This is a genomic window from Caballeronia sp. LZ003 (genome assembly GCF_031451465.1).
Taxonomy (GTDB): Bacteria; Pseudomonadota; Gammaproteobacteria; order Burkholderiales; family Burkholderiaceae; genus Caballeronia.
In genome coordinates this window covers 2,597,330-2,655,000 of the sequence record NZ_JARUXJ010000001.1, presented here as the reverse complement: position 1 = coordinate 2,655,000, position 57,671 = coordinate 2,597,330, and the positions used below count along the sequence as shown (strand labels likewise).

Genomic DNA, 57,671 nt, shown 5'->3' with positions numbered 1-57,671 from the left:
GGTGGTCAGACGCAGTTCTCCATGCCGCAGTAACGCGGCGCCGACGGGAACCGGCGCGCTCCTCGCGCGGTTCCCGTTGCTTCCAATCTGCATCATCCAGCGCGTGACCGTTGCGCGCTTCGACACGAGACAGCCATGAAGATCGCCATCGCCGGGGCATCGGGCCGCATGGGCCGGATGTTGATCGAAACCGTTCTCAACGATCCCGACGCGGAACTCGTCGGCGCCCTCGACCGGCCCGGCGTGCCGCAGCTCGGCCAGGACGCGGGCGCGTTTCTCGGCAAGACCACGGGCGTCCTGCTCACCGACGACATCGAACGCGTGTTCGCCGCCGCCGATTATCTGATCGACTTCACGCGCCCCGAGGGCACGCTCGCGCATCTCGAAGCCGCGCTGCGTCACAACGTGAAGATGGTGATCGGCACGACCGGTTTCTCCGATGAACAGAAGGCGCAATTGCGAGCCGCGGGCGCGAAGATCGGCGTCGTGTTCGCGCCGAACATGAGCGTTGGCGTGAACGTCACGCTCAAGCTGCTCGAATTCGCGGCGAAGCACTTCGCGGAAGGCTACGACATCGAAGTGATCGAGGCGCATCACCGGCACAAGGTGGATGCGCCCTCTGGCACCGCGCTTGCCATGGGCGAGGCAGTGGCCAAGGCGCTCGGCCGCGACCTCAAGGACTGCGCCGTCTACGCGCGCGAAGGCGTGACCGGCGAACGCGACCCATCGACCATCGGTTTCGCGACCATTCGCGGCGGCGATATCGTCGGGGATCACACGGTCATGTTCGCGGGCATCGGCGAGCGCGTCGAGATCACGCATAAATCGGCGAGCCGTCTGTCTTACGCGCAGGGCGCGCTGCGCGCGGTGAGGTTTCTCGCGAGCCACGACAAAGGCTTCTTCGACATGCAGGACGTCCTCGGGCTGCGCTGAGATTCATGGCGGCCACAGGCGTCATTCATTATCTTCAAAGCGGCGATGCGGTCACGCATGCGATTGCGGGCGTGCTCCTCGCCATGTCGTTCGCGAGCTGGTGTTTTCTGCTGGTAAAGGCGTGGGTGCTCACGCGCGCGAAGCGTCAGGGACCGCGCGGGGTGCAGCGGTTCTGGCAGGCGGCGACGCTCAAGGATGGCATCGGCGCCTTGCGTGCAGTCGATCGCGAGCGCGTATATCTGCCGCTCGCCGAGGCTGCGTGGCGTGCGTCGGAAGCCGAGATGCCGGGCGCGTTGCTCGCGCGCGTGGAACGCAGCGAACGCGTGCTGCGCGCGTTGCGGCAAGCGTTGCTGAATTCACAGCGGCGGCTGGAGTTCGGGCAGGTTCTGCTGGCGTCGGTGGGCAGCACGGCGCCGTTCGTCGGGCTGCTCGGGACTGTGTGGGGCATTTATCACGCGCTGACCAGCATTGCGGCGAGCGGACAGGCAATGATCGAAACCGTCGCCGGTCCGGTTGGCGAGGCGCTTATCATGACGGCCTTCGGGCTCGTCGTGGCCATTCCGGCGGTGCTCGCCTACAACGTGCTCGGGCGCTACGTGCGGCAGATTTCCGAGGAACTCGACGGCTTCGCGCACGATCTGCACGCGTTCGTGTGCGGTGAAGGCAAGTAGGGGAGCGCGAGGCGATGGCGTTCGGCGGACTCGACAAAAAGCCCAATAACGCGCCGATGGCGGACATCAACATGACGCCGCTCATCGACGTCATGCTCGTTCTGCTCGTCATCTTTATTATCACCGCGCCACTTTTCACGCATGCGATCCGGCTCGATCTGCCGAAAGTCGCGTCGCAACCGGCGCGCGAGACGCCGCAGACCATCACGCTTTCCATCGACGATGCGGGCAAGCTCTACTGGAACGACGCGCCCATCAGCATGAACGACATGCGCGCGCGTTTCGCGGATGCCGCCAAGGCCGCGCAAAAGCCCGAAGTGCATTTGCGGGCGTCGCGCGCGACGCGCTACGAGGTCATCGCGCAGGTGATGGGCGCGGCGCAGCAGGCGGGGTTGGAGCGGATCGGGTTCGTTACGCAAGCGGTCGGGCAACCGGCGCGGTAGGCGCGTCTTTTAGTTTTGCGGCGGTTGGCGGCGCCGCGCGGGATGCAACTTCAGCGTGCCGGTCAAATGTATTTGCCCGCTTCGTACACTTGAGCCTTGCAGCGACGGGAGACGCGAAGCGCGGCACAATCCCAATGCGCTCCTCGATCAAGCTTGCATTGCGCGAATGTCGCTCGATCGGCTTACTTGGCGGCGTTTGACTTCTCACCGGCGGGCGCTCGAAGCTTTGCATCGGCGCCAAGCACCGCGCCGCCTCCGCCAGAAAGCCCTGTACACGCATCTCGAAGCCTGCCGCCATCGCCTGAGCAAGTTGACACGACGGTATAATCGCCCTTTGCCCGTGCTTTGCGTTGCTCGTCAGCAGCAGGACGAAACACCGGGCGCAGCGCCAATCCAGACCGACACGCCGCAAAGCGCGTCCGAGGTCCGTTCCCAGCATTTGCGTAAAGCCACCACACCATGCACGATAAATACGTACCCGCCGACGTCGAATCCGCCGCGCAGAGCAACTGGCGCGCGAACGACGTCTACCGGACGACCGAGACGTCGGCCAAGCCCAAGTTCTATTGCGTCTCGATGCTGCCGTATCCGTCGGGCAAGCTGCACATGGGGCACGTGCGCAACTACACCATCAACGACGTGATGTACCGTTATCTGCGCATGAACGGTCACAACACGCTCATGCCGATGGGCTGGGACGCGTTCGGCATGCCCGCCGAAAACGCGGCCATGGCGAACAACGTGCCGCCGGCAAAGTGGACCTACGAAAACATCGCGTACATGAAGAAGCAGATGCAGTCGATGGGTCTCGCCATCGACTGGTCGCGCGAAGTCGCCACCTGCTCGCCCGAGTACTACAAGTGGAACCAGTGGCTGTTTCTCAAGATGCTGGAAAAGGGCATCGCGTACAAGAAAACCGGCACGGTGAACTGGGACCCGGTCGATCAAACCGTGCTCGCGAACGAGCAAGTCATCGACGGGCGCGGCTGGCGCTCGGGCGCGCTCGTCGAGAAGCGCGAAATTCCGATGTACTACCTGCGCATCACCGACTATGCGGACCAGTTGCTCGACGATCTCGAAGGCCTCGGCTGGCCCGAGCGCGTCAAGATCATGCAGCAGAACTGGATCGGCAAGAGCTTCGGCGTGAACTTCGGTTTCCCGTATGAGATCGATGGCGAGGCGAAACTGCTGCGCGTGTTCACCACGCGCGCCGACACCATCATGGGCGTCACCTTCGCGGCGACCGCGGCGGAGCATCCGCTCGCCACGCGCCTTGCGCGCGACAACGCGGACCTTCAGGCGTTCATCGAGGAATGCAAGCGCGGCGGCGTGGCGGAAGCCGATGTCGCCACCATGGAAAAGAAGGGCATGCCCACCGGTTTCTTCGTCACGCATCCGCTGACGGGCGAACAGGTCGAAGTGTGGATCGGCAACTACGTGCTGAAGTCCTACGGCGAAGGCGCGGTCATGGGCGTGCCCTCGCACGACGAGCGCGATTTCGCGTTCGCGAAGAAATACGGCTTGCCGATCAAGCAGGTCATCGCCGTCGAAGGCAAGACATATTCGACCGATGCCTGGCAGGAATGGTATGGCGACAAAACCGCCGGGCGTCTCGTCGACAGCGGCAAGTACGACGGCATGACGACCGAGGAAGCCATCAACGCGATCGCCGCCGACTTGAAAGCGAAAGACTTCGGCGACAAGCAGATCACCTGGCGTCTGCGCGACTGGGGCATTTCGCGTCAGCGCTACTGGGGTACGCCGATTCCGATCATCCATTGCCCGAGTTGCGGCGACGTGCCGGTGCCGGAAAAAGACTTGCCGGTCGTGCTGCCGGAAGACCTCGTGCCGGACGGCACGGGCAATCCGCTCGCGAAGTCCGAAGCGTTCCTGAATTGCGCGTGCCCGAAATGCGGCGCGGCGGCGAAGCGCGAAACCGACACGATGGACACCTTCGTCGATTCTTCCTGGTACTTCTCGCGCTACAGCGCGCCGGACGCCAAGACCATGGTCGACGAACGCACCGATTACTGGATGCCGATGGACCAGTACATCGGCGGTATCGAGCACGCCATTCTGCACTTGCTGTACTCGCGCTTCTGGACCAAGGTCATGCGCGACATGGGCCTCGTGAAGTTCGGCGAGCCCGCGAAGAATCTGCTCACGCAGGGCATGGTGCTCAACGAGACGTTCTATCGCGAAGACGCGGCGGGCAAGAAGACCTGGTACAACCCGCTGGATGTCACCGTCACGCACGACGACAAGGGCCGTCCCACGGGCGCGACCTCGAACGCGGACGGTCAGCCGGTCGTGCTCGGCGGCGTCGAGAAGATGTCGAAGTCGAAGAACAACGGCGTGGACCCGCAGACGCTCATCGACCAATACGGTGCGGATACGGCGCGTCTTTTCGTTATGTTCGCCGCGCCGCCGGAGCAATCGCTCGAATGGTCGGGCGCGGGCGTGGAAGGCGCGAGCCGGTTCCTGCGCCGCGTGTGGCATTTCGGACACGACAACGCTGAAGCGCTGCGTCAGCACGCGAAGCTCGATGCATCGAAACTCAACGATGCCGATCGCGCGCTGCGCCGCGAAATCTATACGGTGCTCAAGCAAGCCGACTTCGACTACGGCCGCCTGCAGTACAACACGGTCGTTTCGGCCGCGATGAAGATGCTCAACGCGCTCGAAGGCGCGAAGCAGTCGAGCGAAGGCGTGCTCAACGAAACCTTCAGCGTGCTGTTGCGCGTGCTGTATCCGGTCGTGCCGCACGTCACGTTTCAGTTGTGGTCGGAACTCGGTTACGCCGATAGCTTCGGTCCGCTGCTCGATGCGCCGTGGCCGAAGGTCGACGAAGCCGCGCTCGAACAATCGGAGATCGAACTCGTGTTGCAAGTCAACGGCAAGGTGCGTGGCGCGCTGACGGTCGCGAAGGACGCATCGCGCGAAGACATCGAAAATGCCGCGATCGCGCACGAGATGTTCGAGAAGTTTGCCGAAGGGCGTGCGCCGAAGAAGGTCGTCGTGGTGCCGGGACGCCTCGTCAACGTGGTCGTCTGATGATGAGCGCCAAGGGAGTGAATGTGACCGGAAAACGAGTCGAGGCAACCGGCATGGGCAGGCGTTCGTTTCTGGCGCTGCTTGGCGGCGCGCTCGCCGTATCCGCGTGCGGCTTCCAATTGCGCGGACAGCAGGACTACGCGTTCAAGCGGCTCTCCATTTCGGGCGGCACGCCGCAAATGGTCGCGCGGCTCGAACGCATGGTGCAGGGCGGCAGCGATACGGTCATCGTCAAGGCGGGCGAGAAGCCGGACGCCACTTTGTCGCTGTCCGAGGGCACGGGCATGGGCACGCTGAGTCTGAATTCGCAGGGCGTGGTGCAGGAATACGAGCTCGATTTCCGGCTGACGTATTCGCTGCTCGGCGCCGACGGCACGTTGCTGATTCCGCCTAGCGTCATCGCGCTGAATCGCGCAATGACCTATAGCGACCAGTACACGCTCGCGAAATCGCAGGAAGCGACGCTGCTCTACAACGACATGCGTAACGACGCCGTCGATCAGTTGACGCGCCGGCTTGCCGTCGTGCGTTCGCTGCATCCGGCGCCGAGCGAGCAGACGCCGGGCATCGCGCCACGCGCGCCGTTGCCGACGCCGCCGCTTTGATCGCGCGCGCTCATCGACCATCATGCAGTTGAAGCTCGACGCGCTCGAAGCGCACCTCGCGAAAGGTCCGAAGGGTCTGTACGTCGTTTATGGCGACGAGCACCTGCTCGCGCAGGAAGCGTGCGACCGCATCCGAGCCGCGGCGCGCGCGGCGGGTTTCACGGACCGAACGGTGTTTACCGTCGAGCGCGGTTTCGACTGGAGCGGGTTGATCGGCGCGACGCAGTCGATGTCGCTCTTCGGCGACCGGCAACTGATCGAGTTGCGCATTCCCACGGGCAAGCCGGGCAAGGAAGGCGCGGAAGCGTTGAAGACGCTCGCCGCCGCCAATAACCCCGACATCCTCGCGCTCGTCACCTTGCCGCGTCTCGATGGCGCGACGCAGAAGTCCGCGTGGTTCACGGCGCTGATCGGCGCGGGCGTCGCGCTGAAAATCGATCCAGTGGAACGCGCGCAATTGCCCATGTGGGTCGGTCAGCGGCTTTCGTTGCAAGGCCAGCGTGTGGCGCCAGGCGAAGAAGGGCGGCGAGCGCTTCTGTTCATCGCCGAACGCGTGGAGGGCAATCTGCTCGCGGCGCATCAGGAAATCCAGAAGCTCGGGCTGTTGTATCCGCGAGGCGTATTGAGTTTCGAGCAGATTCACGATGCCGTGCTGAACGTCGCGCGCTACGACGTCTTCAAGCTCAACGAGGCCATGTTGACCGGCGATATCGGCCGGCTCGCGCGCATGCTCGACGGTCTGAAGGGCGAAGGCGAAGCCGCCGTGCTCGTGCTGTGGGCGCTGGTCGAAGAGGTGCGTACGCTGCTGCGTATCAAGCGCGGCGTGGCATCGGGCAAACCGCTCGCCACGCTCATGCGCGAGAACCGCGTCTGGGGTCCGCGCGAACGGTTGATCGGCCCGGCGCTCTCGCGCGTGACCGAGGAAGCGCTGGAGAAGGCGCTTTCGCTGGCGGCGCGGCTGGATCGGCAGGTGAAGGGGCTGTCCGGGAGCACGGGCAAGCGCGGCAGCGAACCGCCGCCCGATCCCTGGGCCGGCATGTTCGAGCTAGCCATGGCTGTCGCGCAGTCCAGCAAGGCCGCGCATGCCGTCGCCGTTGCGCCACCGGCGCGAGTTCGTCGCTAGACGCTTGAGCGGGCGCTGTTGCAATACGCTTAACCGCTTAGAATGATTTTTTCAGCGCTCGCCGTTGTTCGGGCGGAGCGCGATATCCAGACATTGCGGATGCCTGCGGCCCGCAAAGAGACACATGATGAACATCGATCACTACATGGCCGACCTTGGCCGGCGCGCGCGCAAGGCGTCGCGTGTCATGGCGCGGGCATCGACGGCGGCCAGGAACGCGGCGCTGCATGCGGTGGCGCTCGCTATTGCCGAGGAACGCGAAGCACTCAAAGGGGCGAATGCCCGCGATCTCGCCCGCGCGCGCGAGAAGGGTCACGACGCGGCGTTCATCGACCGTCTGACGCTGTCGGACAAGGCGCTCGACACGATGGTCGAGGGCTTGCATCAGGTCGCGGCGCTGGCCGATCCCATCGGTGAAATCAGCGGGCTCAAGTATCGGCCGAGCGGCATTCAGGTCGGGCAGATGCGCGTGCCGCTGGGCGTGATCGGCATCATTTATGAATCGCGGCCGAACGTGACGATCGACGCGGCCGCGCTGTGCCTCAAGTCGGGCAACGCCACCATATTGCGCGGCGGTTCCGAGGCGCTGGAATGCAACACGGCGCTTGCAAGGCTCATCGCCAAGGGCCTCGAAACGGCCGGCTTGCCGCAAGATGCGGTGCAGGTCGTCGAGACGGCGGATCGCGCGGCGGTCGGCAAGCTCATCACCATGACGGAGTTCGTCGACGTGATCGTGCCGCGCGGCGGCAAGAGCCTTATCGCGCGGCTCATGGAAGAAGCGCGCGTGCCCATGATCAAGCATCTCGACGGCATCTGCCACGTTTATGTCGATGACCGCGCGGATCTCGCCAAGGCTGCGGTGATCTGCGACAACGCGAAGACGCATCGCTACGGCACCTGCAACACGATGGAAACGCTGCTCGTTGCGCGGGGCATCGCGCATGAGGCACTGCCGGCGCTCGCGCGCGCGTTTCAGGCAAAGGATGTCGAACTGCGTGTGGACGGACTTGCGCGCGCCGTGCTCGAAGCGGCGAATGTGGGTTCGCTCGTCGATGCCACCGAGGTCGACTGGACCACCGAATACCTCGCGCCGGTTCTGGCGATCAAGGTCGTCGAGGACCTCGATGAAGCGATCGAGCACATCAACATCTACGGCTCGCATCACACGGATGCCATCGTCACCGAAGACCACGACCGCGCCATGCGTTTTTTGCGCGAGGTCGATTCGGCGAGCGTGATGGTCAACGCATCGACCCGTTTCGCCGATGGCTTCGAATTCGGGCTCGGCGCGGAAATCGGCATCTCGAACGACAAGCTGCACGCGCGCGGACCTGTCGGGCTGGAGGGGCTGACGTCACTGAAATACGTCGTGCTCGGGCGCGGCGAAGTGCGTCAGTAAGGTCACGCGATGCTCTGGATCAAATCGCTGCATATCGTGCTGGTCGCGTCGTGGTTCGCGGGGCTTTTCTATCTGCCGCGCATTTTCGTGAATCTCGCGATGGAGAAGGACGCGGCTGCAACCGCTCGCTTGCTGCTCATGGCGCGCAAGCTGTTTCGCTTCATGACGTTCATCGCGGTGCCCGCCCTGGCGTGCGGGCTTTGGTTGTGGCTCGTGGTAGGCATTGGCGCGGGGCAGGGCTGGCTGCATGCGAAGCTCACCGTCGTTGCGCTGATCATCGTTTATCACGCTTATTGCGGGCGCTTGCTGCACACGTTTCAACGTGGCGAGAATAAGCGGTCGGATAAGTGGTATCGGATGTTCAATGAATTGCCGGTGCTGGGTCTTTTAGGCGCGACGTTGCTTGTCGTGGTCAAGCCTTTTTAGCTGCTTGCCATTTTCACGCGTCGCGCTGTTCAAGTAGCGCTAGCGCCATTTCGCCGAATACTTCCGGCCGTCCCTCGAAGAAGCGTTGCACGACTTTCGTTTCAAGCATCCACGCGCGTAGCGCTTCTCTCTCATCCCGGTTATTCGCCAACCGGACAGCAGCCTCAACGTAGTCGTCCACAGTCGTGGCGACCATCCATTCCGGCATCGACGCGCGTGCGAACATCGCGCCGTCGATATGCTCGAACACTTCCGGTCCCGTTTTGCAGATACCGGGCAAGCCGACGGTGAAGGCATCTACGATTCCGTTTGTATTGCCGAAGGGAAAGGGGCTCAGAAACATGTCCATGTTGGCGAGCTGTTCGGCGTATTCCTCGTAGGGCAAGAATCCGTGAATCGTGAATGAGCCGGAAGGAAGATACTCGCTCAGCACGCGATTCAGGTGCATCAAGGTGAACACGTTGCTGCCGCTCGCAATGAAATGCAGATGCACTTGCGGCTCTGCCCGCTGCACGATTGCCCTGCAGGCAGTGAAGAAGGACGGATTGAGCTTCATCGGCGTCGCGGCGATGGCAATGTCAGTGTGGTTCTTGCCAACCGGCGTGCGGGCCGGAACCGCGCTCAATAAACTCGATGCGATATAAGGCTGTCCGTCCTTCGGCAGCCGCATGAGTTTTTCGCTGAAGCAAGCCGGGTCGCCGACATAATCATCTTCGACACTGACGTAGTCGATGCGGTCCGAATGCGTCGTCGCCGGGTGCCCGAGCGCCGCAATTTGCAGCGGCGCGACGCGGATGTTCGACAAGAATATGGTCAGAACCGACATGCCCACGCTCGGCATGTACAGCACGCTTGGGTGCTCCGTTTGCGCGAAGTCGCGAATGAGGCGGACTTGGTCGAGCACGTTGGCGCCTTCCGGGAGATCGATAGTTCGATCGAATACCCGACGACCCGCATCGTCGATAGAGCGAGGTGCGCAGAACGCGACGGTTTCGAAGCAACGTCTTGCCGCAGCGAGCGTTGCGGAATGCGTTCGCACGATCGAATGCCCGCTGTTGAAACTTTCCGCGACGACCAGCATGAGCGGACGTGCGTTCCGTTCGCGCTCGGGTGGTGGCTTGGTCGTATCGAGATCGGTCAGCCCGAAATTCGCAAGACCCAGGCGCACGAGACCGTTGATGCCTTGTTTCACGGCATGGCGGTTTCCCTCGGTGTAAGTGCAATGCATATACAGCGCCCAGAGACTCGTCAGATCGAGCGGCGGCGACTCATTCAGTTTGTCGATCGAGCCGGTCAGCCATTCGAGCAAGCGGATGCGTCGTGCACACGCAATCGCGCTGCCGCCGAATTGTTCTCCTCCGATACCGATGGCAAGACTCAACGCCGAAGAGCGGTCGGCGATCCAAAGGCGCGCGATATCGAGGTCGATGCGTGATTCCGGGCTGTACAGAATGCTCAGGCGTCGAGCGGTGTCGGCAGAAAGAGTGGATGCGTCGGCGTTGCCTTGGCGACGAGCAAGCAACTCACGCACGAAACGGTCGGTATGACCGGGCGACGTGGCAGCCGCGATGCTCCAGATGAGCGAACGCTGCGCTTGCAACGATTGCAACCGAACGTCGGTCCAGGTGAATCGCGGATTCACGAGCATGCTTCCTAAAGCATGACAAACGCGGCTGGCGAAATGCTCGTCCGACTCGGATCTATTGGCGAACGCTCGGGCGTCGCCGTGGGACATGAGGTCGGCCAGATTCATATACGGAAATCTTGCCAACCGTTCCGAGAACTTGCCGAACAGGGCGAGAGCTTCATCGAAGTCTTCGCCATTGATACAGGACTCGAAACGTTCAAGTGAAAATACGCCGCTGGTTTCCATTTGCTCTACTGATCACTTAATCGCTGAAGCTCATACTAAATGATCGTACTGGCAAAGTAAGCCGATTGAACCAACTGTCACATTCGCGGCCGGTGTGCTGCGTCGATCAAAGGTCGACGCGTCTTCGTTCCAGCACATCCTTGGCCTCGGCAAGACGCGCAGCCAACTCAGGGCCACGTGCCAACGCCATGCCGACCGCGAGAATATCGCCGATGGCCAAGTGCGATACGCGGGAAGTCATCGGCGAGAAAATATCCGTGTCTTCGTCGACATTCGCGAAAAGCCCGATATTCGCCATGCGCGCGAGCGGCGAATTGCCATGTGTGATAGCGATCACGCTCGCGCCGCGATCCATCGCCGATTTGCACGCGTCGAGAATGTCTTTTGTGCGGCCAGTATTTGAAATGGCGACGACGACATCGCCGGGTCCGAGCAGCGCCGCCGAAGTCGTATAGGTATGCGGGTCCGAATACGCAACCGACGGCACGCCGAGGCGGAAGAACTTGTGCTGCATATCCAGCGCCGCGATGCCCGATCCGCCCGCGCCATAGAACTCGATGCGACGCGCGTTGGCCAGCACGCCAATCGCGGCGGCGACGCTGTCCGACGACAAGCTGTTGCGCACCTGGATCAGCGCGCCGATGGTGCGGTCCAGAACCTTCGCCGCGACGCCCGCAGGCGGCTCGTCGCTGCGGACATCGCGATAAACCGTGGGAACGTCCCCTGCCACGCTTTGAGCAAGACGAATCTTGAACTCGCGAAAGCCGGAAAAGCCCAACGCCTGACAGAAGCGCGCGATCGTCGGCTGACTGACGCCTGCCCGCGCCGCAAAATCGGTCATCGACAAGTCGAGTACCTCGCGCGGCGCTTCGAGCACGTAGTCGGCCAGCTTGCGCTCCGAAGGGCGCAATTGTTCTCGCATCGCCTCGACTTGGGACAGCAACATCGGGAATCTCGCCTATGCTGGAAAATTGCCTGCGACTATAGCTGATCGCTGCTTTGTACATTTACTACACGATCTGATGTGTAGATTTAGGGGATTTCCCTGAGTTCGCTGCCAGTAAAAGCGCCAGATACGCGAACGCTTAACAAATAAAGGCGGATCGCAAGTTGTCTGCTTGTAGTTTTTCTACTAACATTTCGTTTCACGGCACGACGCAAAATAATCAGATAGCTGCCAGTCCTCGCGACGTCCAACCCAATACCTCGACGGCAAGCACGCCGGGAGTGAGACAAAGGAGCTCCGATGGTTTCCCCGCATTCGCAACTCAAGAAGGTCACCGACCGCGTGATCGAACGCAGCAAGTCCACCCGTTCGGCCTATCTGGCGCGCATCGACGCCGCGCGCGGCAAGTTTCCGGCGCGCGGCGCGTTGTCGTGCGCCAATCTCGCGCACGGCTTCGCGGGTCTCGAAGGGCAGGAAAAGTTCGCGATCAAGGCGGTGCGCGAGCCGAACATCGGCATTGTGTCTTCTTATAACGAAATGCTGTCGGCGCACGCGCCGTACAAGAGCTTCCCCGACATCATCAAGCAGGCGGCTCAGCAGCACGGCGGTATTGCGCAATTCGCGGGCGGCGTGCCGGCCATGTGCGACGGCATCACGCAGGGCAACGCTGGCATGGAGTTGTCGCTGTTCTCGCGCGAAGTCATCGCCATGAGCACGGCCGTGGCGCTCACGCACAACATGTTCGATGCCGCTTTGTGCCTCGGCGTATGCGACAAGATCGTGCCGGGTCTCGCCATCGGCGCGCTGCAGTTCGGACATCTGCCGACCATCTTCGTGCCCGCCGGTCCGATGACGAGCGGCCTCACCAACGACGACAAAGCGAAGGTTCGTCAGGAGTTCGCGACGGGCAAATGCAACCGCGACGCATTGCTCGAAGCGGAAGCGGCGGCTTATCACGGTCACGGCACATGCACGTTTTACGGCACGGCGAACAGCAATCAGATGCTGATGGAAGTGATGGGCCTGCATCTGCCGAGCGCTGCGTTCGTGCATCCGCATACGCCGTTGCGCGATGCACTTACCGCCGAGGCCGCGCGTCGCGTACTGGATATCACTCTCGAACGCGGCCACTACACGCCGATTGGCCACGTGGTCGATGAGAAAGCGATCATCAACGGCATCGTCGCGTTGTTGGCGACAGGCGGCTCCACGAATCACACGCTGCATCTGGTGGCGATAGCGCGCGCGGCGGGGATCATCATCGACTGGAACGACTTCGATCAACTGTCGCAGGTCGTGCCGTTACTCGCGAAGATCTATCCGAACGGCAAGGCCGATGTGAACCATTTTCACGCGGCGGGCGGCGTTGCGTTCCTCGTGCGCAATCTGCTCGAAGGCGGCTTGCTGCATGAGGACGTGCAGACGGTCGTCGGTCATGGGCTGTCGCATTACACGAAGGAGCCGAAGCTCATCGACGGCAGGCTCCAATGGGTCGACGGCGCGAAAGAAAGTCATGACAGCAAGGTGCTGCGTAGCATTGGCGAGCCGTTTCAGCCGGATGGCGGTTTGCGGCTCATGCAAGGCAAACTCGGGCGGGGTGTGATCAAGATCTCGGCGGTTGCGCCTGAACATCGCGTGGTGAAGGCGCCGGCTATCGTGTTCAATTCGCAGGAAGAAGTGCAGGAGGCGTTCGACAGGGGCGAGCTCAAGCGCGATTTCGTGGCGGTCGTGCGCTTTCAGGGCGCGCGCGCGAATGGCATGCCGGAGTTGCATCGATTGACGCCGTTGCTCGGCGTGTTGCAGGATCAGGGCTTCCATGTGGCGCTCGTGACCGATGGGCGCATGTCGGGCGCATCGGGCAAGGTGCCCGCGGTAATCCACATATCGCCTGAAGCGTTGTTGCATGGTCCGATCGGCAAGGTGCGCACGGGCGATATGATCGTGATCGATGCGCCGTCGGGTGTGCTAGACGTCGATATCGATGCCGATGAATGGGCGGCGCGCGAAGTGGAGGCGCCGCTGCATCAGGCGCAAAACGAGGCGGGCTTCGGGCGTGAGCTGTTCGGCGTGTTCCGTCACGCGGCGTTGCCGGCGGAAGAGGGCGCGTCGGTGTTTGGCGCGCTGCTTGACGCCGCGTCTGCTCCGTCGCACCGCTCGCCCGATGTCGTGAAGGCGCATGCGACACATTGAGTCATAGGCCGTTGCTGCCTGAAACAAACCTCGCGGCTTTGCCGTTAGACAACGGCGCCGCATCAAACACCAGGAGTCGTATCACATGAAAACGGTAAGCGAAATCGTCCGTCTGGGTCCTGTCATTCCTGTTCTTGCCTTCGATTCGGTCGAGCAGGGCGAGCACGTCTCGCGCGCGCTGCACGCTGGCGGCGTGAAGGTGTTGGAGATTACGTTGCGCACGGCCGCGGGTATCGCGGCAATCGAACGGGCGAGTCAGCTTGCGGACGATATCGTCGTGGGCGTCGGCACGATCACGAAACCCGAGCATTGTGCACAGGCAAAGAAGGCGGGTGCGCAATTCGGTGTGTCACCCGGCTTGACGCGAGACATGCATAAGGCTGCGCAAGATGCGGGCTTGCCATTGCTGCCTGGCGTGATGACACCGAGCGACATCATTACGGCGATGGAACTTGGATATGAAATCGTGAAGTTTTTCCCGGCGCAGCAGGCGGGTGGAATTCCGATGCTGCAGGCTTTCCATGGGCCGTTTCCCAACTTGAAGTTCTGTCCGACGGGCGGGATTACTGCCGAGACGGCGACGAGCTTCTTGGCGCAGCCGAATGTGGTTTGCGTGGGCGGGTCTTGGTTGACGCCGAAGGCTGCGCTGGCTGCGCAGAATTGGGAGGAGGTTACGAGGCTGGCGCGGGCGGCTACGGAGTTGGCGGCGCAGGGGTGAGTTGCTGGGCTAAAGAAGTGTGATTCTGTTAGGCATGAGTTTGTCTCTGGAGGCGCGTCCTTTGTACGAAGGTGACGTGCCCTGAGCCGAGCTCGCGTTTCGTGGTGCAACTCGCTTATCGAGCCCTCTTCCGATCTAGCCGGTTCTTGTTGGCCCGCATCTTCGACGTGACGCTTGAAATATCGACTTCTGCTTTTTGTGCGTCACGCCCGCGCTGCACACACCCTTGATGGCGGTGACGTAGGACCCAAGAGCTCATCCTTCAAAATGCTTGGGGGTTCTTCAACAAATTTCGGCTGACACTGACGAGTCAAGCGTTGTGTCGTGTTGAGTAAGAGTTCAGCACTTGGTCGTCGACGTTTTTAGTCTTATCCGTCAGACCAACGGCTCGAGCAAGCCGTCGCTGAGTGGCTCCGCACCACTGGCTGCATCACGGCAAGATGCAGACGATGTGTGAATTAACAATTCAATCGATGCTTCTAAGTTGAATTTGAGCATCTTAAAAATTGAAATCTACTCAACGTGCGAAACGGCCCGATGGTTTCGTTTGTTGAGCGATTTGGTTCGAACCAACACTGTTCGCCAATTTATTAAAACAGGCTGAGACAGGTGTGGATTTTGAATAAACAGATTCTGCGAATTTTCTCCGCTATACGCCGTCGGATAATTGAATTCGTGATCCACGGACATGAACGATTTTAGTAGTATAAAAAGAGCGAGCCAAGACGAAGAAAATCATTGGTATCCGCACTGGAATGGCTGAAAGCAGGTGACAGAGAAACGAACTTGACCGCAGAATGCTGAACCAGAAGTAACTGCTTCTGCAAGACTCGACATTTGCTGACGCTTGCGAGCGAGCAGCGATCATCAAGCAACAAGCGACGTGCGACGCGAAGCGAAATAGGCCCGATTCGACACTTAGTGTGCCTTAGCTTCTTCCTAAGTGGAACAAGTACGCATGGCTCGATGTATTGGGTCGAACCGCACCTCGACGCTATAGCAGAGTAACAGAGGCCACCGAATTGCACTGTGCTGGCGTCGGTGCGCGCATTCGTGCATTTTCATTCGTCGCAACCAAAACGCTGCTAATGCAATGCTTGCGACGCGTATCTTGTTCATGAGCGAGTTGGCGAATCTTGCCGACATGGTGGGCGCGGACATCGAGGCAGTGCGGCGTGGCATGGGATCGTGCCGTCAAGACGAGCCTCGGTGATACAAAGCGAGACATCGTTACGAACTGTGGCGACGCTTTCTTGCGCCGATCTCCCGCACGCTCTTTCGAGCTAATCGGCCCGACACTTTTTAGCTTTTCCACCGAAAGCGGTCGGACGTTTTAGCCTGCCGGACTGCCTTTCAGCGTTGGCAGATTAGAACCCTGGCACCGTCATAGGACGACTCTCATAAAACGTCAGGTTCACTGGGAATTTCAGGTGTTCTTCTATATATTTGACCAAGGAATCCGCTTTTTGTCCTCCGGCAAAAACGCTTGATTACGGTCTCTCCTGCTTCCCATCAGCGTTTGGCAAATGGCAACGCGTGCTTCTTTGGGCACGGCAGTCTCTCAAACGCAAAGCCAACAGCGCAGCGTTTCAATTTTGAAAATGCGCTCCGTCATTTCAGGGATAACAACTAATGACAATCCGCATTGGAATTTCTGTCGTAACGCATCAAGGACAGAACATCTGGCAGAACGGGCTTGGGCAAAATGTCATCTTCTTGGCGGAAGCTCTCCAACGGTTACCGTTCGTAGAAAGCGTTTCATTGATTGATGTTGGCGATCAAAACGCGATGCCGCCGCAAGTCGATCTGTCGTCAAGAAAGGTGCGCATCATGCGCGCAGCGGATGCAACCAATCTTGTCGATGTGATTTTCGAGATGGGCGGCGCGCTGGATACCCAGTGGCTTGATCTAATGCGCGCACGCGGCAAGAAGGTGGTTTATTACTGCTGCGGGCAGCCCTACGTTGGTCTCATTGAGGCGCCTGTTTTCGATAAACCGGTTCACGTCATGCGGCCGGACCGCTATGACGAAATCTGGTTGATGCCGAAAGATCGGTTGTCAATCCCCATGATGCGTACGCTCCACCGTTGTGATGTTCATCTCGTGCCATTCATCTGGCATCCGCAGTTTCTCGAACAACGCATTGCCGAAGTAAGCGAACACGGACTCCATTTCGGATATCAGCGTCGGAGCGGAACTTCATTGGAAGATCCACCACATGCGCAGGGCTTTCGTGTCGCAATGTTCGAGCCGAACATTTCAGTTGTGAAGACGTCGAGCATTCCGATGTTGGTATGCGAAGAAGCTTATCGAGCCATACCTTCCAGCGTGTCGCACATGCATGTGCTCAACTCGCTGCACATGAAGGATCATCCGACGCTCGTGCAAATGGCGAATTCGCTCAACATCGTGAAAGACAGCAAGGCAACATTTCACGGTCGAAATGACATTGCAGGCTTCATGGCGCAGTACGCAGATGCCGTCGTCTCTCATCAATGGGGAAACGACCAGAATTATCTTTATCTTGACGTCTTGTATGGCGGCTATCCGTTGGTGCACAACTCGCCTTGGCTCGACGCGGGCTACTACTACCCGGATTTCAACGCGCAAGAGGGCGGGCGGCAACTCCTGCTGGCTGCGCGCGAACACGACGCATCGCTAGCTGACTATCGCGCACGAGCCCAGCGTGTAATCGACTCGGTCAATCCGTTTCAACAAGCAAATCTCGATAGTTTTGCCAATCGGTTGCTGCACCTCTGCAACCACAGCACTGTGAAGCTCGGCGTATGAACAAGCAAACAAAACCCCGCATGCCGGAGCGGTTGAATGTCGGCGTTTCCATTTTTATCCGAAAAGGTGAGCAATCGCTCTGGGAGAACGGCATTTTCCAGAACTGCCTGTATCTGGTCATGCTGCTTAAGCGTTCTCCGCGCGTGAAAGCCACTTATTTGGTGACGGGCGGCGGCGATGGTGGCCCGGAGGACGCCAAGCGTTTCTTGGTCGATTCGCCGGCACCGCTAATCGACATGGAAACAGCCATGACGAAGCTCGACGTAATGATCGAGATGAGCGCGCAGCTCAATAAGGAATGGTCGATCAAGTTTCGAGACGGCGGCGGAAAGATCATTACGATGCGCGTGGGTAATGACTACGTCATTGACATCGAGCGAATGGTCTTCAACCTGCAACACGCGCTGCTTATCTCGGGTGCGCCGTATGACGAGGTTTGGACGCTTCCGGAATACGAGCGCAGTTGTGCGCCATACTTCGAGACGCTCTTTCGTGCGCCCGTGAAGCTAATGCCGCACCTTTGGAGTCCTGTGGTTCTCGACCGCGAGGTTGCGAAATTGCCAGAAGGCCAGACGTTTGGATATCAGCGTGGCCGTGGCCGCTGGCGGATCGGAATCTTTGAACCGAATGTCTGCATGGTGAAAACGAGTTACATCCCCATGCTCTGCTGTGAAATGGCGCATCGGGAGAATCCGGACATGATTGAACGTATGTACGCATACAACACGTTCAAACTCAAAGATCATCCAGGATTCGCAGGATTTGCGCAGAGCCTGAACATTGTCAAACATGGGCTCGGCTTCTTTGAGGGGCGTTATCCGTTCGCGCAGATCGTACCAGTATCGGTTGATGCAGTTGTCAGCCACCAGTGGGAGAACCCACAAAACTATGTCTATTACGAAGCCTTGTACGGTGGGTATCCGCTAATTCATAACTCGCATTTGATCGGTGATTGCGGTTATCGCTATCAAGACTTCGACTGCGAAGAAGGCGGCAGGGCTTTGCGCCGCGCGTTCGCCGTGCATGACGAAAACCTCGCCAGCTACCAGGCTAGCGCGAAAACGTTTTTGAAGACGCTGGATCCGGAAAACGAAGAAAACGTACGGCTTTATACCCAAGCTATAGAAGCAGTTTATGCAAGGACCTGACAACTACGGGCTGCAAGCCTGTGACTGTGATGCGGAGTAGTGAGCGATGAAGAAGTTGCGTATTGGAATCACGATCGGATTGCATCATGAAGCCGAGACGCTGTGGAATAACGGCATTAAACAGAATGCTGTTTTCCTCGCGGAAGCGCTGAAAAATTGTCCGAACGTTGAAAGCGTCGTGTTGGTCAATACGACGCATGTGGCGATCACGGATAGATTGCCTTGGGATTTAAAACGCTGGCCTACTGTCACCTTCAACGATGCGAAAGACAACGTCGACGTATTGATAGAACTCGGCGGCCAAATCGATCCGGCCGCAACGGACTATCTCAAGCGGCGCGGTGCACGGCTGGTCTCGTATTGCTGCGGCTTTGAATACGTCCACGCAATGGAGTCCGTCATATTTGGCAAGCCGAGCTTTGGTGAAAATCTGTTCGTCAATCAGCGCTACGACGATATCTGGATGATTCCGCAGGTTGCCAATATCAGTCAGGCGTATTTCGAAGTTTTGCGAAGACAAAGCGCTCAGGTCGTGCCGTTTATATGGAGTCCGATTTTTTTGAATGAGCGGACCGCTAAAGTGCCGAACTCGGGTGAATACCGGCCTCGCACCGGACCGCGCCGACTTAGCGTGATGGAACCGAACATCAACGTTGTCAAATTCTGTCTCTATCCAACGATGATTGGTGAGCTTGCCTATCGCGAACAGCCAGACCGTATTGAACTGCTGCAGGTCACGAACGCCCAGCATCTTGCAGTAAATTGCAAAGAATTTATCTCGTTGATGAATCAGCTCGACATCGTAAGACAGTCCAAGGCTGTGTTCCTGGGCCGTTTCGAAACTCCTACGTTTCTTGCCGAGCGCACGGATATCGTAATCTCTCATCAGTGGGAAAACCCTCTGAATTATTTATATCTCGAAGTGTGCTGGCAGGGATATCCGCTCGTTCACAACGCCACTCTGTGCACAGATATTGGTTACTACTACCACGCCAACAACGTGCAAGAGGGGGCAAAACAAGTAATTAAGGCCATCGAGGTGCACGACGCCCAATACATGGCTTACCGAGACGCTCAGAGATCAGCGATCAATCGTTTCATGCCTGAAAATGAAGCACTGTCAAAAACATACACACAGTTGTTAGATTCGTTAATGGAAAGACCTGCACGTTGAGGTTCAGCGTTACTTAAGTCGCAACTGTAATCCGCCAGCGGTCTCAAAACCGCTTGGCTAGAGCGCCACGGTTTCCTGAAGCTTAGGAAACCTTTTTTATTGATGCCGAATCCCTTCCCTTCAGTAAATTGGGCCGCCCGCTGGTCTCCGCTGTTGTTCAATAATCAACGGATTATCACAAAAGCTTTTAGCCGAGACTAGTGCGGTTTCCGCCTAGCTCCATCAGCTGTGTTCTGCTGTATTCAATGCGACTTTTCTTAAATACGCAAGGCACAGCGCTGAGTGTCGCCTGTTGATTTGGATTTTCTCGATTTTAGGAGGTGTCCGCTTCTAACACGGCGGACACATCAATATTCTGTACCGAAGTTAGAAGGTTTTCCTTCTTAGGTTTTTTGTGAAAGACGGTCGTTTTTTGTGGATCAATACGGTTTATGAACAAGTCATACCGCAGTATTTGGAATGAAAAAGTGGGTACTTTCGTCGCGGTCGCAGAGACTGCGGCGGCGCGTGGCAAGAAAAGCTCCGGCGCGGTATGCGGTCCGGAAACCGGTGGGGAGGTGCTAATTTCTCCGCGAGAGCGAGGTCCTTCTAATATTTTGAGAGTCGCCTCGGGAATTGGCATTGCGACCGCTTTCCTATTTGGAAACTCTGCCGCTTGGGCCGTTGCCGTTGTGGGCACGTGTGTGAATGGCACGGGCTATGGAATGTGGGTCAACACTGTCGGTAACATTAGTGGCAACAGCTGTGGCAATAATACTTTCATGAACTTGGGCAGCGCATGGAGCGGCGCAATCATGGAGGACGATAACGCCAACACGTCGGCTTTTGTGGCAGCCGGAGCTGGCGTCGTGACCTTGGGTGCGGCCACGAAGATTCAGATGAATCAATACCTGGATATGACCGCGCACAGCATTGGCAATTTGGCAAATGGTGCGATAACCAGCTCCAGCATGGATGCAGTGAACGGCGGGCAGCTGTTTACGATTTCCAATTCGCTCTCTACCGCTGTCAGCTCCACGTCCCTCTCGCTCTCTACTAACATTAGCTCCATGTCGACGGGGATGAGCGCGCTGTCGACAGCATGGGGCAGTGCTTCGACCAGTCTGTCTACCGGCATGAGCTCGGTTTCTACGGCGTGGACCTCCGCTTCCACGAGTTTGTCCACGGGAATGAGCTCAATCTCGAGCGCTTGGTCGTCTGTTTCGTCGAGCACTTCGACCAGCGTGAGTTCGATTTCGACATCGGCGTCTTCATTGTCCATCGCTGTAAATTCGCTATCTAGCGGAGTCAGTACGACGGGCAGCCGCGTGAGTAGTCTCTCAACGAGTCTCAGCTCGCTATCGACTTCCGTGTCCACTGGTTTAAACAGTTTGTCGCTTTCTACGGTCTCCCAGATCAGCTCGTTGTCAATTGGCCTCAGCACGACGACCAGTTCGATGAGCAGCCTGTCGACCGGCTTGAGCACGGTGAACAGCTCCGTTAGCAGTATTTCGACAGGCGTGAGCACAGTATCCAGCTCGATTGCCAGTATGTCGACTGGCTTGAGCACCTCCGGCAGCATGGTCAATAGCCTGTCTTCCGGCCTAAGCACGACGAATACTGCGGTGAGCAGTCTGTCTACGGGCTTGAGCACAGCTGGCAGCGCGGTTAGCAGCCTATCGACCGGTCTGAGCACCACGAATAGCGCTGTGAGCAGCTTGTCGACGGGGCTGAGCACGACGAACAGCGCAGTAACTTCGCTATCGACCGGCGTGAGCACTACCGGCAGTATGGTGAGCAGCCTTTCGACCGGCCTGAGCACCACTAACAGCGCAGTAAGCAGCCTTTCTACTGGCTTGAGCACAGCCAATAGTGGTGTTGTCAGCTTGTCCACTGGCCTGAGCACAGCGACGAGCGCGGTGAGCAGCCTGTCGACCGGCCTGAGCACCACCAACAGCTCGGTGAATAGCCTGTCGACCGGCTTGAGCACCACCAACAGCACTGTCAATACGCTTTCGACTAGCCTGAGTTCGTTGTCCGTCTCGACATCGACCGGCGTAAGCTCGCTGTCGACGGGACTGAGCACCACCAATAGTGCAGTGAGTTCGCTTTCTACCGGCTTGAGCACGACTAACAGCCAGGTGAGCAGCCTTTCCACGGGCGTCAGTACCGCGAACAGCAAGGTCGATAGCCTTTCCACCGGCCTGAGCACGACCACCAGCACCGTCAACTCGCTTTCAACCGGCGTCAGCACGGCTGTCAGTTCGGTCAGCAGCCTGTCCACCGGCCTCAGTTCGCTTTCCGTTTCGACTTCCACGGGCATTAGCTCCCTTTCCACAGGCCTGAGCACGACCAACAGCGCCGTCACTAGCTTGTCGTCAGGTCTGAGTACGACGACCAGCGCTGTGTCTAGCCTCTCGACCGGCCTGAGCACGACCAACAGCACGGTGAACAGTCTGTCCACCGGTGTCAGCACGGCAAATAGCGCCGTAAGCTCGATGTCGACCAGCGTGAACAGTATCTCCACGGGCTTGAGCACCACTGGCAGCCGCGTCGATAGCCTTTCGACCGGTGTCAGCACCGTCAGCAGCAACGTCGACAGCCTTTCCACGGGCCTAAGCACGGCCAACAGCTCGGTCACGAGCATGTCGACCACGGTCAACTCATTCTCGACTGGCCTGAGTACCACGAATAGCGCGGTGAGCAGTTTGTCGACCGGCTTGAGCACGACGACTAGCGCGGTAACCAGTCTGTCGACGGGTTTGAGCTCAACGAACACCACAGTTAGCTCGCTGTCGACAAACCTGAATTCGCTTTCTGCTTCCGCATCCACGGGCGTCACGTCGCTGTCGACGGGCCTGAGCAGCACCAACAGCGCGGTCAGCAGCCTCTCCACAGGCCTGAGCACGACGAATATCGCGGTTAGCAGCCTGTCCACCGGCTTGAGCACGACGAGCAGCAAGGTTGACAGTCTCTCGACCGGGCTCAGCACAGCGACGAGCGCGGTGAGTTCGCTTTCGACGAGCGTGAGTTCGATGTCGACGGGTTTGAGCACGACCAACAGCACGGTCAGCAGCCTATCGACGGGTTTGAGCACGACGAATAGCGCCGTGAACAGCATGTCGACCGGTCTGAGCACGACCAACAGTTCAGTCAACAGCTTGTCTACGGGCATGAGCACGCTGTCGGCCTCGGCTTCGACGAGCGTGAGTTCGCTGTCGACGGGTTTGAGCACGACCAACAGCACGGTGAACACGCTGTCGACGGGTCTGAGCACAGCCGGCAGCAAGGTCGATAGTCTGTCGACGGGCCTGAGCACGACGAGCAGCAAGGTAGATAGCCTGTCCACATCGGTTACTTCGCTGTCGACGGGTTTGAGCACCACCAACACTGCGGTGAGCAGCCTCTCCACTGGTCTGAGCACCACCAACAGCACCGTTGGTTCTCTCTCCACGAATGTGAGTTCGCTCTCGGCGTCGACTTCGACGGGCGTGAGCTCGCTGTCGACCGGCTTGAGCACGGCCAATAGCTCGATCAACAGTCTGTCGACGGGGTTGAGTACCACCAATAGCTCCGTTACCTCGTTGTCCAGCACGGTTGGCACACTGTCGACCGGTCTGAGCACGACCAACAGCACCGTCAACGTGCTTTCGACGGGCTTGAGCACCACGAACAGCAACGTCACGAGCCTGTCGACCGTCGTTGGCAATGCCGTGATGTACGATAATTCAACGCACTCCCTGGTGACATTGAATGCGGGCGGCTCGGCGGTCAAGCTCACCAACGTGGCAGCTGGCACGAGCGCCCTCGACGCGGTGAACTTCGGTCAGTTGACTTCGCTTTCAGCATCGGCGTCGACGGGTATCACATCGTTGTCCACTGCCTTGTCGACTTCTGGCATCGACATGATCACGTCGCTTTCGACGATGGTCTCGACGGGCGTGAGTTCTCTCTCCACCGGTTTGAGTACAACGACTAGCACGCTAAGCAGCTTGTCCGCCTCGACTTCGACGGTTGTGAATTCCGTCTCGACAAGTCTCGACTCGCTGTCCTCCTCGGTTTCGACAGGCGTCAGTTCGTTGTCGACGGGGATGAACTCGCTGTCGGCTTCGACGTCCACAGGCATTAGCTCGTTGTCCACCGGCATGAACTCGCTGTCGGCTTCGACGTCTACTGGCATCAGTTCGCTGTCCACGGGCGTGAGTTCGCTCTCCACGGGCGTCAGCTCGCTGTCCGCGGCGCTGAACTCGCTGTCATCGTCGACCTCGACGGGCATCACTTCGCTGTCCACGAGTGTGAACTCGCTGTCGAGTTCGGCGTCCACAGCCATCAACTCGCTGTCGGCTTCGAGCTCCACGGGCATCAGCTCGCTCTCCACGGGCATGAGCTCGCTGTCGGCGTCGACCTCCACGGGCATCAGCTCATTGTCGACAGGCATGAACTCGCTGTCGGCGTCGACCTCCACGAGCATCAGTTCATTGTCGACGGGCATGAGCTCGCTGTCGGCTTCGACCTCCACGGGCATCAGCTCATTGTCGACAGGCATGAGCTCGCTGTCGGCCTCGACCTCCACGGCCATCAGTTCGCTCTCGACAGGCGTCAGTTCGCTCTCCAGCGGCGTGAGTTCGCTCTCGACGGGCCTGAACTCGCTGTCGTCCTCGACCTCCACGGGCATCAGCTCGCTCTCGACGGGTCTGAACTCGCTGTCGACGTCGGCCTCCACAGCCATCAACTCGTTGTCGGCGTCAAGCTCCACCGGCATTAGCTCGCTCTCCACGGGCCTGAACTCACTGTCGGCTTCGACCTCTACGGGCATTGCCTCGCTGTCCACGGGCGTGAACTCGCTCTCCACCGGCGTGAACTCGCTCTCGACGGGTCTGAGCGCGCTGTCCGGTTCCACCTCGACGGCGATCAACTCGCTGTCCACGGGTGTGGCCAACTCGGTGCAGTACGATGACTCGACGCACGCCAAGGTCACGCTGAACAAGGGCGGCTCGGCAGCGACGCTGACCAACGTGGCAAACGGCACGAGCGCGCTGGATGCGGTGAACTTCGGCCAGCTGAGCTCGCTGTCGTCGTCGACCTCTTCGGGCTTGAATTCGTTGTCGACCGCGGTGTCGTCCTCGACAGGCAACTTCGATTCGCTCTCCACGGGCATGGCGTCGATGTCCACGGGCATCAACTCGCTGTCAACGGGCATCAGCTCGATCTCGAGCTCGACCTCGACGTCGATCAACTCGCTGTCCACGGGCGTGAGCTCGCTGTCCACCGGCGTGAGCTCGCTCTCGACGGGCATGAATTCGCTGTCGTCGTCGACCTCGACGTCGATCAACTCGCTGTCCACCGGCGTGAGCTCGCTCTCGACGGGGATGAACTCGCTGTCGTCGTCGACCTCGACTGCGATCAACTCGCTGTCCACGGGCGTCAGTTCGCTCTCGACGGGGATGAACTCGCTGTCGTCGTCGACCTCGACTGCGATCAACTCGCTGTCCACCGGCGTGAGTTCGCTCTCCACGGGCATGAGCTCGCTGTCGGCCTCGACTTCGACGTCGATCAACTCGCTGTCCACCGGCGTGAGCTCGCTCTCCACAGGTATCAGCTCGCTCTCCACGAGCATGAGCTCACTGTCAACGGGCATGAGTTCGCTGTCGTCCTCGACTTCGAGCTCCATTAATTCGCTGTCTACCGGCGTGAGTTCGCTGTCCACGGGCGTGAGTTCGCTGTCCACGGGTGTCAGTTCGCTGTCCACGGGCGTGAGTTCGCTGTCCGCCGGCGTGAGCTCGCTGTCCTCGGGCGTGAGTTCGCTGTCCACAGGCATCAACTCGCTGTCCACGGGTATCAGTTCGCTGTCCACGGGTGTGAGCTCCTTGTCCTCGGGCGTGAGTTCGCTGTCCTCGGGCGTGAGCTCGTTGTCCACTGGCGTGAGTTCGCTGTCCACGGGCATGAATTCGCTGTCGGCGTCGACCTCGACGGGCATCAACTCGCTGTCCACGGGCGTGAGCTCGCTGTCCACGGGTATCAGCTCGCTGTCTTCTGGCGTGAGTTCGCTGTCCACGGGCATCAGCTCGCTGTCCACAGGCATTAGCTCGCTGTCCACGGGCATCAGCTCGCTGTCCACGGGCGTGAGCTCGCTGTCCACCGGCGTCAGTTCGCTGTCCACGAGCGTGAGTTCGTTGTCCACGGGCGTGAGCTCGCTGTCCGCAGGCGTGAGTTCGCTCTCGAGCGGTGTGAGCTCGCTCTCCACGGGCATGAACTCGCTGTCGGCTTCGACTTCGACGGGCATCAGTTCGCTCTCCACGGGCATGAGCTCGCTGTCGAGCGGCGTGAGTTCGCTGTCCACGGGCATGAGCTCGTTGTCGGCGTCCACCTCGACGGGCATCAGCTCGCTGTCCACCGGTGTCAGTTCGCTGTCCACGGGTGTGAGTTCGTTGTCGACTGGTGCGAGCTCGCTCTCCACGGGCATGAGCTCGCTGTCGGCCTCGACCTCCACGGCCATCAGCTCGCTGTCCACCGGCGTGAGCTCACTGTCCACGGGCATCAGCTCGCTGTCCACGGGTATCAGTTCGCTGTCCACGGGCATGAGCTCGCTGTCGGCGTCCACTTCGACAGGCATCAGCTCGCTGTCCACGGGTGTCAGTTCGCTGTCCTCGGGTGTTAGCTCGCTGTCCACCGGCGTGAGCTCGCTCTCCACGGGTCTGAACTCGCTGTCGGCTTCGACCTCCACCGGCATCGACTCGTTGTCTACCGGTGTGAACTCGCTGTCGACGTCCACCTCCACGGGCATCAATTCGCTGTCCACGGGTGTGAACTCGCTGTCGGCATCCACCTCCACGGGCATCAGTTCGCTGTCCACGGGTGTGAACTCGCTGTCGACGTCCACCTCCACGGGCCTCAGCTCGCTCTCCACGGGCATGAGCTCGTTGTCGGCTTCGACCTCCACGGGCATCAGCTCGTTGTCCACGGGCATGAACTCGCTGTCGGCGTCGACTTCGACGGGCATCAACTCGCTGTCCACGGGCATGAGCTCGCTGTCGAGCTCGACCTCGACGGCGATCAACTCGCTGTCCTCGTCGACCTCGACGGGCATCAACTCGCTGTCTACCGGTATTAGCTCGTTGTCCACGGGCATGAGCACGCTGTCGAGCTCGACCTCCACGGCAGTCAACTCGTTGTCGACCGGTGTGAGCTCGCTGTCCACGTCGACCTCGACGGCGATCAACTCGTTGTCCACGGGTGTGGCCAACTCGGTGCAGTACGATGACTCGACGCACACGAAGGTCACGCTGAACAAGGGTGGCACGGCGGCAACGCTCACGAACGTGGCTGACGGCACGAACCAGTCCGACGCGGTGAACTTCGGTCAGTTGAGCTCGCTGTCGAGCTCGAACTCGGCCGCGATCAACTCGCTGTCCACGGGTATCAGCTCGCTGTCTACCTCGAGCTCGACGGCGGTGAACTCCCTGTCCACGGGCGTGAGTTCGCTGTCCACGTCGACCTCGACGGCGATCAGCTCGCTGTCCACAGGCGTGAGTTCGCTGTCCACGGGTATCAGCTCGCTGTCCACCTCGACCTCGACGGCGATCAGCTCGCTGTCAACGGGTGTGGATTCGCTCTCCACGGGCATCAGTTCGCTGTCCACGGGTGTGAGTTCGCTCTCGACGGGTATCAGCTCGCTGTCCACCTCGACCTCGACGGCGATCAGTTCGCTGTCCACGGGTGTGGATTCGCTCTCGACGGGCATCAGTTCGCTGTCCACGGGTGTGAGTTCGCTCTCGACGGGCGTCAGTTCGCTGTCCACTTCGACTTCGACGGCGATCAGTTCGCTGTCCACGGGTGTTGATTCGCTCTCGACGGGTGTGAGCTCGTTGTCCACGGGCGTCAGCTCGCTGTCCACTTCGACCTCGACGGCCATCAGTTCGCTGTCCACGGGTGTGGATTCGCTGTCCACGGGTGTCAGCTCGCTGTCCACATCGAGCTCGACGGCCATCAGCTCGCTGTCCACGGGTGTGAGTTCGCTGTCCACGTCGTCCTCGACGGCGATCAGTTCGCTGTCGACCGGTGTTGATTCGCTCTCGACCGGTGTCAGTTCGCTGTCCACGTCGACCTCGACGGCGATCAGCTCGCTGTCCACCGGTATGGATTCGCTGTCCACGGGTGTGAGCTCGCTGTCCACGTCGTCTTCGACGGCCGTCAGCTCGCTGTCCACGGGAGTGAGTTCGCTGTCCACGGGCATCAGCTCGCTCTCCACGGGTATCAGCTCGCTGTCGACGTCGTCTTCGACGGCGATCAGTTCGCTCTCGACCGGTGTTAGCTCGCTGTCCACAGGCATCAGCTCGATGTCCACGTCGTCTTCGACGGCGGTCAGCTCGCTGTCCACGGGTGTTGATTCGCTCTCAACAGGCGTCAGCTCGTTGTCCACGTCGTCTTCGACGGCGATGAGTTCGTTGTCCACGGGTATCGACTCCATTTCGACGTCTTCGTCAACGGCCATCACCTCGCTGTCGACCGGTGTTGACTCGCTCTCGACGGGTGTCAATTCGCTGTCGACGTCGTCTTCAACGACGATCAATTCGATGTCCACGGGCGTGGATTCCTTGTCGACGGGCATGTCCTCGCTCTCGACAGGTGTGTCCTCGCTCTCGACGGGCTTCAGTTCGCTCTCCACGTCGATCTCGACGACCGTCAACTCGATGTCGACCACTGTGAACTCACTGTCGACGGGCATCGACTCGATGTCGACGACCGTGAGCACTGCGATGACCGACGTCACGAGCATCTCGACGGCCATGAGCACTGCCGCGAACGGGGGTGGCATCAAGTACTTCCATGCCAACTCCGTCCTGATCGACTCGTCGGCAACGGGCAAGAACTCGATCGCAATCGGCGGCAACGCCGTGGCGACGGCCGACAACGCGGTGGCTTTGGCTACCAACGCTGTCGCCGACCAGGCGAACACAGTGTCGTTCGGCAACAGCACGGACAAGCTGCGTATTACCAACATCGCGAACGGTATTGCTGACAGTGACGTTGCAACGGTTGGTCAGTTGAAGGATTCTGGCCTCTACGGCAATCAAACCGCGAAGACGGCCGCAACGTTCGACACGGATGCCAACGGCAACACCGACTACAGCAACATCACGCTGAGCGGCGCCCAAGGCACGCAGATCCATGGCGTTCAAGCAGGTGTCGTTCCGACCGACTTGGCCAATAAGGCGCAGCTCGACGCGCTGGCCAGTTCCATCCAGAACGTCACCGCGAGTGCGAATCCGCTCTTTGCGGCTGATGGCGACCGGACGACCGAAGCGGCCGTGGCTAGCGGTCCGCACGCTGTAGCAAGCGGCGCGAACGCACAAGCCACGGGCATGAGCACCACCGCAATGGGCACGAATGCCCTTGCGAGCGGGAACTACGCAACGGCGATCGGCGCAGGCAGCCAGGCTACGGCGGACAACTCCGTTGCCTTGGGTGCAAGTTCCGTGGCGGATCGTGCTCAGACGGTGTCGGTTGGTGCGGTGGGAAGTGAGCGTCAGATCACCAACGTCGCGGCTGGTACGCAAGACACGGATATGGTCAACGTGAACCAGTTGAACGACGCGGTCGCGCAATCCAACGGCTACACCGACGGTGCGGTTGCCGGGATGCAAAGCCAGGTCACCAACATCGGTCGCACTGCCTACTCGGGTATTGCAGCGGCTACGGCTCTGGCCATGGTCCCGCACATCGATCAGGACAAGGATATGTCCGTCGGTGTGGGCGGCGCCGCGTATCAGGGTTATGCGGCGGCTGCCGTCGCGATGAACCTGCGTGTCACGCAGAACCTCGTGTTGCAGGCGGGTGCGGGTACGAGCCGCAATGGCACCGTGTACAGCGCCAACGCTTCGTACCGGTGGTAAAGCAAGCTTCCTGACGTGACAGTCAGGAAGCAAAGCCTGGGCATTCGCGTAGTCGCGCGTTTGCCCAGGCGCTCGATTCAAGCAACCATCAATTACCCGGCAGTTGAAAGATGTTCAAGTATCTTATTTCCATCATCTCCGCAGCGGCAATGTTGTCTGCATGCACCACCGACACAGGCATGGCCTATACGGCTCGAAAGGTGAACATCGCAAATCAGGGCGAAGCCTATCGTGCCACATGCTCCGGTCTGTTCGAGTCGCAGAAGTCGTGCATGAGCGCGGCGACAAAGATTTGCCAGGATCGCCAAGTGGTTTTGGTGCAGGCAGTCGACGGTCTGCAAGGCAATCAAGGCCGTAACAATCCGCGCGAGATCACCTTCACCTGCGGTTCTGCCGCATCGACCGCGAATCCGGCGTCCTGATTCAAGCTGTTCGAATTAGCGCGAAGCAATAGGCACGAAAGAGCCGACTCTCAACAAGAGTCGGCTTTTTTCACATTCAAGCGACGGCGCGCGCATCCAAATTCAGCTTTATGTTGTCCTTCGACCGCTTTACGGACGACTTTCCCGCTTACCAGTAAAATCCCGATTCTTCGGCGCGGTGCACGCGCTTGCCCGTTGCTTCTTTGCAGCGACGGCAAACGCACGCATAGCGCCAAAAACCTCAACAAAATCAAAGGAGGCGTCATGCCGGCCGTCCACGGGAGCATGCTCCTGCTCTATGCGGTAATCGCGATCGCGGTTCTGATCCTGATGATCGCGCGTTTTAAGGTTTACCCGTTTCTCGTTCTGATCATCGTGTCCGTGCTGCTCGCGCTTGCGGTCGGCATGCCGATGGACAAGATCGTCAAGGCGTTCGAGACCGGCAACGGCAATACGCTCGGGCATATTGCCATCGTCGTGGGTCTCGGTACGATGCTCGGCAAAATGATGGCGGAATCCGGCGGCGCCGAGCGCGTCGCCAATACGCTGATCAATGTCTTCGGCGAAAAGAACATTCACTGGGCGATGATGGTCGTGGCGATCATCGTGGGCTTGCCGGTGTTCTTCGAGGTGGGTTTCGTGCTGCTGATTCCGATCGCGTTCAATGTCGCCAAACGCACGGGCAAGTCCTTGCTGCTGATCGGTCTGCCGATGGTCGCCGGCCTTTCGGTCGTGCACGGTCTGATTCCGCCGCACCCGGCCGCGTTGCTCGCGGTACAGGCGTATCACGCCGATATCGGCAGGACGATTGCGTATGGTCTGATCGTCGGGATTCCGACCGCCATTGTCGCCGGGCCGCTTTTCGCGCTCATGATCCACAAGTACATCAAGCTGCCGGACTCCAATGCGCTGGCCGACCAGTTCATCAGCAAGCATGGCGATACGGAAAAAAAGCGCGATCTGCCGAGCTTCGGCATTACGCTCTTCACCATTCTGTTGCCGGTGATTCTCATGCTCGTCGGCAGTTGGGCTGACTTGGTCTTCACGCCGAAGACGCTGCCCAACGACCTGCTACGCTTCGTCGGTCAGTCCGACATGGCGCTTCTGATTGCCGTGCTGGTCAGTTTCTGGACTTTCGGTGCGGCGCGCGGCTTCAATCGCGATCAGATCCAGAAGTTCTGCGGCGAATGTCTTGCGCCGATCGCGGGCATCACGCTGATCGTGGGCGCGGGCGGAGGTTTCGGCAATATCCTGCGTGAGAGCGGCATTTCTCAGCAGATAGTCGCCACGGCTTCGCAAGCGAATCTTTCGCCCTTGCTGCTCGGCTGGTTCGTCGCCGCGCTGATTCGCCTGGCCACCGGCTCGGCGACTGTCGCCATGACGACCGCATGCGGTATCGTGGCGCCGATTGCAGCGGCGGCAGGCGGTCACGTCAGTCCCGAGTTGCTGGTACTTGCTACCGGCTCTGGCTCGCTGATCTTCTCGCACGTGAACGATGGCGGCTTCTGGCTGATCAAAGAGTATTTCGGGATGACGGTCGGACAGACGTTCAAGACCTGGTCGTTGCTCGAAACGCTTATTTCCCTGATGGGTTTAGGTTTGACCTTCGCGCTCGCGGCGGTCGTGTAAGGAGATTTTGATGATTCTGATCGCGATGGGCGTCTCGGGCGCCGGCAAAACCCGCATCGGCGAAATGCTGGCGGAACGCCTGCAATGCCCGTTCACTGACGGCGACGCGTTCCACAGCGCCGCCAACAAGGAAAAGATGCACAAGGGCATCCCGCTGACGGACGACGACCGCTGGCCGTGGCTAAAGACGATCCGCGCGGCGATCGAAGAGAAAAAGCGCGCGGGCGAAACGGCGGTGTTCACGTGCTCGTCGTTGAAGCGCTCGTATCGCGACATCTTGCGCGATGGCGACAAGGACGTCGTTTTCGTCTATCTGCAGGGCACGTTCGACGTGTTGAAGGAGCGCCTGCAGACGCGTACAGGCCACTTCTTCGAGCCGTCGCTGTTGCAAAGCCAGCTCGATACGCTCGAAGAGCCGGGCGAAGACGAGGCGATCATCGAGAGTATTGAACTCACGCCTGAGCAGATCGTGGATAACGTGATCGAGAAGCTCAAGACGCGCTGAGTCAGGAGCGATAGGCATCAAAAAAGGCCCCGCGTGTTCAAGCGCGGGGCCTTCTTTTATGAAGCGAGCAAGTGCGGAAGGGCCGGCTCAAGCGGCCCGATCGAACGTCAAGCGATTCGCTTCGCCAGCTCGACCGCCTTGCCGATATACGAACCCGGCGTCATGTCGAGCAGCAACTGCTTCGCATCCGCGGGAATCGCGAGACCATTGATGAACGTCTGCAAGCCTTCGCGCGTGATGCCTTTGCCGCGCGTCAGTTCCTTCAGTTGCTCATACGGATTCTCGATGCCGAAACGGCGCATCACCGTTTGCACGGGCTCGGCGAGCACTTCCCAGCAATTGTCGAGATCTTCGTTCAGGCGCGCCGCGTTCACCTCGAGCTTGTCCAGACCGCGGATCAGCGCGTCGTAGGAGAGCAGCGAGTAGCCGAACGCCACGCCGATATTGCGCAGCACCGTCGAATCGGTGAGGTCGCGCTGCCAGCGCGAAATCGGCAGCTTGTCGGAAAGATGGCGCAGCGTCGCGTTCGCGAGGCCGAGATTGCCTTCCGAGTTTTCGAAGTCGATTGGGTTGACCTTGTGCGGCATCGTCGATGAACCAATCTCGCCCGCCTTCGTGCGCTGCTTGAAGTAGCCAAGCGAGATATAGCCCCACACGTCGCGATCGAGGTCGAGCAGAATCGTGTTCGCGCGCGCGACGGCATCGAATAGTTCGGCCATGTAGTCGTGCGGCTCGATCTGGATCGTGTACGGATTGAACGTGAGCTTCAAACGGTTTTCGACGACATCCTTCGAAAACGCTTCCCAGTCGAACTCCGGATACGCTGACAGATGCGCGTTGTAATTGCCGACCGCGCCGTTCATCTTGCCAAGCAGCGGCACCTCGACGATACGTTCGATGGCGCGCGACAGACGCGCCGCCACGTTGGCGATTTCCTTGCCGAGCGTCGTCGGGCTCGCGGGCTGGCCGTGCGTGCGCGAGAGCATTGGCTGTTCGGCGTGTGCGTGCGCGAGCTTCACCAGGCGCTCGTGCACCGAGCGCAGCGCGGGCACGATCACATGTTCGCGCGCGCCGGCGAGCATGAGCCCGTGCGACGTGTTGTTGATATCTTCCGACGTACACGCGAAGTGAATGAACTCGCTCGCGCGTTCCAGTTCCGGCTGACCCTTGACCGATTCCTTCAGCCAGTATTCGACTGCCTTCACATCATGATTCGTGACGCGCTCGATGTCCTTGATGCGCGCCGCGTCGTGCGCCGTGAAGCGCTCGGCCAAGCTCAGCAGAAATTGCTCGGATGCCTCGGAGAAGCGCGGCACTTCGACGAAGCCCGCACGCGACAGCGCGATCAGCCAATGAATTTCGACCGTCACGCGGTGACGCATGAATGCGGCCTCGGAGAGCCATTCGCGCAGGGCTTCGGTCTTGGAGGCGTAGCGACCGTCGAGCGGCGAAAGCGCGGTGAGCGCGAAGAGGGTATCGGGACGGGTATCGGACATGATGGCTTGGCGTGTCAGCTTCTGCTTGCGGCTGGAAGGAAAAGACGGCAGAACTGCGCATTTTACCATCGGATGCGTCCCAATCCCGGCGCGCCTCAGGCTTGGGCGCGCAATTCCCGGTCGAGCGCGTCGAGTTGCGCGGGCGTGCCGACGTTCTCCCAGCGGCCTACGTACAACTCGCCGGTGGCGCGTTTCCCCACGATGGTCTCGCGGTAATACGGCGTCAGCGCGCGGCGCGTACCCGGAGTCAGGTCATGGAACATGCGCGTGTCGTAGAGACCGATGTTGCCGAACGTATGGCGCGGCGCGCCGTCGATGGCGAGCAGCCCGTCTTCGCGCAACGCAAAGTCGCCGTTTGGATGGAAGGGCGGATTGGGCACCATCACGAGATGCATGCCGGGCGTATCGCGCGATGCGAGCTTGTCGGCGCGTTCGCCGAGCGACGCATAGTCGAACTCGCAGAACACATCGCCGCTCACCGCGATAAAAACGCCGCGCCCGATCAGATGCAGCGCCTGCGCGATTCCGCCCGCCGTTTCCAGCGCGTCGGTCTCGGCGGAATAGCGCAACTCGACGCCCCAGCGCGAACCGTCGCCGAGCGCGTCTTCGATCTGCTCGCCGAGCCACGCGTGATTGATGACGATGGTTTGGATGCCCGCCGCCGCGAGCCGCTCGATCTGCCAGACGATCAATGGCTTGCCGCCGACTTCAAGCAGCGGCTTCGGGCAGGAATCGGTGAGCGGGCGCATCCGTTCGCCGCGGCCGGCGGCGAAGATCATCGCCGTGTTGAGGGTTTGACTCATGGCTGCTCAGAACGTATAGCCGACTTCGATCGCGCGGCCTTCCCACTGATCGAGCAGCCGCGCGAAGGGGAAGAGCGGCGCGTAGCGTTCGGCCACCTTGCGCGCGTAGCCGATGAAGCGCGGCAAGTCCGCCAGATAGTGCGACTTGCCATCGCGATAATGAATGCGCGCGAACAGCCCGAGCACCTTGATGTGCCGCTGCAGGCCCATCCACTCGACCTGACGATAGAACTCGCCGAAGTCCGCATCGACCGGAAGGCCGGCCTTTCGCGCGCGTTCCCAGTAGTACACGATACAGTCGAGCTGAAACTCCTCGTCCCAGCTGATGAACGCGTCGCGCATGAGCGATGCGATGTCGTACGCAATCGGCCCGTAAACCGCGTCCTGAAAATCCAGCACGCCGGGGTTCGGCTCCGCGACCATCAGATTGCGCGGCATGAAGTCGCGCAGCATGAAAGTGCGCGGTTGCGCGAGCGCGCTTTTGACGAGCAGATCGAAGGTCTTGTCGAGCGTCTTGCGCTCGGCTTGTGTGACCTCGCGGCCAAGGTGACGGCCGATGAACCACTCGGGCATCAACTCCATCTCGCGACGCAGGAACGCTTCGTCGAACGGCGGGAGCACGCCTTCGCGCGAAGTCTGCTGGAAGCGGATCAGCGCGTCGATGGCGTCGCGCATGAGCCCGCGCGCGTTCTTTTCGTCGAGGACGGAGATGTAGGTGGTCGTGCCGAGATCGGTCACGAGCATGAAGCCGGCCTCGAAGTCGGCTTCGAGAATCTTCGGCACATGCACGTTGGCGGTTTCGAGCAAGCCTGCCACTTGCACGAACTCGCGGCATTTCTCGGGCGGCGGGGCATCGACGGCGATGAGCGTGCTGCCATGCTCCGATGCGCTCTCCAGCCTGAAGTAGCGGCGAAAGCTGGCGTCGGCCGACGCGGGCGCGAGCGTCGCGACATCGAGCCGGTAACGATCGGTGAGGGTTTGCAGCCACGAACGAAGTTGTTCGAAGCGGGAATCGGGGGGAATGTGCGTCATAAATTCGAGAGGCAAAACATCTTGCCATATAATACCCCACGACTTTTTTAAGCGATCCGTTTCAAGCCTGGCGCCAGGCCCGACGACTGTCCGCGTCACCGTTCGATCGAGTGTCGTCCCTGCCTGGCAACGGACCGTCCAGTTTCGACCTCGACGCATGTGCGGTCACAGCGCGGCCAAAAGCGCGGCCGCAGACTTGTCGGCATCGCGCTCAGGACGCGAACGGGATCGAACCGCCACCCATACATGCCGCCACGACAGTTTCCCGCATCGAAGATTCCAGGCGACGCTCAGCCACGCCGGCGGCGGCTCGTCGCCGCGCTTTTATCCGTTCCGGGCCTGATGCCCGCTTTCGCGCACGCTCAGCTTGCAGGACCCGCAGCCGAACCGCAGCCAATCGACGGTCCCGGCAGCCTGCGTCTCGCGCCCCAACTGGAAGAGCGCCCGCTGAAGAGCGGCCAGCAGCCAACGAGTTTTCTTCTCGGCGACAAGACCACTGGCACGTCCGACGAGGACATGGCGGCGAAAGGTTCGGCGGAAATCCGGCGCACGGTGACGGTCATAAAGGGCGATGCGCTCCATTACGACCAGGACACCGACATGGCCGATGCTTTCGGCAATGTCAGGCTCATCAACAACGGCGTGTCGTTCGTGGGTCCCGAAGCGCATTTGAAGGTGGAGGCGAACGAAGGGTTCATGACGAACCCGAAGTACCACTTCCTGCTGACGGGCGGCTCGGGCAGCGCGGAGCGCATCGATATCATCGATAACGAGCGGGCGCGTGTCGATCACGGCACCTACACGGCCTGCGCGTGCGAAACCAATCCGGCCTGGTACATCAAGGGCAGTTCGTTCGATTTCGATACCGGCGCCGAAGACGGCGTCGCGCATAACGGCGTGCTGTTCTTCCAGGGCGTGCCGGTATTCGCAAGCCCGTGGCTGTCGTTTCCGTTGACGGGCGACCGCCGCAGTGGCTTTCTGCCGCCGACTTTTTCGGTGAGTTCGAACACGGGCTTCGAACTGACGGCGCCGTACTATTTCAACATCGCGCCTAATCGCGATCTGACGGTGACGCCGCGCGTCATGACGCAGCGCGGTGTGCTGATGGAAGCGACGTACCGCTATCTGTCGCCTACTTACTCCGGCTCGTTCACTGGCGACTATTTGCCGAACGATCGCGAAACGCACACGAACCGCTATGCCATCTTCTGGAAGCATTTTCAGAACTTCGGCGGCGGCTTTGCGGGTTACGTCAATTACAACAAGGTTTCGGACAGTCAGTATCCGGAAGACCTGGGCAACGCGTCGAACCAGTTCCTGAACGGCACGCAGTTGCTCTACCAGCAGGAAGCGGGTCTGACATACAGCAACGGACCGTGGTCCGTGCTTGCGCGCGAACAGCGCTGGCAGACGTTGCAGCCGTCGGTCCCGCCGTATGCGCGCGAACCGCAGTTGAACGTGCAGTACAGCAAGTTCAACGTCGGCGGTTTCGACTACGGCGCCGAAGCGGATTTCACGCGCTTCACGATCACCGAGGAAGGCGCGACCGACGGTCAGCGCATGTACTTCAACCCGTACGTGAGTTACGGGGTCAACGCGCCGGGCTACTTTGTCACGCCGAAGATTCAGTGGCACTTCGCCTCTTACGACCTGAGCCATATCGCGACCGGGCCGATCGCGGGTCAACCGCTGACGCCGGCAGGTCAGCCGAAGAACTTCACCGAATCGATCCCGACGCTCAGTTTCGACTCGGGTCTCGTGTTCGACCGCTCGGTGCGGCTTTTCGGCCAGGACTACATCCAGACGCTGGAACCGCGGCTTTATTACGTCTACACGCCGTATCACAACCAGAATTTCGCGCCGATCTTCGATACCGCCGAAGCCGACTTCGGTCTCGCCGAGATCTACACGCCGAACACGTTCGTCGGCACCGACCGGATCGCGGACGCAAACCGCATCACGGCGGGCCTCACGACGCGCTTCATCAACCCGGCGACGGGCGATGAACGTGCGCGTTTCGTCATCGCGCAGCAGTACTATTTCACGAGCCAGCGCGTCACGATCTCCGAGGATCAGCCGATCAACGAGGCCAAGCACTCGGACCTCATCGCGGGCGCGGCGATCAAGCTGGGAGCTGGTTTCGCCTCGGAAACCGCGTTCCAATATAATGTCGACAACAATCAGCTCGTGCGCTCGAGCATCGGCTTCGCGTTCAGCCCGGCCGACCGCAAGGTGATCAACGTCGGCTACCGCTACACGCGTTCCAACCAGACCACGCTCGTGAACGAGCCGATCAACCAGATCCTGGTGTCCGGCGAGTGGCCGCTCACGAATCGTCTCTATGCGGTCGCTCGTGTCAATTATGATCTTGCGAGTCATCGGCTCGTCGACGGCCTCGTGGGCTTCCAGTACGATGCCGACTGCTGGGCGCTTGGTTTCGGCGCGCAACGTTACGCTAATGGCGTCAACACCAGCGGTCAGCCCTCGTCCGGCACGCGCGTGCTTGCGCAGCTTACGTTCAAGGGCCTGTCGAACGTCGACAACGGCCTCGTCAGCGCGTTCCGCGCGAGCGTCCAGGGCTACCAGCCTCCGCCGCCAGCAGCGCCGCCGCTCGCCCGCTACAGCAACTACGAGTGAGCCTCGGGGAACGCAGGCGGACAAGGCATCCTCTAACACGCAGCTAAGAAGCAGTAAGGCGGCTCGCCAGAACCGCACGAGAAGCAGCATACGAACGGGCACGACCCGTATTTGATGGAGTATCTGTGGCAAACGTGAATATGTTTCGATCGACGGTAGTTGCAACAAGCGTGATCGCTGCCGCTCTGATCCTGAGTTCGCCGGCCGGTGCGCAGGCGTTGTCGAATGGCAGCAGTGCCCAAGTCACCGATTCGGTCGTCGCGATCGTCAACGACGGCGTCATTACGCGGCGCGAACTCGAGGACCGCTCGCGCCTCATCGCGCAGCGTCTGCAACAACAGAACGCGCCGGTGCCGCCCGCTGAACAATTGCAGCAGCAGGTGCTCGATCAGATGGTGCTCGAGCGCATTCAGTTGCAGCGCGCGAAGGAAGACAACATCGTCGTCGACGACGCCACCGTGAACCGCACGCTCGAGCGTCTCGCGCAGCAAAACCAGATGACGCTCGACGTCTACCGCTCGCGCATCGAGGCGCAAGGCGTGCCCTGGGCCACCTTCACGCGCGACGCCCGCACCGAACTCACGCTCTCCAAGCTGCGCGAAAAGGAAGTGGACAGCAAGATCACCGTGTCCGACGGCGAAGTGGCGAACTACATCGCCAGCCAGCGCGGTCCCGGCGCGCGCAACTCGAGCGATCTGCACCTGCAGCACATCATGTTCAAGCTGTCTTCCGACGCATCTTCCGCCGATGTCGCGAAGGTGCAGGCGCAAGCCGACGCGGTGCTTAAGCAAGCGCAAAACGGCGACGACTTCGCGAAACTTGCCAAGCAGAATTCGCAGGACACGGACGCAGGCAAGGGCGGCGACCTCGGCTTTCGCACGCCGGGCACGTTGCCGGCGGGCATCGTGTCGGCGGTGGCCACGCTGCGTCCCGGTCAGGTCGTGCCGACGCTTCTGCGCACCGACGGCGGATTCGAGATCGTCAAGCTGGTAGAGCGCCGCGCGAGCCAGGGCACCGCGGCCGATGCGCCGAAGCTCGTGCAGACGCACGTGCGTCACATTCTGCTGCGCGTGTCGGATGGCATGTCGGAACAATCCGCGCGCCAGAAGCTGCTCGACATCAAGCAGCAAGTGCTCTCGGGCGGCGATTTCGCGAACTTCGCGCGCACGTATTCGCAAGACGGTTCGGCCTCGCAAGGCGGCGACCTCGGCTGGATCAGCCCGGGCGAAACCGTGCCCGAGTTCGAACGCGCGATGAACAGTCTGCAGGACGACGCCGTGAGCGACCCGGTGCGCAGCGAATACGGCTATCACCTGATCCAGGTGCTGGGCCGGCGCGACGCGGAAGGGTCGGCCACGCAGCAGCTCGATATCGCGCGTCAGGCCATTGGTCAGCGCAAGGCGGAACAGGCGTACTCCGACTGGCTGCGCGAACTGCGTGACACCGCCTACGTGCAGTACAAGGGCATTGCGGCGCAAGCCCAGCAGTAAAAAAGCATGAACGCCGACACCCATCCGCTCGCCCCGGCGATCACCATCGCGATCACCACGGGCGAACCGGCGGGCGTCGGTCCGGAATTGACGGCGGCCGCCTTGCAGGAAGCGCAGGCGCGCTGGCCGTTAGCACGCTTCGTCGTGCTGGGCGACCGCGAGTTGCTCAAGGCACGCGCCGCGTCCTGGCCTGCCGCGCATGGTGGAATCGAGATCGAGCATCATGCGCTTGCCGCGCCCGCCGAGGCCGGCAAGCTGAACGCGGCCAACGGCCGTTACGTGCTGAATCTGCTCAGTGCAGCCATCGACGGCGCGCTCGCAGGCCGGTTCGACGCCATCGTTACCGCACCGCTGCAAAAGAGCACGATCAACGACGCCGGCGTGCCTTTCACCGGCCACACCGAATATCTCGCCGAGCGCACGCATACGCCGCAAGTCGTGATGATGCTGGCGGGCACGGGCGAGCGGCCATTGCGCGTTGCGCTTGCCACCACGCATCTGCCGCTGAAGGACGTGTCCGCGGCACTGACCATCGACGGATTGGTCGAGACGCTGCGCATCATCGATCACGATCTGCGCGCGCATTTCGGCCTCGCCGCGCCGCGTATTCTCGTGACCGGGCTGAACCCGCATGCGGGCGAGAACGGTTATCTCGGCCGCGAGGAAATCGATGTCATCGCGCCCGCGCTCGAATGTGCTCGCGCGCTCGGTATCGACGCGCCGGGTCCGTATCCGGCGGATACTCTGTTTCAGCCGCGCTATCTGAAAGACGCCGATTGCGTGCTCGCGATGTTCCACGACCAGGGCTTGCCGGTACTGAAATTCGCAACCTTTGGCGAAGGCATCAATGTCACGCTGGGTTTGCCGATCATCCGCACTTCCGTCGATCACGGCACGGCGCTCGATCTCGCGGGCACGGGCCGCGCCGATGCGGGCAGCATGATCGCGGCCATCGACGCCGCCGTCACGATGGCGCGCCACAAGCACCGAGACAAGCGCGGCGTCTGAGCGTCGCGCGGTTCTTCATCCACATCAGTTTCAAAGGCGTCAGACCGATGTCCACCAGACACCAGGGCCATTTCGCGCGCAAGCGCTTCGGGCAGAACTTTCTCGTCGATCAGGGCGTGATCGATTCGATCGTCGATACGATCGCGCCGAAACACGGCGAACGCATGGTCGAAATTGGACCGGGTCTTGCCGCGCTGACCGAGCCGCTGATCGAACGGGTGGCCACGCCCGAGTCGCCGCTGCACGCAGTGGAACTCGACCGCGATTTGATCGGCCGGTTGGAAAAGCGCTTTGGCGAGCGTCTCGTCGTGCATTCCGCCGATGCGCTCGAATTCGACTTCGGCTCGCTCGCGCTGGAAGGCGACAAGCCGACGCTGCGTATCGTCGGGAATCTGCCGTACAACATTTCGAGTCCGCTCTTGTTTCACCTGACGAGCTTCGCGCCCAAGGTGATCGACCAGCACTTCATGCTGCAGGACGAAGTGGTCGATCGCATGATTGCCGAGCCCGCCAGCAAGGACTACGGCCGCCTGTCCGTGATGCTGCAATACCGCTACGTGATGGACAAGCTGATCGACGTGCCGCCCGAATCTTTCCAGCCGCCGCCGAAAGTGAATTCCGCGATCGTGCGGATGATTCCGTTCGCGCCGCACGAACTGCCCGTGGTGGATGAGGCGACCTTGAGTGAAGTCGTCAAGGCTGCTTTCGCGCAGCGTCGCAAGGTCCTGCGCAACAATCTCGGCGCGTATCGCGACCGAATCGACTTCGACGCGCTCGGCTTCGATCTCGCGCGTCGCGCCGAAGAAGTGCCGGTGGCGGAGTTCGTTGCGCTGGCACAAGCGCTCGTGCGGGCTTGAGTGTCATAGACATAGCGCGGCGCTCGAAACGTCCGAAAGCAGCCGCATGAGACGTTCGAGCCGCATGCGCTGGTCGCGATGCAGGCCGCGCGTCGCGCTGACCTGCTGCACGCGACTGCGCCAGTACGTCTGGCCGAACAGCGAATTCGCGCCTTCCTTCGACACGACGCGTTCCAAATGCACGATGGCGGCATCGACTGTCTGCGTGGTGTAAGGGCTCGTTGCGCTCACTTGTTCTCCTCGTTCTGTTCGTTCTTCGGCGGATGCGAGTGAGTCATTGTGCAAGCCCGCAGGGACACATCGCGTCCCGAAGAAACACGTTCCAACGCGACGCGATTCGTTCATTGCGGCTGCTATCATCGTCGCTCCGCGCGGTCATCGAGTACATCAAAAAGGAGGCAACGCCATGCGGTTCGTTCACGCGGCGGATATCCATCTGGACAGCCCGTTGCACGGTCTCGCCGCTTATGCCGACGCGCCCGCCGATCTCTTGCGCAACGCCACGCGCGACGCATTCACGAAACTCGTCGATGTCGCGCTCGAAGAGGCGGTGGACTTCATGGTCATCGCGGGCGATCTCTACGACGGCACCTGGCGCGACTACAACACGGGCATCTTCTTTTGCCGCGAGATGGGGCGCTTGCGACGCGCGGGCATTCCGGTTTATGTGCTCTTCGGCAATCACGACGCCGAGAGCGAGATGACGAGCCAGTTGCAGCTGCCCGACAACGTGCACACGTTTTCGAGCAGAAAGCCGCAGACCTTTCGACTCGACGCCCTGAAGGTGGCGCTGCACGGCCACAGCTTCAAGGAAAAAGCGGTCACGACGAATCTCGTCACCGCGTATCCGCAGCCGGTCGAGGGCTACTTCAACATTGGCGTGTTGCATACCGCGCTCGAAGGCAGCGCGGCGCACGCGAGTTACGCGCCGTGCTCGATCGCCGAGTTGCACGCGCGGCAATATCACTACTGGGCGCTTGGCCACGTGCACGATTTCGCCATCTGGCAAGAGGCCTCCACGATCGTGTTTCCTGGCAACTTGCAGGGCCGCAATATCCGCGAAACTGGCCGGCGCGGTGCGGTGATCGTCCACGTTTCGGAGACGGAAGAGGTGAGCGTCGAGCGGCTTTTCATCGATGTCTTGCGCTGGGAGTCCGTTATCGTCGATGCCAGCGAAGCCGTCACGCTCGATGACGTCGCGCTCGCGGTCGGACGCGCGCTCGATGCGCTCGTCGAATCCGCCGCGCAACCCGTGCCGCTCGCGGTGCGGGTGACGATCACCGGCGCGACCGAAGCGCATGGCGCGCTATTCGGTCTCGAAGCGCAACTGCGCGCCGAAGTGCTGGCGCAGATCGCGGCGATCAGCCACGACCGTCTGTGGCTGGAAAAAGTGAAGATCGCGACGCAGCCGATCGTGCATTCGAGCGCGGCGGGCGAACCGTTCGCCGGCGGCGCCGATGCGCTCGCCGACCTGCACGCCTTGTTGGTCGAAGCCGAGTCCGACCCGGAATTTCTAAGCATGTTGAAAGAGCGTTTGATCGGTCTGGCGTCGCAGGCGCCGAGCGAATTACAAAAGTCGGTGCCTGAACTCGAATACGTGCGCAACGACGATCTCGCGCGGATCGTCGCCGAAGTGCGCTCCGGTCTGATCGCCCAACTCGCGGATGCGGAATAGGCTCATGCGCATCGGCAAGCTAGAACTGATTCGCTTTGGCAAGTTCACGGATCGCGTCATCGAATTTCCGGCGGCGCCGCAGGATTTTCACTTCATCGTCGGACCGAACGAGGCGGGCAAGTCGACCATCAAGACGGCGATTGCCGAATTGCTGTTCGGCATTCCGCAGCGCTCGCCGCTCGCGTTCGTGCATCCGCAGAGCGATCTGCAACTCGGCGCAACGCTGCAACTGAACGACGAGACGCTCGCGTTTCATCGCACCAAGAGCCGCAAGGCGTCGCTTGCCAAACCCAATGGCGACGCGCTCGCCGCCGATGCGCTCGCACCCTTCATCGGCACGGCGGACAAGAGCTTCTTCGAGCAGATGTACTGTCTCGGCCACGAAGGATTGATTGCGGGCGGACGAAGCATTCTCGATGCATCGAGCGATGTCGGGCAGGTGCTGTTTCAATCGGCTGCGGGCATTGCGAGTCTCGGCGCCGTGCGGCAACGCCTGGCCGAGGAAGCGGACGCGCTCTGGGCCAAGCGCAAGTCAGGCGACCGCGCGTATTACATCGGCCTCAAGCAGTTCGAGGAAGCCACGAGCGAACTGAAGACGGCGAGCGTGCGCACGACGCAATGGCGCAAGACATATACGGCGGTCGACGAAGCCGAGGAGCGCGGCCGCGCGCTCGAAACGCGTCGCGCGGAACTCGAAGCGAAACGCGGCAAGCTGGAGCGGATTCGCCGCGTCGCCCCGTATTTGAACGTGTGGCGCGAGAAGGCGGCCGAGCTTGCGGAACTCGGCGAAGTCACCGAGCTTCCCGCCGACGCCGAAGCTGTCTTGCAAAGCGCGCTGACACGGCTTGCATCGGCGCAAACCGCGCACGAGCTGCACGCGAAGGCGACGGCGCAACGTCAGGCGGAGCTGAACGAAATCCGTATCGACCACGCGTTGCTCGCGCTGGAAACCCGGATACGCGCGCTCGACACCACGCGTCATCGGTGCGCGCATCACGCGACCGACATCGCGCGACTCGAACACGATGTCGCCGCGCGTCTGCGCCAAGTCGCGCAGGATTGCGCGGAACTCGGCTGGCCGCAAAACGAAGCGGGCGCGCGTCAGGCGCTGCCCGGACAGCTTGCGTTGCAGACGGTCACGAGCCTGATGCGCGAACGCGGCACGTTGGAGACGGCGGCGCGCAATGCGGCGCGCTCGGTCGATGAAACGCTCGCCCAGATCGGGACATTGAAGGCGCGACTTGGCGGCATCGCCGAGGGCGAGGTCTCGCAGGAGTTGCGTCGCGCGCTGCGGCAGGCGCAGAAGTATCGCGAAACGGGCGCGGCGCAAGACCGTCTCGGCGACGCGCGCCGCGAAGCCGCGCATGCGCTCGAAGCGGGCCTTGCATCGCTTGGCCAATGGTCGCGGCCAATTGCCGAACTGCAAGCGATGAACTTGCCGTCGATCGAGCGTATCGCCATCTTGCGCAACGAGCGGCAGGAGTTCGCGCTTCGGCTGACGCGCGCCGCCGATCGCATGAACGAAGCGCACGACGCGCTGCACGCCACGCAAGCCGAACTCGCCGATTTCACGCAGACGCATGATGTCGTCACGGGCGATCAGGTTCGCGGTGCTCGCAAGACGCGCGATACCGCGTGGCACGCGCTCAAGAGTGGCGCGACGCCGCTCGATTCGGGCGCGCCGCTTTTCGAGACGGCGATGCACACCGCCGATGACCTTGCGGACCGCAGACTCGATTCCATCGGACAAGCCACGCAGTTCAGCGCGTTGCAGCGGCGCGTGGCGGTCGATCAGGAAACGCTCGCACGAAGGCAACGCAGCGCGGACGAAGCCGCAAAAGCGCTCGCGGACGTCGATGCGGCGTGGCACGCGCTCGCATCGCACAGTCAAATTGCGGAGATGGCGCTCGACGACGTCCCTTCATGGCTCACGCGTCGCGAGCACGTAATCGAGGCGGCGCGCACGCTTGCCCGGCGCGCGGAAGAGTTCGAGCGCGAAAGCGCCGAAGCGGCCACGCGCCATGAAGACCTCGCGCGGCATTTGCCGTTGGCGGAAGCCACCGCCGACTTTGACGCGCTCTGCGATGCCGCCGAAGCGCATATCGGCGCTATCGACGAAGCGGTGATCGAGCGGCGTCATATCGTCGGGCAACTCGACGAAGCGCAAGCGGAACTGGTCACGCGGCAGAACACGGCCAAGGCCGCTGCGCTTGCCTTCGAGCGATGGCAAGCCGAATGGTCGCAAGCCGCGGCGAAAGCGGGCGTGGCGGCTGCGGCGGACTCGCAGGCGGCGGCCGAATTGGCCATTGGTATCGTCCACAAGATCGGCGAACAGCTCGTGCAGATCGACGCCATTCGCCACGGACAGATCGACGCCATGCGCGCGGCGCTCGCCTCGTTCGAGTCCGATGCAAGGCAGCTCGCGCTTGAACTCGATGGCACGAACCATGTGCGTGAGCCCGGCGCAATCGCGGCCGAACTCTCGGCGCGGCTCGATACCGCGTGCGCGGCGCGTGCCGATGCCGAGCGTCTGAAGAAGGAACTGGCATCGGCGAGCGAGCAGGTGAGCCGGGCCGAGGCGGGCGTCGAGGAAGCGAAGTCGGCGCTGCGTCCGCTTTACGAGCGGGCCCGCGTGGACAGCGCGGAGTTGCTCGCGCCGCTCATCGGCAAGTCGCAGAAGAAGCGCGCGTTGCTCGCCGCGATCGATGCCGCGCGCGATGCGCTGATCAAAGGTGGCGACGGCCTCGCGCTCGACGTTCTGATCGCGGAAGTGGAGGGCGCGGACCTGTCCGGTCTGCACGGCGAACTGTCGCTGATCGGCGCGGCGCTCGGCGATTCCGTGAAGGCATCGAGCGAACTGGCGACGGAGCTCGATGCCGCGCGCCGCGAACTCAACGCGATCTCGGGCGAAGGCAACGCCGCGCGCGCCGAAGCGAAGCGGCAGGAAGCGCTATCCGTCATGGCCGATGCCGCCGAGCGCTTCGTCAAGGTGGAGACGGCATCTACGCTCCTGAAGTGGGCGATCGACCGATACCGCGAACGCCGTCAAGGCCCGATGCTCACGCGCGCAAGCACGATTTTCTCGGAGCTCACGCTCGGCGCGTTCTCGCGGCTCGCCGTGGATTACGACCGCCAGCCGATGGCGCTCGCCGCCATTCGCGAGAGCGGCGAACACGTCGAGATCACCGGCATGAGCGAAGGCACGCGCGATCAGCTTTATCTCGCGCTGCGTCTGGCTGCGTTGGAGGAGCATGCCGAGAAGGCGTCGCCGCTACCGTTCGTGGCCGACGATCTCTTCATCAATTTCGACGACGGCCGCGCGCGCGCCGGCCTGCGCGTCTTGAGCGCAATCGCGATGCACACGCAGGTGATTTTTTTGAGCCATCACGATCATCTCGTGGACATGGTGCGCGAAGTGTTCGGACCGAAGGTCAACGTGCACTTCATGCGCTAGGCGGTTTCACTCGCACGCGCGTACCGAGCCGCGAGCTTGCGGAAGTCGTCCGCGAATTCGTCGCGCAGCGTTTGCGGCGCGAGAATCTCGACGCCCGCGCCGAGCGCGCGCAGCCACCAGCGCAGCTTGAGGCTCGGCGTCACCGTGCCGGTCACCTTCATGCGGCCGTCGGGCAGCATGTCGATGTGCTGATCTTTCGACATCGGCGACTCGCGTAGCTGGTTGCCCGAACTGCCTTCGAACGCGAGTTCGAGGCGCACGGGGGGCTCGGGCAGAAAGTCGAAGACCTGCTGCGTCTCGATGTACTTGCGCAGCTTGAAGTCTTCGGGATACGTGAAGGACTCGCCCGACTCGGACACCGAACGAATGCGGTCCAGCCTGTACAGCGCGCGCACCCATTCCTTTTCGCCTTTTTCCGGGCGCGGCGCACGGCCCGGGTCCTGCGCGACCATGTACATCACGCCAGCGGATTCGACGAGCGCGAGCGGCCAGAGCGTCCTGGTTTTTGGCGCGTCGCCTTGCTCGCCTTTGTACGCGGCGCGGTACTGCACGAGCAGTTCGCGCTCGAAGAAAGTCGCTGTCGCCACGGCCTGAAAGATGTCCGGACGCAGCTTTGGACGAATCAGCGTGAAGGCGCCATCGACGGAATCGATCTTGTCCGCCCACGCGCGGTAGATGCGGCTGTCCGCCTTTTCCTGCGAGAGCCGCGCTTCGGCTGCCTTGAAGAGCGGGTCGATGTCGCGCGTGACCGCGTTCGGTAGCTTGTTGCCGGCAAAGCGCTGCAGAATGTGAAACGCCACCGCTTCCGATGCGCTCATCAAGCCGACGCCTTCCTGCAGACCATGCAGCCATGGCTTGCGTTGCCAGAGCAGTTCGCGGCCATTTTGCATCGACATGACGCGCGATTCGGCTTCGAGCGCGGTGAGATGCCGCTGCACTTTTTTCGTGTATCCAACGCGATGCCCGCGCTCTTCGAGACGACGGCGAATTTCGGGTGTGGAGAGCCACGCGAGCGCGTCGCGTTCGGTTGGCAGCACGCGGAGAATGGCTTCGTCGAGGCTCGAGGTCATGACGGTGCGTTGGGTTGGAAGCGGAGAGGTTTGATTATAGGCAGCATTGGGACAGAGGATGTCTCGAACGGTCGAGCGCTGTTTAGGATTGTTCTAGTGACGTTTCGCGCGGCGAGCGGAAAGAATGCCCACGTTTAAACGAGCGTCGAGGAGCATTCAGAAGCATGAGCAAACGAGAGCAAGCCAACGAGGAGCTTTTAGAAAAGCTCAAGGGCCGGACAACACATGCCATCCAGCGATATTTCTTCTCGCACGGCGTGTGCGTGAGCCGGTTGGACATTCATCGCGCGATGCGGCTGCCGGAACACGAACCGACTTTTCTCGCGCTGAGACCTTCGTTTGCGCAGGTCAACGAAGCGATCGGTTTGCTGGGCGATATCGGATCGTTGTCGCTTCCGTCGAAGGAAAAGTCGATGCGCGCGGTGTACGAGATCGAAGCGCGGTTGCAAGAGCGGCACGGCGCCGTCGACGGATTGCATGCGGCGCTCGCGCGACTCGATGTGGCCATGCGTTCGGTGCCCGCCCAGCCAAAGCTTTGGCCTCATGCGGCGTGGAGCCTGCTATTGCTGATGATGGCTTACATCGAGTGGCCATTCGCGCTCGCCGGACTGATCGTGTTCGGCGCCGGACTTGGCAAGCACTTGAAGTACAAGCGGCGCCGTGCAGACGCGGATCGCGCTGTGAGCGAGGCCAACGCGAATTTTGAATCGGTAGCGGCGCTTGAGTTGACGCCAAGGGTCGAATTGCTCGAACGATGAAGACTAGTGCTGGTGTGAAGCCAGCGAAGAAAAAGGAAAGGGCCGCGCTAAGCGCGGCCCTTCGATTTCTTTGGTAGGCCGTACGGGATTCGAACCTGTGACCAACGGATTAAAAGTCCAGATCTGGCACTATCTATTATTGTTGATTTGAGTCGTGTAACCCGTCGAAACCCTTACTGGGCAAGCCTTTGCGCCTCCGACCAACGGATCTTTGCGTTGACCGAAATTGACTGTTTACGCCAAAATCGGGTTACACAGCGGTTACACGGATGAGCTGTGTGTCTACAGGGTTGGCATGTCAAAAGTGAAATTTACGGCGACGCGTATTCGCGCTCACGTATGTCCAGAAGGAAAGTCGCAAGCGTTTTTGTGGGATTGTGGGGCGACCGGGCTCGGGCTACGCGCGACTCGGTCGGGCGCAAGGACTTACATTTTCCAAGGTAAGCTTCACGGCTCAACACTGCGCATCACGATCGGCTCACCGGATGCTTGGACGATTGCGCAGGCACAAGACGAAGCACGTCGCTTGCAGCGGTTGGTCGATGCCGGTAAAGATCCCCGGGAAGAGGCTGCCGAGCGCCGGGCGGCAAGCTTGGCGAAGCAGGTAGAAGAGCGCCGCCGAGATGTGACGGTCGGCGAAGCGTGGGAGGCGTACATCGAGGACCGCCGGGGTCGATGGAGCCAGCGGCACTATCAAGATCATCTTCGCCTATCAACAGCAGGCGGCATCCCGTACCGACGAGGCAGGGGTACAACGATGCCTGGTCCTCTCGCGCACCTCATGGCACTGAAGCTTTCAGAGCTTACCGGTGAGCGTATCGCTGTGTGGTTGAAGTCTCAAACCTCCGAACGACCGACGATGGCTGCGCTTTCGTACCGGCTGCTCAGGGCCTTCATTCGATGGACAGAGGACGTCGATGAATACTCCGGCGTCGTACCAGCGGGCTCCTACAATGCTCGTCGCGTAAGAGATGCCGTGCCGCGCGTTCGTGCGAAAGAAGGCGATGTGCTTCAGCGCGAGCAGCTTAAGCTTTGGTTTGATGCTGTGACACGACTCGATAATCCGGTCATCTCGGCCTATCTGCAAGCGCTCTTACTGACTGGTGCGCGACGCGAGGAAATGGCCGCACTGCGCTGGAGCGACATCGATTTTCGTTGGCGCAGCCTTTCACTGTCCGACAAAGTTGAAGAAACGGGGCGCGTGATCCCGCTAGGCGCTTATCTCTCCATGCTGCTCAGCGGGTTGCCTCGGCGCAGCGAATGGGTTTTCAGCAGCACAAGCTCGGCGGATGGACGCCTTAATGAACCGTCCAAGGGGCACGTAAAGGCGCTCGCCGTGGCGGGGCTACCGCACGTTAGTCTCCACGGCCTGCGCCGCTCGTTCGGAACGTTGTGCGAATGGGTTGAGATGCCCGCCGGCGTGAGTGCGCAGATCATGGGCCACAAGCCCAGTGCCCTTGCCGAGAAGCACTACCGTCGGCGGCCGCTCGATCTGCTGCGAGCTTGGTACGACAAGATCGAGGCTTGGATTCTCGCGCAAGCCGGTGTTGAATTCGACGCATCGCACACAATGAGCTTGCGCGCGGTCAATTAGCTCCAGCTTTGCTCCCGCCTTGCTTTAGCGGGCGAAGAGCCGAGACCCCTTCACTCGGTCTGGCGTGAGCACCTTATTGAAGGTCTGCATGCAAGGATGCAAGATGATTCAACCTCCGCACGACCTCCTTGACCTTGTGATAGATGCCATTGAGGGCGAGGAAGTCGATAAGCAAACGAGCATGGTGGACGGCGTTGAACAAACGGTCGAGCTGCGCTGGTTTGGCCCTGAAAAGTGGATATACAGGGTTCACGAACGGGGCATTCTGAGCCCGCTGCAATTTCTCGCGATCGTGGACTTTGTTTTGAATGACTGGTACGACCCTGAACAGGACGAACGTCTGCTGATCGATGGCTGGTTTCGTGTACTGATGGAAGCGGCACAGCAGCGCATCATCGTTCCACGCAACCGTCATTCTTTGCTGCCGCTCGACTCAATTGACGATTGGAACGGTTGGCTGTTGAGCGTGACGGATGCGAATGCATTCATCGCATCGCTGGGCATGAAGTGGACCTTTACTGAGGCCGCTGCTCATCTTTTTGCCGAAGGTTCGAACCCTAGCGGCGTTCAGTTCGACCTGATCGGTCCCACTAGCGACAAACACGGCTCGGACAATGAGCCCGAATCGCCGAAATTCGAGAACCCTTACTCACCGAAACTTACCGCAGAACAGCGCGCTGAGATCGTGCGGCGTGTGAACGACGGCGAAACGCACAAGGCTCTGGCCGCTGAGTTCGGTGTCACGCCCCAAAGCATCAGCAAGACAGTGGCGCGCGCCAATGAGCGCACCAGAGGCGGCGCGACGAGTCACAGAATGCCGATAAGGGTGTTCTCCAGCATGGGCGTGAATGGCGCATAGCGACCGAATAAACGGAAAGCGGTTGTCTGCCCGGTTGCGCAACCACCCGCAACCCCTTACTCAACGGCACTCAATGGTTGTTGTTTGGTTGTGCACGGTTGTTGCAGGCAAAGTATCAACGCCGAGACACATTGCCGAGCAAGGTGGAACGTCGAGGCGTTGAAAGCGCATATCGGCACGTGATCAACGCTCGATGTTTCGCCCGCAAGGCGAACCCTAATAGCGTTGAGATGAACCAGCAGAATCTTTTAGACCGCGCCGACCTTCCGGCAATCATGGCCACCGCAGAGGCGGCGGCCGCAATCAATCGCAAGCCACAAACGTTGCGCAAGTGGGCGTGCCTCGAAAACGGCCCCATCCGCCCGATTCGCATTAACGGCCGCCTCGCATGGCGCGTGAAGGATCTCCAAGCGCTGCTCACGGATGGAGATCGGTCATGACCGGCAAAAAAAGGGCTGGCTCGAAAGCCAGCCGAACGTGGACCAACAAGTCATGCGGAACAAAGAGTAGCCGAGCGCGCACATCAGGGCGATTGTTCCCGTACGAGAATGCCAATGTCTTGACGAGATCGGAATCTGTCGTCTATCCTCTGAATCGTGGGAGGAGACACCTCTTGCTCGGGATTTGCAGCCCGGATTATGTCGGCGGACGACCGCCTCAGTGCGGTTTTTTTTCGTCCGTATGCCTTTGCGCGCCTGTCAATGGGCGGGCCTTGGCAGGGGAGCGCTCGCGCTCGCCGGTGCCGACGTTCCGGTCTGCAAACCCTGTCATGCGCCCGCCCACCCCATTTTGCAGTGGGGAGCGGGCTTCCAACATAACGTCGGAGGCCGCAATGCGTGCTATTTCTTTCGCTCGTTCAGAGCAAACCGTTCCCCTCGTCTACATCGACATCATTCAGTGCGCCCAACACGCCTTGCGTGAAGCCACGCTGGCCGCTTCCGATCTGGATGCGTTGGACATTACCGGCGATGCGCTACGTCAGCTCGTGGACATCGCCCGTGCGGAGGTGCGCCATGACTAACACAACACGCGACGTTATAGATCAAACACCGTCGGCAGCTGGCTTGCTCGCATTTTTCGCAGAGCGCTTTGACATGGCGCACGCCTCGGATAGCGAGCTGCAATTCCTCGCTGACTGCTCATGTGTTGCAGTCGATGCAGCGTCGTCGTTGAGCACCGTTACGTCCGCCGTTGGTTGTTTGATCGCGAGCGACCGAAGCGCCGAGCCTAAGCAAGTCCGCTCGGGCGCGTTACAGGATGCCGACCAAACGCTCCTGCTTCACCGCATCGCTAGTGAAACCGAGCTGATCGGACAGATCGCAGAAATCGCCTCGGACGCCGACTGCACGCTTCGGCAGCGGTTGATCGACCGTCTCAAGATCGAGCGCTCTCGTCGTACTTACAGCGATGAGTACTCCTTACAGGAGGGAAGCGATGGCTAAGCACCTCGAGATGGCGGCGAAGGTTCAGCAGTTCCACGATGTCTTGCAAATGTTGCTGATCGCCATTGCGGACCTTCCTGTGAGCGACGACCACCCTGTCTACGGTGTCGTTCGCATGTTGATAGATCAGTCTGCTGGCGTCGCAGAACAGCTGCATGAATACGCGCACGCAGATGGCGTGCGCCACGGTCAGTGCGCGATCGGTTCGAAGGAGGATGTATGAGTACGGTCGATCAGGACAAGGTGGTGATGGAGATTCAGAAGAGCGCGACGCAGCGCATCCGCATCGTTCATCGCTGGTACAAAGGCCGCGAGTACGTCGATGTCCGGCTTGTGGTCGCTAATGCAGCGGGTGAGTTCGTGCCGACGCAGAAGGGCATCATGCTGCGCCCGGAATTGCTGCCGCAGATCATTCAGGGGCTGACGCTGGCCGCGCGGGAGGTCGTATGAACGAGAACTACAAACTCGGCATTCCAATCGCTGAAGGCGAATACGCGAGCCCGACTGAATGCGTGCTGATGTGCGGTTTCCTTGTGTTCCATGCAAAGAAGGCTGATGACGACGTGCGTCAGTTCGCGCGCCGCGTGCTCGACGTGGTGTTCGCCGCGGCCGCCGAGAACGGATTTCGCAACAGCGATCTGCTTGAAACCATGATGTCCAAGCGTGAACCATCGCCGCGCATGCGCGTTCTCGCGGAGCAGGCGACGGCGGCGATCGGCGACAACCTTGCTTTCGCTCGCGTGGTTGCACGGGCAGGTGTCATTGCGGGAGGCAAGCAATGAGCACCGTCTTTGATCATCACCAGCGCATCCTCGAAGCACTGTCATACATCCCGCCGGACTGTGAGCGAGACGTATGGTTTCGAGTTGCGGCCGCGTTGAAAAACGGAGAAGGCGAAGCAGCGTTCGAGACGTTCGACACGTGGAGTAAGGCGAGCCCGAATTACTCGGCCGCTGACACGCGTGACACTTGGCGCTCGATCCGTCCGGATGCAGGCATCACGATCGCAACGCTGTTCGCGATCGCCAAGCAGTACGGCTACAACACGCGCTCGAAAGTCGGTACGGTTGTCGATCCGAAGGAGGTCGAGCGTCGTCGTGCTGAGCGCGACACCCGTGTTGCGCAGGACGCGCAGAAACGAGAGGTGAAACGCAAGCATGCAGCATCGCTTGCGCTTGCCGTCATCGAGAAGGCCGGGTCTGCACGCGATGATCATCCGTATCTGTTGTGCAAGGGTGTAAGTGCTGTTGACACGCTGCGCGAAATGGATGCCGCGAAGCTTCAGAGGCTGATCGGCTACCGTCCACAGTGCGGCGGCTCGCACCTCGAAGGCCGGATTCTGATCGCGCCGGTGACGATCAGCGGCGCGATCACGACAGTCGAGATGATCGATGAGTCGGGGCGCAAGTCCGCCTTGGCGAACGGCGAGAAAGCGGGCGGCTGTTGGTTCGCGTGCGCCCTGCCCGAGAAGTCCGAGCGCATCCTCATTGCTGAAGGTGTCGCCACGGCGCTGTCGGCTCACCTGTGTACGGGTGATGCGGCTGTGGCGGCGCTCTCGGCAGGCAACCTCATGAAGGTTGCTCAGGCAATGCGCGCGGCCCATCCCGACGCCGAAATCACCGTGCTGGCTGATCTCGGCAACGGGCAACAGAAGGCAGTCGAGGCGGCGCGATCCGTAAATGGCAAGGTCGCGCTGCCGGACTTCGGCGATAAGCGTGCAGACAACGAAACCGATTTCAACGACATGCACACACGGTTTGGCGCGGCCGCAGTCGCCTCGCAGATCAAACAGGCTACAAAGCCCGATAGCGGCGCCCCGTCTGACCAGCGCGCCGCAGGAGCGACAACTGCCGGTGAGGGCGAGCTCGAAGCACATTACGAGTGTCGTCAAGACGGGCTGTACTTCGTGGGCGTGAAAGTTGATCGCGACAGCGGCAAGACCTTGTATGTAGCCCCGCTGTGGCTGTGCAGTGCACTGGAGGTACTGGGCGACGGCCGCGATGAAGCGGGGCGTCAACACCGAGTGCTCCGTTGGCACCGCAAAGGAAATCGCGAGGAAATTCACCATGCGATGCCCAATGCCGACATCGGGGAGCGTGAGGGGTGGGCGACGATGCGCTCGCTTGGGCTGTCCGTCGCGCCGGGGCGCGCAGCACGTGAGCGACTGGCTTATTACCTGCAAGAGGAAGGTGGCGATGTCTGGCACGAGATCACCGGCATGACCGGCTGGCAATACGGTGCTTTCGTGCTGCCGTCCGGGGAGTTCGTGGGCAAGCCTTCGTGCCCGCTGGTCTACAACGGCGGGGTGCCAAAGAAGTCAGCCTATCTGGCTGCTGGCACGGTGGAGTCATGGAAAAGCACGGTGGGAGAACTCGCGCGCGAGAACCCGCTTGTTACCGCCGCCATCGCATGCGCCTTTGCTGGCCCGCTGCTGTCGATTATTGGCGCGCGGGACGGCATCGGCCTGCACTTCTACACGCAGAGTTCGAGCGGCAAGAGCACGGCGGGCGATTGCGCAGCCTCAGTATGGGGAGAGCCGCGCGGCATCATGCACTCGTGGGATGGAACCTCGTTTGCCCTCTCCCGCACCGCAGAGTACGCCAATGACGGCCTGCTGTACCTCGACGAAATCGGCGCGGGCGATGCGCGCAAGATCGGCCCGAGCATCTACCAGATGTTAAACGGCGTCTCCCGCCTGCAAGGCACGAAGAGCGGAGGCGTAGTTGCTTCGCGTTCGTGGCGTCTTACGTTGATCAGTACAGGCGAGGTCGGCATGTCTCAGTACCTCTCGGAGGGCGGACTGACGCCACGTGCCGGGCAGGAGGTTCGGCTGCTGGACGTGCCTGCCGATGGGGGCGAGCACCGTGCGTTTGACTGCATCCATGGGCGCAAGGATGGAGATGAATTCTCGACGGAGCTCACCGTTGCTGCTCGAACCAATTACGGCACGGCGGGGCGTGCGTTCGTGGCGTGGCTGATGACCCATCGTAACGAGGTGGAGCCGTGGGTGAAAGCTACACAGGACGACATGCTCGGCGCAATAGATTCAGAGCATCCGAATGCCGCGCCGATCGTCAAGCGTGCCACGCGTAAGTGGGGCGTGCTGGTGGCCGCCGCCGAGATGGCGTCAGAGGCGGGCTTGACCGGCTGGACGCGAGACGACGCCCGCACGTGGGTGATGAGTGCATGGGCGCGCTGGTTGCAAGCGTTCGGCACTAAGGACCGCGATCAGGAGCGGCTGCTGGAGCAGGTGGACGGCATGCTTGCCGCAAATGAGCGCAGCCGATTTCAGGAGGTTTATCAAGATGGCGGGCGCAGCACGTGCACCGGAGCGATTCTCGGCTATGTGCGCTACGACGAAGGCAAACGGCCAACCTTCGATGTGTTGCCCTCTGCTTTCAAAACTGAAGTGATCGCCGGTTTCAATGAAAGACAGGCGTGTCGCGCACTGCATCAGGAGGGGATGCTTGCAAAGCCCAAGGGGCACAACGGGTGGACAACCTACGCGGGCAGACTGCTAGGGCGAGTCTACCGTTTAAGTCGGCGGCCCGTTATCGACGAAAAATGATTAGACGGCGATCCTACAACACCGTTGGTTAAGGCTCAATTTCCCGTATGGGCATTTCTGCCTGCAACACCTGCAATCCTGCAATTCAAATCCAAAGCACTGATTTATATAGGTTTTTTGTTGCAGGCAAGTTGCAGGTGTTGCAGGTTTTATTGTTGATCTCAACAGGCAGTTGCAGGTAAAAACGCTCGCCTGCAACGGCGCCTGCAACATCGAAGCCCCGCTGGTAATGGGTTTGCAGCCCGAATTGCAGGTTTGCAGGTGTTGCAGGCAAAAATCTGCATACATAGAGTGTGGGGAAACTTCGCAACAAACTTGGACGACAGGAAAATGAAGGCAACCAATTCGCTGATGCCGAGCGTTTCCAGACACGCTGGGCCTGGTGACGCTCTACACCGGCCAGACCCGGTTCGCATCGGGTCGGGCAAAACCTACTGGCGGTCGGGGTTTTGAGGTAGGCAACGCAGTCCGACACGCGTCGCATGATTCGACAGGTTGGGCGACAGTCGATCTATCGCGGGAATTCCGGAGATAGGGTCGATGTTGACAGAAGGGGCGAGAGTTTCACTCGCCCCTTTTCGTATTTGCAGTGGCGAGAAAGTGGCGAAGTGCACCGCGCAAACCCGCGTCATTGCTCGATTGTCACATTCTTGTGGGTCATCCGTTCAGGGCCACCCCGCGTCCACAGCGTCGCATATCATTGCTAAGAGTGAGCTTTTTACGACATATAATTTGTCGATCAGTCAACAGTAAATTCACTTATTCGAATCCATCGTGAACTCGCAATCCGTTATGCCCGGCTTCGTCCTTGACGCGCGAGGCCGCTACGTCCCCGAATCAATGGTCAAGCCCGTTGATCGTCTGCGCGACCAAACGGTCATGGCCCTGATCGACAGTGCAAAGCAACATCAGAAGCAGCTCCTTGCATTCAAGGAACGGGCCTTTGCTGATGTCGCCGCGTTCGTCGAAGTCAGCAGCGAGCAGTACGGCGTGCGTATGCGGGCCATCAAGGGAAACATTTCGCTGGTGACCTTCGACGGGCGCTATAAGGTCGTGCGGCAGATCGCCGAGCACATCCAGTTCAGTGAGCAATTGCAGGCGGCCAAGGAGCTGATCGACGCGTGCATTCACGAGTGGACCGAGGGTAGCAGCGACGAGATCAAGGCCCTGATCAACGAGGCGTTCCAGGTGGACAAGCAGGGCAACGTCAGCACGGCCCGCGTGCTTGGCCTGCGTCGCCTGTGCATCAGTCATCCGACGTGGGACACCGCCATGCGCGCGATCTCCGACAGCATCTGCGTGACAGGGACCAAGCCCTACATCCGTTTCTACGAGCGCGACGGCGCGACCGACGCATGGCGTGCGATCAGTCTTGATCTAGCCAGCCTGTGACAGGTAGGGCTCGGACCCGAGGCCGTCGATGGCTGCGCATTCGAGGTCGCATCCTTGAGCGTGACCCGATCTGCATGCGTTGCGCATCGGCCGATCAAGTTAGGGAATCAGTGATCGTGGACCACATCATCCCATTGGCCCAAGGCGGCACGGATGACGAGTCGAACCTGCGCGGGCTGTGCACGGCCTGCCACGACGCCGTGACGCGTGAGCAATTCGGGTATCGAGAGAGGAAAGCGTTTGGCGTGGATGGTCTGCCGGTCGAGGGCGAGTGGACGTGATGGGCGGGGGGTAGGTCGATTTCTGGCGGCGCGCGGGGCGGACACCGACCGTTCCCCTTCGCGACCATAAACGTGGACAAAAAAAGTAAAAATGGCTCAACGGGGAAGGAAATCCGCAGCGTCGCTGGCAATCGCGCCAACGGCGCCGATCGCGCTCGAGCAGCGTCTCGCACCGCCGATTCACCTCAATGACGCGGAGCGGACCGTATGGCTGGAGCTCGTCAACGACCAACCAGCCGGCGCATTCAGCGCGACTCACGCTCCATTGCTGGAGATGTACTGTCGGCACGTCGTCAATGCCCGCACGCTCGCCGATGAGCTGCTCAACTTTGAG

45 protein-coding genes and 3 pseudogenes (1 of these 48 cut by a window edge) are annotated in these 57,671 nt (G+C 60.8%); 39 read left to right on the top strand and 9 right to left on the bottom strand.

The genetic code is table 11. The features are described from left to right. The 9 genes from QCE79_RS11975 to QCE79_RS11935 all read left to right on the top strand — a co-directional run. Positions 1-33: the end of an outer membrane protein assembly factor BamE gene (locus QCE79_RS11975; RefSeq protein WP_250526245.1), read on the top strand. 759 nt of this gene lie to the left of the window's left edge; the window shows 33 of its 792 coding nt (coding positions 760-792); the start codon falls outside the window, past its left edge; it ends in the stop codon at positions 31-33. A 102-nt stretch (positions 34-135) separates the two neighbouring features. Continuing rightward, positions 136-933: a 4-hydroxy-tetrahydrodipicolinate reductase gene (gene dapB, locus QCE79_RS11970; RefSeq protein WP_250509475.1), complete on the top strand. Its 798-nt coding sequence runs from the start codon at positions 136-138 to the stop codon at positions 931-933. A 5-nt stretch (positions 934-938) separates the two neighbouring features. Next, positions 939-1,604 carry a MotA/TolQ/ExbB proton channel family protein gene (locus QCE79_RS11965; RefSeq protein WP_250526243.1) on the top strand — a complete coding sequence of 222 codons (666 nt, stop codon included), beginning with the start codon at positions 939-941 and terminating at the stop codon, positions 1,602-1,604. Positions 1,605-1,618: 14 nt separating this feature from the next. Then, positions 1,619-2,047 (top strand): biopolymer transporter ExbD, encoded by a 429-nt coding sequence (locus QCE79_RS11960; protein WP_309844373.1) that lies wholly within the window; start codon positions 1,619-1,621, stop codon positions 2,045-2,047. A 459-nt stretch (positions 2,048-2,506) separates the two neighbouring features. Further along, a complete protein-coding gene (gene leuS / locus QCE79_RS11955) occupies positions 2,507-5,101 on the top strand; it encodes a leucine--tRNA ligase (protein ID WP_309844370.1) in 2,595 nt (864 codons plus the stop codon). Positions 5,102-5,154: 53 nt separating this feature from the next. Next, positions 5,155-5,706, top strand: a complete 552-nt coding sequence (lptE, locus tag QCE79_RS11950; protein ID WP_244828112.1) for an LPS assembly lipoprotein LptE — start codon at positions 5,155-5,157, stop codon at positions 5,704-5,706. Between the two features lie 22 nt (positions 5,707-5,728). Beyond that, positions 5,729-6,829, top strand: a complete 1,101-nt coding sequence (gene holA / locus QCE79_RS11945) for a DNA polymerase III subunit delta (RefSeq protein WP_309844368.1) — start codon at positions 5,729-5,731, stop codon at positions 6,827-6,829. A 127-nt stretch (positions 6,830-6,956) separates the two neighbouring features. After that, the gene (locus tag QCE79_RS11940) at positions 6,957-8,228 is read left to right on the top strand and encodes a glutamate-5-semialdehyde dehydrogenase (protein WP_309845297.1); all 1,272 of its coding nucleotides are present in this window, start codon (positions 6,957-6,959) and stop codon (positions 8,226-8,228) included. Positions 8,229-8,237: 9 nt separating this feature from the next. Then, positions 8,238-8,654: a CopD family protein gene (locus QCE79_RS11935; RefSeq protein ID WP_244826225.1), complete on the top strand. Its 417-nt coding sequence runs from the start codon at positions 8,238-8,240 to the stop codon at positions 8,652-8,654. Positions 8,655-8,667: 13 nt separating this feature from the next. On the opposite strand, the gene QCE79_RS11930 is transcribed toward QCE79_RS11935, so the two are convergent. Both QCE79_RS11930 and QCE79_RS11925 read right to left on the bottom strand, forming a co-directional pair. Then, entirely contained in the window at positions 8,668-10,296 is a 1,629-nt protein-coding gene (locus tag QCE79_RS11930; RefSeq protein WP_404989347.1) for a hypothetical protein, read from the bottom strand. A 337-nt stretch (positions 10,297-10,633) separates the two neighbouring features. Then, positions 10,634-11,473: a MurR/RpiR family transcriptional regulator gene (locus QCE79_RS11925; RefSeq protein WP_244826223.1), complete on the bottom strand. Its 840-nt coding sequence runs from the start codon at positions 11,471-11,473 to the stop codon at positions 10,634-10,636. 300 nt (positions 11,474-11,773) lie between these two features. On the opposite strand from QCE79_RS11925, the gene edd reads away from it, so the two are divergent. The 7 genes and pseudogenes from edd to QCE79_RS39335 all read left to right on the top strand — a co-directional run. Beyond that, entirely contained in the window at positions 11,774-13,663 is a 1,890-nt protein-coding gene (gene edd / locus QCE79_RS11920; protein WP_309844359.1) for a phosphogluconate dehydratase, read from the top strand. Positions 13,664-13,748: 85 nt separating this feature from the next. Further along, entirely contained in the window at positions 13,749-14,381 is a 633-nt protein-coding gene (gene eda / locus QCE79_RS11915) for a bifunctional 4-hydroxy-2-oxoglutarate aldolase/2-dehydro-3-deoxy-phosphogluconate aldolase (protein ID WP_250526237.1), read from the top strand. Between the two features lie 1,081 nt (positions 14,382-15,462). Then, positions 15,463-15,570, top strand: a pseudogene (locus tag QCE79_RS11910) (hypothetical protein); the annotation flags it as partial. A gap of 443 nt (positions 15,571-16,013) precedes the next feature. Continuing rightward, complete coding sequence (locus tag QCE79_RS11905; protein WP_309844354.1) at positions 16,014-17,171, top strand: DUF2827 domain-containing protein; 1,158 nt, start codon at positions 16,014-16,016, stop codon at positions 17,169-17,171. Continuing rightward, positions 17,168-18,319 carry a DUF2827 domain-containing protein gene (locus tag QCE79_RS11900; RefSeq protein ID WP_244826220.1) on the top strand — a complete coding sequence of 384 codons (1,152 nt, stop codon included), beginning with the start codon at positions 17,168-17,170 and terminating at the stop codon, positions 18,317-18,319. Before QCE79_RS11905 ends, QCE79_RS11900 begins: the two co-directional genes overlap by 4 nt. 46 nt (positions 18,320-18,365) lie before the next feature. Next, on the top strand, positions 18,366-19,493 hold the full coding sequence (locus tag QCE79_RS11895) for a DUF2827 domain-containing protein (RefSeq protein WP_309844352.1): 1,128 nt from the start codon (positions 18,366-18,368) through the stop codon (positions 19,491-19,493). 431 nt (positions 19,494-19,924) lie between these two features. Beyond that, a pseudogene (locus QCE79_RS39335) lies at positions 19,925-26,845 on the top strand (ESPR-type extended signal peptide-containing protein); the annotation flags it as partial. Here QCE79_RS39335 and QCE79_RS11880 read toward each other — a convergent pair. Next, positions 26,833-28,260, bottom strand: a complete 1,428-nt coding sequence (locus tag QCE79_RS11880; RefSeq protein ID WP_309844347.1) for a hypothetical protein — start codon at positions 28,258-28,260, stop codon at positions 26,833-26,835. The pseudogene QCE79_RS39335 and the gene QCE79_RS11880 sit on opposite strands and share 13 nt — an antisense overlap. On the opposite strand from QCE79_RS11880, the gene QCE79_RS11875 reads away from it, so the two are divergent. From QCE79_RS11875 to QCE79_RS11860, 4 genes are all read left to right on the top strand, one after another. Then, entirely contained in the window at positions 28,229-29,365 is a 1,137-nt protein-coding gene (locus tag QCE79_RS11875) for a YadA-like family protein (protein ID WP_309844345.1), read from the top strand. The genes QCE79_RS11880 and QCE79_RS11875 overlap by 32 nt on opposite strands. 110 nt (positions 29,366-29,475) lie before the next feature. Further along, positions 29,476-29,787, top strand: coding sequence for a hypothetical protein (locus tag QCE79_RS11870; RefSeq protein WP_250492712.1), 312 nt, complete (start codon positions 29,476-29,478; stop codon positions 29,785-29,787). 264 nt (positions 29,788-30,051) lie between these two features. Continuing rightward, entirely contained in the window at positions 30,052-31,416 is a 1,365-nt protein-coding gene (locus QCE79_RS11865; RefSeq protein ID WP_309844342.1) for a GntP family permease, read from the top strand. A gap of 10 nt (positions 31,417-31,426) precedes the next feature. Then, a complete protein-coding gene (locus QCE79_RS11860) occupies positions 31,427-31,921 on the top strand; it encodes a gluconokinase (RefSeq protein WP_244826208.1) in 495 nt (164 codons plus the stop codon). A 107-nt stretch (positions 31,922-32,028) separates the two neighbouring features. Here the strand turns inward: QCE79_RS11860 and purB are convergent, their stop codons facing one another. The 3 genes from purB to QCE79_RS11845 form a co-directional block, all read right to left on the bottom strand. Continuing rightward, on the bottom strand, positions 32,029-33,417 hold the full coding sequence (gene purB / locus QCE79_RS11855; RefSeq protein ID WP_309844338.1) for an adenylosuccinate lyase: 1,389 nt from the start codon (positions 33,415-33,417) through the stop codon (positions 32,029-32,031). Between the two features lie 95 nt (positions 33,418-33,512). Next, positions 33,513-34,220, bottom strand: a complete 708-nt coding sequence (gene murU / locus QCE79_RS11850) for an N-acetylmuramate alpha-1-phosphate uridylyltransferase MurU (protein WP_309844336.1) — start codon at positions 34,218-34,220, stop codon at positions 33,513-33,515. Between the two features lie 6 nt (positions 34,221-34,226). After that, complete coding sequence (locus tag QCE79_RS11845; protein ID WP_250465610.1) at positions 34,227-35,252, bottom strand: aminoglycoside phosphotransferase family protein; 1,026 nt, start codon at positions 35,250-35,252, stop codon at positions 34,227-34,229. 246 nt (positions 35,253-35,498) lie between these two features. Here QCE79_RS11845 and QCE79_RS11840 point away from each other — a divergent pair, with 246 nt between their 5' ends. The 4 genes from QCE79_RS11840 (at position 35,499) to rsmA (ending at position 41,244) form a co-directional block, all read left to right on the top strand. Further along, positions 35,499-37,889, top strand: coding sequence for an LPS-assembly protein LptD (locus tag QCE79_RS11840; protein WP_309844332.1), 2,391 nt, complete (start codon positions 35,499-35,501; stop codon positions 37,887-37,889). 125 nt (positions 37,890-38,014) lie between these two features. Further along, positions 38,015-39,379 (top strand): peptidylprolyl isomerase, encoded by a 1,365-nt coding sequence (locus tag QCE79_RS11835; RefSeq protein ID WP_404989346.1) that lies wholly within the window; start codon positions 38,015-38,017, stop codon positions 39,377-39,379. A gap of 6 nt (positions 39,380-39,385) precedes the next feature. Then, positions 39,386-40,387: a 4-hydroxythreonine-4-phosphate dehydrogenase PdxA gene (gene pdxA, locus QCE79_RS11830; RefSeq protein ID WP_309844329.1), complete on the top strand. Its 1,002-nt coding sequence runs from the start codon at positions 39,386-39,388 to the stop codon at positions 40,385-40,387. 47 nt (positions 40,388-40,434) lie between these two features. Then, positions 40,435-41,244, top strand: a complete 810-nt coding sequence (gene rsmA / locus QCE79_RS11825) for a 16S rRNA (adenine(1518)-N(6)/adenine(1519)-N(6))-dimethyltransferase RsmA (protein ID WP_250492708.1) — start codon at positions 40,435-40,437, stop codon at positions 41,242-41,244. 3 nt (positions 41,245-41,247) lie between these two features. On the opposite strand, the gene QCE79_RS11820 is transcribed toward rsmA, so the two are convergent. Beyond that, entirely contained in the window at positions 41,248-41,475 is a 228-nt protein-coding gene (locus tag QCE79_RS11820) for a hypothetical protein (protein WP_309844325.1), read from the bottom strand. A gap of 175 nt (positions 41,476-41,650) precedes the next feature. On the opposite strand from QCE79_RS11820, the gene QCE79_RS11815 reads away from it, so the two are divergent. After that, positions 41,651-42,919 (top strand): DNA repair exonuclease, encoded by a 1,269-nt coding sequence (locus QCE79_RS11815; RefSeq protein ID WP_250526220.1) that lies wholly within the window; start codon positions 41,651-41,653, stop codon positions 42,917-42,919. Positions 42,920-42,923: 4 nt separating this feature from the next. Next, positions 42,924-46,373 carry an AAA family ATPase gene (locus QCE79_RS11810; RefSeq protein WP_309844319.1) on the top strand — a complete coding sequence of 1,150 codons (3,450 nt, stop codon included), beginning with the start codon at positions 42,924-42,926 and terminating at the stop codon, positions 46,371-46,373. On the opposite strand, the gene QCE79_RS11805 is transcribed toward QCE79_RS11810, so the two are convergent. Further along, positions 46,370-47,443: a YafY family protein gene (locus QCE79_RS11805; protein WP_244826198.1), complete on the bottom strand. Its 1,074-nt coding sequence runs from the start codon at positions 47,441-47,443 to the stop codon at positions 46,370-46,372. The two genes, QCE79_RS11810 and QCE79_RS11805, sit on opposite strands and share 4 nt — an antisense overlap. 164 nt (positions 47,444-47,607) lie before the next feature. On the opposite strand from QCE79_RS11805, the gene QCE79_RS11800 reads away from it, so the two are divergent. From QCE79_RS11800 to QCE79_RS11755, 10 genes are all read left to right on the top strand, one after another. Beyond that, on the top strand, positions 47,608-48,201 hold the full coding sequence (locus QCE79_RS11800) for a hypothetical protein (RefSeq protein ID WP_309844315.1): 594 nt from the start codon (positions 47,608-47,610) through the stop codon (positions 48,199-48,201). 295 nt (positions 48,202-48,496) lie between these two features. Next, complete coding sequence (locus QCE79_RS11795) at positions 48,497-49,795, top strand: integrase family protein (RefSeq protein WP_309844314.1); 1,299 nt, start codon at positions 48,497-48,499, stop codon at positions 49,793-49,795. 103 nt (positions 49,796-49,898) lie between these two features. Next, on the top strand, positions 49,899-50,654 hold the full coding sequence (locus QCE79_RS11790; protein ID WP_309844301.1) for a helix-turn-helix domain-containing protein: 756 nt from the start codon (positions 49,899-49,901) through the stop codon (positions 50,652-50,654). Positions 50,655-50,884: 230 nt separating this feature from the next. Next, positions 50,885-51,094, top strand: coding sequence for a DNA-binding protein (locus tag QCE79_RS11785; protein WP_250462456.1), 210 nt, complete (start codon positions 50,885-50,887; stop codon positions 51,092-51,094). Between the two features lie 392 nt (positions 51,095-51,486). Beyond that, positions 51,487-51,675 (top strand): hypothetical protein, encoded by a 189-nt coding sequence (locus QCE79_RS11780; RefSeq protein WP_309844298.1) that lies wholly within the window; start codon positions 51,487-51,489, stop codon positions 51,673-51,675. Then, positions 51,668-52,096: a hypothetical protein gene (locus QCE79_RS11775; protein WP_309844295.1), complete on the top strand. Its 429-nt coding sequence runs from the start codon at positions 51,668-51,670 to the stop codon at positions 52,094-52,096. Before QCE79_RS11780 ends, QCE79_RS11775 begins: the two co-directional genes overlap by 8 nt. After that, the gene (locus QCE79_RS11770; protein ID WP_309844293.1) at positions 52,089-52,319 is read left to right on the top strand and encodes a hypothetical protein; all 231 of its coding nucleotides are present in this window, start codon (positions 52,089-52,091) and stop codon (positions 52,317-52,319) included. Before QCE79_RS11775 ends, QCE79_RS11770 begins: the two co-directional genes overlap by 8 nt. Next, positions 52,316-52,546 (top strand): transcriptional coactivator p15/PC4 family protein, encoded by a 231-nt coding sequence (locus tag QCE79_RS11765; RefSeq protein ID WP_250462463.1) that lies wholly within the window; start codon positions 52,316-52,318, stop codon positions 52,544-52,546. The genes QCE79_RS11770 and QCE79_RS11765 overlap by 4 nt, the downstream gene beginning before the upstream one ends. Further along, on the top strand, positions 52,543-52,878 hold the full coding sequence (locus tag QCE79_RS11760) for a hypothetical protein (protein ID WP_309844290.1): 336 nt from the start codon (positions 52,543-52,545) through the stop codon (positions 52,876-52,878). Before QCE79_RS11765 ends, QCE79_RS11760 begins: the two co-directional genes overlap by 4 nt. Then, entirely contained in the window at positions 52,875-55,664 is a 2,790-nt protein-coding gene (locus QCE79_RS11755) for a DUF927 domain-containing protein (RefSeq protein ID WP_309844287.1), read from the top strand. The genes QCE79_RS11760 and QCE79_RS11755 overlap by 4 nt, the downstream gene beginning before the upstream one ends. Positions 55,665-55,749: 85 nt before the next feature. On the opposite strand, the gene QCE79_RS11750 is transcribed toward QCE79_RS11755, so the two are convergent. Then, on the bottom strand, positions 55,750-55,938 hold the full coding sequence (locus QCE79_RS11750) for a hypothetical protein (RefSeq protein ID WP_309844284.1): 189 nt from the start codon (positions 55,936-55,938) through the stop codon (positions 55,750-55,752). 500 nt (positions 55,939-56,438) lie between these two features. On the opposite strand from QCE79_RS11750, the gene QCE79_RS11745 reads away from it, so the two are divergent. From QCE79_RS11745 to QCE79_RS11735, 3 genes and pseudogenes are all read left to right on the top strand, one after another. After that, positions 56,439-57,056 carry a DUF3164 family protein gene (locus tag QCE79_RS11745; protein ID WP_309844283.1) on the top strand — a complete coding sequence of 206 codons (618 nt, stop codon included), beginning with the start codon at positions 56,439-56,441 and terminating at the stop codon, positions 57,054-57,056. Between the two features lie 74 nt (positions 57,057-57,130). After that, positions 57,131-57,337, top strand: a complete 207-nt coding sequence (locus QCE79_RS11740; RefSeq protein WP_309844282.1) for an HNH endonuclease signature motif containing protein — start codon at positions 57,131-57,133, stop codon at positions 57,335-57,337. 91 nt (positions 57,338-57,428) lie between these two features. Next, positions 57,429-57,671 (top strand): annotated as a pseudogene (locus QCE79_RS11735) (hypothetical protein); the annotation flags it as partial.

What these genes read in the sequence shown, in the direction of transcription:
- dapB (WP_250509475.1), top strand. Translation starts at nt 136, where the DNA reads ATGAAGATCGCCATCGCCGGGGCATCGGGCCGCATGGGCCGGATGTTG.
- QCE79_RS11965 (WP_250526243.1), top strand. Translation starts at nt 939, where the DNA reads ATGGCGGCCACAGGCGTCATTCATTATCTTCAAAGCGGCGATGCGGTC.
- QCE79_RS11960 (WP_309844373.1), top strand. Translation starts at nt 1,619, where the DNA reads ATGGCGTTCGGCGGACTCGACAAAAAGCCCAATAACGCGCCGATGGCG.
- leuS (WP_309844370.1), top strand. Translation starts at nt 2,507, where the DNA reads ATGCACGATAAATACGTACCCGCCGACGTCGAATCCGCCGCGCAGAGC.
- lptE (WP_244828112.1), top strand. Translation starts at nt 5,155, where the DNA reads ATGGGCAGGCGTTCGTTTCTGGCGCTGCTTGGCGGCGCGCTCGCCGTA.
- holA (WP_309844368.1), top strand. Translation starts at nt 5,729, where the DNA reads ATGCAGTTGAAGCTCGACGCGCTCGAAGCGCACCTCGCGAAAGGTCCG.
- QCE79_RS11940 (WP_309845297.1), top strand. Translation starts at nt 6,957, where the DNA reads ATGAACATCGATCACTACATGGCCGACCTTGGCCGGCGCGCGCGCAAG.
- QCE79_RS11935 (WP_244826225.1), top strand. Translation starts at nt 8,238, where the DNA reads ATGCTCTGGATCAAATCGCTGCATATCGTGCTGGTCGCGTCGTGGTTC.
- QCE79_RS11925 (WP_244826223.1), bottom strand. Translation starts at nt 11,473, where the DNA reads ATGTTGCTGTCCCAAGTCGAGGCGATGCGAGAACAATTGCGCCCTTCG.
- edd (WP_309844359.1), top strand. Translation starts at nt 11,774, where the DNA reads ATGGTTTCCCCGCATTCGCAACTCAAGAAGGTCACCGACCGCGTGATC.
- eda (WP_250526237.1), top strand. Translation starts at nt 13,749, where the DNA reads ATGAAAACGGTAAGCGAAATCGTCCGTCTGGGTCCTGTCATTCCTGTT.
- QCE79_RS11905 (WP_309844354.1), top strand. Translation starts at nt 16,014, where the DNA reads ATGACAATCCGCATTGGAATTTCTGTCGTAACGCATCAAGGACAGAAC.
- QCE79_RS11900 (WP_244826220.1), top strand. Translation starts at nt 17,168, where the DNA reads ATGAACAAGCAAACAAAACCCCGCATGCCGGAGCGGTTGAATGTCGGC.
- QCE79_RS11895 (WP_309844352.1), top strand. Translation starts at nt 18,366, where the DNA reads ATGAAGAAGTTGCGTATTGGAATCACGATCGGATTGCATCATGAAGCC.
- QCE79_RS11875 (WP_309844345.1), top strand. Translation starts at nt 28,229, where the DNA reads ATGACCGACGTCACGAGCATCTCGACGGCCATGAGCACTGCCGCGAAC.
- QCE79_RS11880 (WP_309844347.1), bottom strand. Translation starts at nt 28,260, where the DNA reads ATGGCCGTCGAGATGCTCGTGACGTCGGTCATCGCAGTGCTCACGGTC.
- QCE79_RS11870 (WP_250492712.1), top strand. Translation starts at nt 29,476, where the DNA reads ATGTTCAAGTATCTTATTTCCATCATCTCCGCAGCGGCAATGTTGTCT.
- QCE79_RS11865 (WP_309844342.1), top strand. Translation starts at nt 30,052, where the DNA reads ATGCCGGCCGTCCACGGGAGCATGCTCCTGCTCTATGCGGTAATCGCG.
- QCE79_RS11860 (WP_244826208.1), top strand. Translation starts at nt 31,427, where the DNA reads ATGATTCTGATCGCGATGGGCGTCTCGGGCGCCGGCAAAACCCGCATC.
- purB (WP_309844338.1), bottom strand. Translation starts at nt 33,417, where the DNA reads ATGTCCGATACCCGTCCCGATACCCTCTTCGCGCTCACCGCGCTTTCG.
- murU (WP_309844336.1), bottom strand. Translation starts at nt 34,220, where the DNA reads ATGAGTCAAACCCTCAACACGGCGATGATCTTCGCCGCCGGCCGCGGC.
- QCE79_RS11845 (WP_250465610.1), bottom strand. Translation starts at nt 35,252, where the DNA reads ATGACGCACATTCCCCCCGATTCCCGCTTCGAACAACTTCGTTCGTGG.
- QCE79_RS11840 (WP_309844332.1), top strand. Translation starts at nt 35,499, where the DNA reads ATGCCGCCACGACAGTTTCCCGCATCGAAGATTCCAGGCGACGCTCAG.
- pdxA (WP_309844329.1), top strand. Translation starts at nt 39,386, where the DNA reads ATGAACGCCGACACCCATCCGCTCGCCCCGGCGATCACCATCGCGATC.
- rsmA (WP_250492708.1), top strand. Translation starts at nt 40,435, where the DNA reads ATGTCCACCAGACACCAGGGCCATTTCGCGCGCAAGCGCTTCGGGCAG.
- QCE79_RS11815 (WP_250526220.1), top strand. Translation starts at nt 41,651, where the DNA reads ATGCGGTTCGTTCACGCGGCGGATATCCATCTGGACAGCCCGTTGCAC.
- QCE79_RS11810 (WP_309844319.1), top strand. Translation starts at nt 42,924, where the DNA reads ATGCGCATCGGCAAGCTAGAACTGATTCGCTTTGGCAAGTTCACGGAT.
- QCE79_RS11805 (WP_244826198.1), bottom strand. Translation starts at nt 47,443, where the DNA reads ATGACCTCGAGCCTCGACGAAGCCATTCTCCGCGTGCTGCCAACCGAA.
- QCE79_RS11800 (WP_309844315.1), top strand. Translation starts at nt 47,608, where the DNA reads ATGAGCAAACGAGAGCAAGCCAACGAGGAGCTTTTAGAAAAGCTCAAG.
- QCE79_RS11795 (WP_309844314.1), top strand. Translation starts at nt 48,497, where the DNA reads ATGTCAAAAGTGAAATTTACGGCGACGCGTATTCGCGCTCACGTATGT.
- QCE79_RS11790 (WP_309844301.1), top strand. Translation starts at nt 49,899, where the DNA reads ATGATTCAACCTCCGCACGACCTCCTTGACCTTGTGATAGATGCCATT.
- QCE79_RS11785 (WP_250462456.1), top strand. Translation starts at nt 50,885, where the DNA reads ATGAACCAGCAGAATCTTTTAGACCGCGCCGACCTTCCGGCAATCATG.
- QCE79_RS11780 (WP_309844298.1), top strand. Translation starts at nt 51,487, where the DNA reads ATGCGTGCTATTTCTTTCGCTCGTTCAGAGCAAACCGTTCCCCTCGTC.
- QCE79_RS11775 (WP_309844295.1), top strand. Translation starts at nt 51,668, where the DNA reads ATGACTAACACAACACGCGACGTTATAGATCAAACACCGTCGGCAGCT.
- QCE79_RS11770 (WP_309844293.1), top strand. Translation starts at nt 52,089, where the DNA reads ATGGCTAAGCACCTCGAGATGGCGGCGAAGGTTCAGCAGTTCCACGAT.
- QCE79_RS11765 (WP_250462463.1), top strand. Translation starts at nt 52,316, where the DNA reads ATGAGTACGGTCGATCAGGACAAGGTGGTGATGGAGATTCAGAAGAGC.
- QCE79_RS11760 (WP_309844290.1), top strand. Translation starts at nt 52,543, where the DNA reads ATGAACGAGAACTACAAACTCGGCATTCCAATCGCTGAAGGCGAATAC.
- QCE79_RS11755 (WP_309844287.1), top strand. Translation starts at nt 52,875, where the DNA reads ATGAGCACCGTCTTTGATCATCACCAGCGCATCCTCGAAGCACTGTCA.
- QCE79_RS11740 (WP_309844282.1), top strand. Translation starts at nt 57,131, where the DNA reads ATGCGTTGCGCATCGGCCGATCAAGTTAGGGAATCAGTGATCGTGGAC.